The organism is Natronorubrum halalkaliphilum (assembly GCF_009834785.1).
Taxonomy (GTDB): Archaea; Halobacteriota; Halobacteria; order Halobacteriales; family Natrialbaceae; genus Natronorubrum; species Natronorubrum halalkaliphilum.
On record NZ_WUYX01000042.1, the window covers coordinates 11733 to 68709 of the forward strand.

The 56977-nt window shown below is 64.4% G+C and carries 53 protein-coding genes and 1 tRNA gene (1 of these 54 running past the window's edge); 28 read left to right on the forward strand and 26 right to left on the reverse strand.

The genetic code is table 11. The annotated features are described in order from the left end of the window. Positions 1 to 141: 141 nt before the first annotated feature. The 11 genes from asd to GS429_RS13865 form a co-directional block, all read right to left on the reverse strand. Positions 142 to 1176 (reverse strand): aspartate-semialdehyde dehydrogenase, encoded by a 1035-nt coding sequence (gene asd, locus GS429_RS13815; protein ID WP_160065957.1) that lies wholly within the window; start codon positions 1174 to 1176, stop codon positions 142 to 144. Between the two features lie 136 nt (positions 1177 to 1312). Beyond that, on the reverse strand, positions 1313 to 1507 hold the full coding sequence (locus tag GS429_RS13820; RefSeq protein ID WP_160065958.1) for a 30S ribosomal protein S17e: 195 nt from the start codon (positions 1505 to 1507) through the stop codon (positions 1313 to 1315). 98 nt (positions 1508 to 1605) lie between these two features. Next, positions 1606 to 2610, reverse strand: a complete 1005-nt coding sequence (locus tag GS429_RS13825; protein WP_160065959.1) for a hypothetical protein — start codon at positions 2608 to 2610, stop codon at positions 1606 to 1608. A gap of 129 nt (positions 2611 to 2739) precedes the next feature. Then, the gene (locus tag GS429_RS13830; protein ID WP_160066005.1) at positions 2740 to 3393 is read right to left on the reverse strand and encodes a DUF447 domain-containing protein; all 654 of its coding nucleotides are present in this window, start codon (positions 3391 to 3393) and stop codon (positions 2740 to 2742) included. Between the two features lie 47 nt (positions 3394 to 3440). Beyond that, on the reverse strand, positions 3441 to 4292 hold the full coding sequence (locus tag GS429_RS13835; protein ID WP_160065960.1) for a triphosphoribosyl-dephospho-CoA synthase: 852 nt from the start codon (positions 4290 to 4292) through the stop codon (positions 3441 to 3443). A 94-nt stretch (positions 4293 to 4386) separates the two neighbouring features. Beyond that, positions 4387 to 4608 carry a hypothetical protein gene (locus GS429_RS13840; RefSeq protein WP_160065961.1) on the reverse strand — a complete coding sequence of 74 codons (222 nt, stop codon included), beginning with the start codon at positions 4606 to 4608 and terminating at the stop codon, positions 4387 to 4389. 114 nt (positions 4609 to 4722) lie between these two features. After that, positions 4723 to 5475, reverse strand: coding sequence for a tRNA-dihydrouridine synthase (locus GS429_RS13845; RefSeq protein ID WP_160066006.1), 753 nt, complete (start codon positions 5473 to 5475; stop codon positions 4723 to 4725). Positions 5476 to 5483: 8 nt separating this feature from the next. Further along, complete coding sequence (gene cofD / locus GS429_RS13850; protein ID WP_160065962.1) at positions 5484 to 6476, reverse strand: 2-phospho-L-lactate transferase; 993 nt, start codon at positions 6474 to 6476, stop codon at positions 5484 to 5486. A 95-nt stretch (positions 6477 to 6571) separates the two neighbouring features. Continuing rightward, positions 6572 to 8080 (reverse strand): MATE family efflux transporter, encoded by a 1509-nt coding sequence (locus GS429_RS13855; protein WP_328821395.1) that lies wholly within the window; start codon positions 8078 to 8080, stop codon positions 6572 to 6574. After that, positions 8077 to 8682, reverse strand: a complete 606-nt coding sequence (locus tag GS429_RS13860; protein ID WP_235920811.1) for a TetR/AcrR family transcriptional regulator — start codon at positions 8680 to 8682, stop codon at positions 8077 to 8079. Before GS429_RS13860 ends, GS429_RS13855 begins: the two co-directional genes overlap by 4 nt. A gap of 368 nt (positions 8683 to 9050) precedes the next feature. Next, positions 9051 to 10604: a glutamate-cysteine ligase family protein gene (locus tag GS429_RS13865; RefSeq protein WP_160065963.1), complete on the reverse strand. Its 1554-nt coding sequence runs from the start codon at positions 10602 to 10604 to the stop codon at positions 9051 to 9053. 140 nt (positions 10605 to 10744) lie between these two features. On the opposite strand from GS429_RS13865, the gene ligA reads away from it, so the two are divergent. The 9 genes from ligA to GS429_RS13910 all read left to right on the forward strand — a co-directional run bounded on the left by ligA (position 10745) and on the right by GS429_RS13910 (position 19003). Then, positions 10745 to 12466 (forward strand): ATP-dependent DNA ligase LigA, encoded by a 1722-nt coding sequence (ligA, locus tag GS429_RS13870; protein ID WP_160065964.1) that lies wholly within the window; start codon positions 10745 to 10747, stop codon positions 12464 to 12466. Between the two features lie 101 nt (positions 12467 to 12567). Further along, a complete protein-coding gene (locus tag GS429_RS13875) occupies positions 12568 to 13773 on the forward strand; it encodes a hypothetical protein (RefSeq protein ID WP_160065965.1) in 1206 nt (401 codons plus the stop codon). A 116-nt stretch (positions 13774 to 13889) separates the two neighbouring features. Then, a complete protein-coding gene (hisC, locus tag GS429_RS13880; RefSeq protein WP_160065966.1) occupies positions 13890 to 15062 on the forward strand; it encodes a histidinol-phosphate transaminase in 1173 nt (390 codons plus the stop codon). Then, positions 15059 to 15664, forward strand: a complete 606-nt coding sequence (locus GS429_RS13885) for an adenylate kinase family protein (protein ID WP_328821396.1) — start codon at positions 15059 to 15061, stop codon at positions 15662 to 15664. Before hisC ends, GS429_RS13885 begins: the two co-directional genes overlap by 4 nt. Continuing rightward, on the forward strand, positions 15661 to 16275 hold the full coding sequence (locus tag GS429_RS13890; RefSeq protein WP_160065967.1) for a CDP-alcohol phosphatidyltransferase family protein: 615 nt from the start codon (positions 15661 to 15663) through the stop codon (positions 16273 to 16275). The genes GS429_RS13885 and GS429_RS13890 overlap by 4 nt, the downstream gene beginning before the upstream one ends. Positions 16276 to 16366: 91 nt before the next feature. Further along, positions 16367 to 16918: a multiprotein bridging factor aMBF1 gene (locus GS429_RS22205; protein WP_160065968.1), complete on the forward strand. Its 552-nt coding sequence runs from the start codon at positions 16367 to 16369 to the stop codon at positions 16916 to 16918. Positions 16919 to 17117: 199 nt separating this feature from the next. Continuing rightward, a complete protein-coding gene (gene tpiA, locus GS429_RS13900; RefSeq protein WP_160065969.1) occupies positions 17118 to 17762 on the forward strand; it encodes a triose-phosphate isomerase in 645 nt (214 codons plus the stop codon). Positions 17763 to 17822: 60 nt separating this feature from the next. Next, a complete protein-coding gene (locus tag GS429_RS13905) occupies positions 17823 to 18269 on the forward strand; it encodes a DUF8159 domain-containing protein (protein WP_160065970.1) in 447 nt (148 codons plus the stop codon). A gap of 122 nt (positions 18270 to 18391) precedes the next feature. Continuing rightward, positions 18392 to 19003, forward strand: a complete 612-nt coding sequence (locus GS429_RS13910; protein WP_160065971.1) for a toll/interleukin-1 receptor domain-containing protein — start codon at positions 18392 to 18394, stop codon at positions 19001 to 19003. A 22-nt stretch (positions 19004 to 19025) separates the two neighbouring features. Here GS429_RS13910 and GS429_RS13915 read toward each other — a convergent pair whose 3' ends face one another. Both GS429_RS13915 and GS429_RS13920 read right to left on the reverse strand, forming a co-directional pair. Continuing rightward, entirely contained in the window at positions 19026 to 19820 is a 795-nt protein-coding gene (locus GS429_RS13915) for a J domain-containing protein (RefSeq protein ID WP_160065972.1), read from the reverse strand. Positions 19821 to 20035: 215 nt separating this feature from the next. After that, positions 20036 to 20263, reverse strand: coding sequence for a DUF5795 family protein (locus GS429_RS13920; RefSeq protein WP_328821397.1), 228 nt, complete (start codon positions 20261 to 20263; stop codon positions 20036 to 20038). Positions 20264 to 20435: 172 nt separating this feature from the next. Here GS429_RS13920 and GS429_RS13925 point away from each other — a divergent pair. Both GS429_RS13925 and GS429_RS13930 read left to right on the forward strand, forming a co-directional pair. Beyond that, positions 20436 to 20518: transfer RNA gene (locus GS429_RS13925), tRNA-Leu, on the forward strand. A 445-nt stretch (positions 20519 to 20963) separates the two neighbouring features. Beyond that, the gene (locus GS429_RS13930; RefSeq protein ID WP_160066010.1) at positions 20964 to 22313 is read left to right on the forward strand and encodes a ribonuclease J; all 1350 of its coding nucleotides are present in this window, start codon (positions 20964 to 20966) and stop codon (positions 22311 to 22313) included. 205 nt (positions 22314 to 22518) lie between these two features. On the opposite strand, the gene GS429_RS13935 is transcribed toward GS429_RS13930, so the two are convergent. Next, positions 22519 to 23295, reverse strand: a complete 777-nt coding sequence (locus tag GS429_RS13935) for a hypothetical protein (RefSeq protein WP_160065973.1) — start codon at positions 23293 to 23295, stop codon at positions 22519 to 22521. Between the two features lie 198 nt (positions 23296 to 23493). Between GS429_RS13935 and GS429_RS13940 the strand changes: the two genes are divergently transcribed. From GS429_RS13940 to GS429_RS13950, 3 genes are all read left to right on the forward strand, one after another. Next, positions 23494 to 24306, forward strand: coding sequence for an inositol monophosphatase family protein (locus GS429_RS13940; RefSeq protein ID WP_160065974.1), 813 nt, complete (start codon positions 23494 to 23496; stop codon positions 24304 to 24306). A gap of 75 nt (positions 24307 to 24381) precedes the next feature. After that, positions 24382 to 25506: a DUF63 family protein gene (locus GS429_RS13945; protein WP_160065975.1), complete on the forward strand. Its 1125-nt coding sequence runs from the start codon at positions 24382 to 24384 to the stop codon at positions 25504 to 25506. 622 nt (positions 25507 to 26128) lie between these two features. Beyond that, a complete protein-coding gene (locus GS429_RS13950; RefSeq protein WP_160065976.1) occupies positions 26129 to 28492 on the forward strand; it encodes an amino acid permease in 2364 nt (787 codons plus the stop codon). Positions 28493 to 28685: 193 nt separating this feature from the next. Here GS429_RS13950 and GS429_RS13955 read toward each other — a convergent pair whose 3' ends face one another. Then, positions 28686 to 29240, reverse strand: a complete 555-nt coding sequence (locus GS429_RS13955; RefSeq protein ID WP_328821398.1) for a universal stress protein — start codon at positions 29238 to 29240, stop codon at positions 28686 to 28688. Between the two features lie 304 nt (positions 29241 to 29544). Next, positions 29545 to 30879, reverse strand: coding sequence for a Trk system potassium transporter TrkA (trkA, locus tag GS429_RS13965; protein ID WP_160065978.1), 1335 nt, complete (start codon positions 30877 to 30879; stop codon positions 29545 to 29547). Between the two features lie 201 nt (positions 30880 to 31080). On the opposite strand from trkA, the gene GS429_RS13970 reads away from it, so the two are divergent. Continuing rightward, a complete protein-coding gene (locus tag GS429_RS13970) occupies positions 31081 to 31746 on the forward strand; it encodes a hypothetical protein (protein ID WP_160065979.1) in 666 nt (221 codons plus the stop codon). Continuing rightward, entirely contained in the window at positions 31743 to 32372 is a 630-nt protein-coding gene (locus GS429_RS13975) for a DUF2238 domain-containing protein (protein ID WP_235920812.1), read from the forward strand. The genes GS429_RS13970 and GS429_RS13975 overlap by 4 nt, the downstream gene beginning before the upstream one ends. Before the next feature lie 574 nt (positions 32373 to 32946). Here GS429_RS13975 and GS429_RS13980 read toward each other — a convergent pair. Continuing rightward, positions 32947 to 33945 carry an IS110 family RNA-guided transposase gene (locus tag GS429_RS13980; protein WP_160065980.1) on the reverse strand — a complete coding sequence of 333 codons (999 nt, stop codon included), beginning with the start codon at positions 33943 to 33945 and terminating at the stop codon, positions 32947 to 32949. A 334-nt stretch (positions 33946 to 34279) separates the two neighbouring features. Between GS429_RS13980 and GS429_RS13985 the strand changes: the two genes are divergently transcribed. The 3 genes from GS429_RS13985 (at position 34280) to GS429_RS13995 (ending at position 37469) form a co-directional block, all read left to right on the forward strand. Further along, positions 34280 to 35167, forward strand: coding sequence for an NOP5/NOP56 family protein (locus GS429_RS13985; RefSeq protein ID WP_160065981.1), 888 nt, complete (start codon positions 34280 to 34282; stop codon positions 35165 to 35167). Next, positions 35154 to 35804, forward strand: a complete 651-nt coding sequence (locus GS429_RS13990) for a fibrillarin-like rRNA/tRNA 2'-O-methyltransferase (RefSeq protein WP_160065982.1) — start codon at positions 35154 to 35156, stop codon at positions 35802 to 35804. Before GS429_RS13985 ends, GS429_RS13990 begins: the two co-directional genes overlap by 14 nt. A gap of 78 nt (positions 35805 to 35882) precedes the next feature. Beyond that, positions 35883 to 37469 carry a fatty acid--CoA ligase gene (locus GS429_RS13995; protein ID WP_160065983.1) on the forward strand — a complete coding sequence of 529 codons (1587 nt, stop codon included), beginning with the start codon at positions 35883 to 35885 and terminating at the stop codon, positions 37467 to 37469. A gap of 51 nt (positions 37470 to 37520) precedes the next feature. Here the strand turns inward: GS429_RS13995 and GS429_RS14000 are convergent, their stop codons facing one another. Beyond that, positions 37521 to 38054 carry a DUF8215 family protein gene (locus GS429_RS14000; protein WP_160065984.1) on the reverse strand — a complete coding sequence of 178 codons (534 nt, stop codon included), beginning with the start codon at positions 38052 to 38054 and terminating at the stop codon, positions 37521 to 37523. Positions 38055 to 38171: 117 nt separating this feature from the next. Between GS429_RS14000 and hcp the strand changes: the two genes are divergently transcribed. The 3 genes from hcp to GS429_RS14015 all read left to right on the forward strand — a co-directional run bounded on the left by hcp (position 38172) and on the right by GS429_RS14015 (position 41618). Beyond that, complete coding sequence (gene hcp / locus GS429_RS14005) at positions 38172 to 39509, forward strand: hydroxylamine reductase (RefSeq protein WP_160065985.1); 1338 nt, start codon at positions 38172 to 38174, stop codon at positions 39507 to 39509. A 124-nt stretch (positions 39510 to 39633) separates the two neighbouring features. Further along, positions 39634 to 40722, forward strand: coding sequence for a glutamate--cysteine ligase (locus GS429_RS14010; RefSeq protein WP_160065986.1), 1089 nt, complete (start codon positions 39634 to 39636; stop codon positions 40720 to 40722). A 161-nt stretch (positions 40723 to 40883) separates the two neighbouring features. Beyond that, positions 40884 to 41618, forward strand: a complete 735-nt coding sequence (locus GS429_RS14015; RefSeq protein WP_160065987.1) for a helix-turn-helix domain-containing protein — start codon at positions 40884 to 40886, stop codon at positions 41616 to 41618. A gap of 102 nt (positions 41619 to 41720) precedes the next feature. Here GS429_RS14015 and GS429_RS14020 read toward each other — a convergent pair whose 3' ends face one another. Continuing rightward, on the reverse strand, positions 41721 to 42842 hold the full coding sequence (locus tag GS429_RS14020; RefSeq protein ID WP_160065988.1) for a M24 family metallopeptidase: 1122 nt from the start codon (positions 42840 to 42842) through the stop codon (positions 41721 to 41723). Positions 42843 to 43022: 180 nt separating this feature from the next. Here GS429_RS14020 and GS429_RS14025 point away from each other — a divergent pair, with 180 nt between their 5' ends. After that, positions 43023 to 43907 (forward strand): COX15/CtaA family protein, encoded by an 885-nt coding sequence (locus GS429_RS14025; RefSeq protein ID WP_328821399.1) that lies wholly within the window; start codon positions 43023 to 43025, stop codon positions 43905 to 43907. A 95-nt stretch (positions 43908 to 44002) separates the two neighbouring features. Here GS429_RS14025 and GS429_RS14030 read toward each other — a convergent pair whose 3' ends face one another. Further along, positions 44003 to 44494 (reverse strand): metal-dependent hydrolase, encoded by a 492-nt coding sequence (locus GS429_RS14030; protein WP_160065989.1) that lies wholly within the window; start codon positions 44492 to 44494, stop codon positions 44003 to 44005. Between the two features lie 167 nt (positions 44495 to 44661). Here GS429_RS14030 and GS429_RS14035 point away from each other — a divergent pair, with 167 nt between their 5' ends. Together GS429_RS14035 and GS429_RS14040 are read left to right on the forward strand one after the other, a co-directional pair. Then, positions 44662 to 45084, forward strand: a complete 423-nt coding sequence (locus GS429_RS14035) for a CopG family ribbon-helix-helix protein (protein WP_160065990.1) — start codon at positions 44662 to 44664, stop codon at positions 45082 to 45084. 156 nt (positions 45085 to 45240) lie between these two features. Continuing rightward, on the forward strand, positions 45241 to 45873 hold the full coding sequence (locus tag GS429_RS14040; RefSeq protein WP_328821400.1) for a uracil-DNA glycosylase family protein: 633 nt from the start codon (positions 45241 to 45243) through the stop codon (positions 45871 to 45873). 16 nt (positions 45874 to 45889) lie between these two features. On the opposite strand, the gene GS429_RS14045 is transcribed toward GS429_RS14040, so the two are convergent. The 4 genes from GS429_RS14045 to GS429_RS14060 form a co-directional block, all read right to left on the reverse strand. Then, the gene (locus GS429_RS14045) at positions 45890 to 47296 is read right to left on the reverse strand and encodes a J domain-containing protein (protein ID WP_160065992.1); all 1407 of its coding nucleotides are present in this window, start codon (positions 47294 to 47296) and stop codon (positions 45890 to 45892) included. Positions 47297 to 47473: 177 nt separating this feature from the next. Then, complete coding sequence (gene dinB / locus GS429_RS14050; protein WP_160065993.1) at positions 47474 to 48790, reverse strand: DNA polymerase IV; 1317 nt, start codon at positions 48788 to 48790, stop codon at positions 47474 to 47476. A gap of 246 nt (positions 48791 to 49036) precedes the next feature. Continuing rightward, a complete protein-coding gene (locus tag GS429_RS14055; RefSeq protein ID WP_160065994.1) occupies positions 49037 to 49366 on the reverse strand; it encodes a transcription factor S in 330 nt (109 codons plus the stop codon). A gap of 71 nt (positions 49367 to 49437) precedes the next feature. Continuing rightward, entirely contained in the window at positions 49438 to 50415 is a 978-nt protein-coding gene (locus tag GS429_RS14060) for a beta-ribofuranosylaminobenzene 5'-phosphate synthase family protein (protein WP_160065995.1), read from the reverse strand. A gap of 141 nt (positions 50416 to 50556) precedes the next feature. Between GS429_RS14060 and yqeC the strand changes: the two genes are divergently transcribed. From yqeC to mobA, 3 genes are all read left to right on the forward strand, one after another. Continuing rightward, the gene (gene yqeC, locus GS429_RS14065; protein ID WP_160065996.1) at positions 50557 to 51306 is read left to right on the forward strand and encodes a selenium cofactor biosynthesis protein YqeC; all 750 of its coding nucleotides are present in this window, start codon (positions 50557 to 50559) and stop codon (positions 51304 to 51306) included. Positions 51307 to 51379: 73 nt separating this feature from the next. Beyond that, positions 51380 to 53485, forward strand: coding sequence for a formate dehydrogenase subunit alpha (fdhF, locus tag GS429_RS14070; RefSeq protein ID WP_160065997.1), 2106 nt, complete (start codon positions 51380 to 51382; stop codon positions 53483 to 53485). A gap of 101 nt (positions 53486 to 53586) precedes the next feature. After that, positions 53587 to 54222, forward strand: a complete 636-nt coding sequence (gene mobA, locus GS429_RS14075) for a molybdenum cofactor guanylyltransferase (RefSeq protein WP_328821401.1) — start codon at positions 53587 to 53589, stop codon at positions 54220 to 54222. Positions 54223 to 54248: 26 nt separating this feature from the next. Here mobA and ilvD read toward each other — a convergent pair whose 3' ends face one another. After that, entirely contained in the window at positions 54249 to 55985 is a 1737-nt protein-coding gene (gene ilvD / locus GS429_RS14080; protein WP_160065998.1) for a dihydroxy-acid dehydratase, read from the reverse strand. 526 nt (positions 55986 to 56511) lie between these two features. Then, positions 56512 to 56977: the final stretch of a YncE family protein gene (locus GS429_RS14085; RefSeq protein WP_160065999.1), read on the reverse strand. The gene runs 881 nt beyond the window's last position; 466 of the gene's 1347 nt are visible here — the last part of the coding sequence; the start codon falls outside the window, past its right edge; its stop codon occupies positions 56512 to 56514.

A 56977-nucleotide genomic window follows, 5' to 3' on the forward strand; every position in this document is an offset into this window, starting at 1 on the left:
TGGCCGCAGTAGTGCGACCGATCTTCGAATCGTTCTGTCCGGCAGTATCAGAGACGGACACTAACGTCGAGCGAAATTAGGATTCAAATCGAAACGGAAACGGAAACCGAGCCCCGGGCCCCAAGCCTCGAGCCCGAGTTCCTACAGGTACCCGTTCTCGAGCAGCAGTTCCCCGTTCAGGACGCTCGCGCCGGCGGCACCGCGGATGGTGTTGTGGGCGAGGCAGTTGTACTGCAGGCCGAAGGGCGATTCGCGCAGACCGCCCGCGGCGATGGCCATCCCGTCACCCAGCGTGCGGTCCATCCGTGGCTGTGGCCGGTCGGGTTCGTCGAAGACGTGAATGAGCGGATCGGGCGAGGATCGAAGCTCGAGCGAGGGGTACTCCCGCATCGCGTCGGCGGCCGCGTCGGCCGTCAGGTCCTTTTCGGTTTCGACCCAGACGTTCTCGAGGTGGCCGTCGATCGTCGGAATGCGGTTACAGGAGGCCGCGACCTCCACCCCGTTGTGGCTCAGTTCGGCGCCGTCGAACTCGCCGAGGAGTTTCCGGGATTCGGTCTCGAGTTTGTCCTCCTCGCTGCCGATGTAGGGGATGGCGTTGTCGATGATCTCCATCGAACTCACGCCGTCGTATCCCGCACCGGAGACAGCCTGCAAGGTCGCAACGTGGACCTTCTCGAGACCGTACTCCGCAAGCGCCGCGAGGGTCGGGACGAAGGTGATCGTCGAACAGTTGGGGTTCTTGACCATCGCGCCGTCCCAGCCGCGCCGATCACGCTGGACCTCGAGCAGGTCGAGGTGGTCGGCGTTGACCTCGGGGATGACGAGCGGGATGTCGTCGTCCATCCGTCCGTTCGAGGAGTTCGAGGAGACGACGTAACCGGCCTCACAGAAGCCGGGTTCGACCGCCTCGCCGATGCTCGAGGGGAGCGACGAGAAGATGAGATCGACGTCGTTCGGCACGTCGTCGGGATCGGTCTCCCCGACGGTCATATCCGCGACGTCGTCGGGGATCGGGCTGTCGACGCGCCATTTCGCGGCCTGCCGGTACGTCTTGCCGGCGCTCGATTCGCTCGCGGTCAGTGCGGCGATCTCGAATTCCGGATGCGGTTCGAGAAGTTGAATTAGTCGTTGTCCGACGGCACCGGTCGCGCCGAGGACGCCTGCTCGTACTGCCATTTTCCGGCACTCGGAGTCGTGTCCGCAAAACGGTTTGGGTTTTGGTCAATGCTGCCCTCGTCGCGACCACGCCACGACCGTAAGTGCTGGTCCTGTCGCTCACGATTATTCGGCGAACTCGGGGGAGAACGTCGGCTTATGCAGTCGCCTGCGCGCTGCTCTTTTTGCGGGTAACGTAGCCCGCGATGCGGTTGCGTACACCCTTGGATTCGACGTTGGTGAGTTTGGTGACGCTGTCTTTGTTCTGTTCGAAATCGGTCGTGAACGCGTCCGGGTACCGTTCCAGGAGGAGGTTCCCGGTCTTCTTGACGTAGGCCGGTTTGATTGCCATACAGAAAGGTTCCGTCCAGAGGCTCTTAATCCCTTTCGCTTCGGTTCTCCGAGAGAACAGTCGATACGACTCGCTCCCGAACGGACTCGAGAACGTCCTCAGGCGCTCTTCCCGGGAACCGGTTGTTCGCCGGGCTGTCGGGGCTGTTCTGCGGGAGTGTCGTCCTCGTCCTCGCCCTCGTCCGCGTCGGCTTTGGCCACGAGTTCCTGAAACCGATCGGATCGCGCTTCGATTCGCGTCATCGTTTCGCTGTCGGGCGTCTGATCTCGTGACTCGACGAGGAACGTCGTGATGACGACGGTTTTGACCCACGGCTTGAGAAATCCGGTGTAGAGGGTCAGGAACAGCCCGGCGACGACGATCCAGGCACCGGCCTCGAGCGTGGTCGAGAGTCCGCTCAGAACGCTCGCGATCGGTGTCAATGCCAGCAGGAGGACAAACGCACTCGCGTACAGACCGAGCACGATGGCCATGGTCGATCCGAGTACGGGTTTCCAGTTCTTCCCGTACAGGACGACGCCGTCCCTGGCCGACCGCCACGGGTTGTCATCGTCGCTGATGAACATATGCGCGATGATCGCTTCGTCGATATAGCTCGCCGCGATCGCGACGGCTTTGCCGACCAGCCGGAGCAGCTTCTGCAGACTCGGGACCGCGCCGAACAGTTTCGAGAACGAGACGACCCCGCTGTTGAACTGTTTGACGACGGCTTTGATCACCTGATCGACGGCGAACAGGGCGCTCGCTTCGGTAAACCGCTCCGTCACCTGGTCTTTTCCGTACTGTACCTGATCCGCCGGGACGTCGCCGGTTTCGACGATGTGAGCGATGACGGCGATATGGGCCGCTTTGATCAGATAGAGCACGTATCTGCTGAACAGCCGCCAGGCCCAGGCGAACAGGCCGATCGAGAGCAGTATTCCGAACGCTGCGATCCACCCGGAAATCGTCCCGGAATCGAGGAGCCGGTAGCCGACCCAGCCGACGAATCCGAAGTAGAGGATACTGAGTACCCCGAGCAGCAGTCCAACACCCAGTCGAAGTAGTACGAACGGCATCGTCTTTCGGAACACGCTCGTCGCGTGCCTGAAGTGGAGTCCCATGTAGCCCCGCTTGGCCTCGGCTTTCCATTTAAAACCGCGCCGATCCGACGGTAGTGGTCACCAGCTTGAACTGTCACTCCGACTCATCACTCCGGCGCTGCCGTGTAGTATCACTGCCGCCGCTTCGGATCACCATTCCGAACGGTCGCGCACGAGCTCGAGCGCGTCCCGCTCCCGCGGCCCCCCGGCACGGTCGACGACCGATGCGTAGTACTCGAGACGATCGCGAAGCTGTCTGTCGTCGTATCCCGGGATCCCAAGACGGGACGCGGCGACGGTCGCCTCAACGACGGCGCCGAAGCCACGGTCGATCGTCGGCACAGTTTCGGCCTCGATTTCGGCCTCGAGGGGGCAAAGCGTCCACTCTTCCCACTCCGTTCCGTCGTCGGTCCCCGAATCGATCCGTTCGACGGAGACGCGGACCCAGGCGTTCGCGGACTCGAGGACCGGTTCCTCGCGTTCGACGATCGAGAGCGCCGCGTCGGCGAAGGTCACGGGATCGTCGACGAACTGGACGTAACCCTGGCCCTGTCGGTGAAAGTTGCGCCGAGTCCGGGTGTTACCCCACGTGCGCGCGGTGATGGATGTGTCGTCGTCGCCGGCGAAGAGACCGAGTGCGGCGGCGTTCCACAGGCCGTTGGGCCCGAGCGTCGTTACGACGGTTTCGGTGACGCCGGAGAGGGCGACGGGCCACGGTGGGTTTGTTTCCGCGTCCGTATCTGTGTCCGTACCTGTCTCCGTATTCGTATCCACGTCTGCGTCCGCGTCCGTGTCCACACCCATCGCTCTATCCGCGTCTCTCTCCCGACCGGGTCCGACACCGTCCCCGCTCATACCGTCACCGCCTCGTGCTCGAGCGCGATGAACAGCCCGGCCGCCGTGATATCCGCCGTCGTCCCCGGGTTGACGCCGCGGGCGACGAGGTCGTCGGCGAAGGCCTCGACCGACTCCCGGTCGGTCTCGAGGGCGTCCCGTGCGACCAGTTCCCCGGCGCGCTCGGTTACCTCCCGTGCGACGGCCTCGCCGTGGCGGTTCGCGACGAGGGTATCGGGTCGCTCGGCGAGCAGGGAGAGGAAGACCGCCGCGGCGCGGTCCGTCAACGGTCCGTCGGCGTCGGCGAGACGCTCCGCGGCGGTAAAGGACCGGTCGAACCCGCGGACCCACTCGCGGGCGACGTCGTCACCCGGGACGCTGCGATCCATGATATCGAGCAGCGTCAGCCCGCGGTCCTCGAGTGTCGGAATCGCGTCGCTTCCTCGGCGGACGTCGAGCGGTTCCATCTCCGCGGGCGGGTCGGCCACAAAGACGTCAACGTGCTCGAAGGCTCGGTAGAAGCCGGCCGCGTCGGCGACCGTGGTCTCCTCGCAGACGGCCTCGACGACCGGCTGCGACAGGTCGTCGCGGGCGGCCCGAACCAGCGGGACGAGCAACAGGAGCGCACCGAACTGGGTGTTGCCGCCACCCTGTTCGGCCATCCCTTCGACGGCTCGTTCGAAGGCTGGTCCGACCGAACCGCCGTTTGCCGCCAACTCAAGGCCGTCTCGAGAGCCGACGGTCCCCGCGAGAAAGTGTTCGAATCGGAGATCCTCGAGATCGCGGTGGCGGTCGACGTTCCCCGGCTTGGGGGTGCCCGCGACCTCGAGGAGGAGTGCCAGTTCCGCGTTCTGGGCCGGCGTTCGCATGGCTCCGACTACGATCCGGGCGGATTAATGACTGTGCATTTGGGTATCGGAGTCGTTCAAGGAGTCGGGCGAGATCGTCGATACTCGCCGACGATCAGCGGTACACGTTCTGATACGCCTCGCGAAACTCCCGGAGCGCGATCCGGGCTCGGCGGCGAGACGTGAAGCCGAATCCGACCGATCCACACCGTTCGTTCGAACACTCCCATCGGAACGTCTCCGAATCGGGGTCTCTGGAAACCGTCGCTTCCGTCTCGCATCGCGGGCAGTTCCAGCCCCACCGCGTATCGCCTGCGTACTCGTTCGGGTGACCCATACTGGTTCTACGTCGAGATTGTAGCCGGGACTGAAAAGAGGCCGTCTACACGTATCGATCGTTTATACCGGAACCGACGGTCGACGGAGCTACAGATTTGCTGTTTTTCGGTGCCTACGGCGTTGATTCAGCCTCGAGTCCGAAACGCCGATCGACGGCGTCACGGACCCGCTCGAGCACGACCGGATTGTCGCTCGGCCGCCCGACGCTGACCGCGTCGGCACCGTACTCGACGTACGCTCTGACGCTGTCGTCGTCGCGAACGCCGTTGTTGGCGATGACGAACAGGTCGGTTGCGTCGACGACGTCGCGAACGATCGACTCGGTGTCCATCGCGTCGATGTGCACGAACGACGCGCCCGCGTCTTCGATGTCCTGTGTGAGTTCCGGCAGGTCGACGTCGGGGAGCTCTGCGCGGACCTTCACGCCGACAATTGCACCGGTGTCGGCCGCCCGTTCAACGTACTCACGGAGTCGTTCGCGGTCTCGCAGGAGCGTTTCGCCGCAGCCGACGGCACACAGTTCGTCCTGTCGACAGTGGGCGTTGACTTCGAGAAACGCATCCCGGTCCCGGCAGATCCGCGCTGCCTCGGGGATCGGATCAGCTGTCGCACTCCGGACGTTGAACGCGGGCTGGATGGGCGCGTCCTCGAGTGTGGCGAGTTGTCGGTCGATGAAGGCGAGTGGATCGTCGGGGAGAAACTCCGTGCGATCGCGTTCGACGAGTTCTCGCGCGGCCGCTCTCGAGTCGTCGTCGATGGCGATGCCGCCGAGAAACGCCGCACCGGCGTACTCCGCACCGGAACGGGCCCAGTCGGCGTCCGCTTCACCGCTGAGACTCGCGAGCGCGAGGGGCGGTGTGAACAGGGACATAATCAACTGACGATGTCGATCGCTTCGTTCACCGCGCGAGCGACTCGCGCGGCGTCTTCGGGGGAGTCGATGCTGATATCCGTCTGGATCGCCGGCCGATCGAACTCGGCGTCGTCGGCGTCGCCGATGATGAACGCATCGGCGAACGGATACGCCGTAGCGAGCCCGTCGGTGCTCGGCTCCGCGTTGACCGCTTGCATCAGGTCTGCCGCGGGTCCTGAGAACGCGTCGTCGCCGAGGAACGGCGAGACCGCGACGACGGTCGTCTGGGCGAGCGTGTCGGCGACGCCCGGCAGCGTGAGCATCGGTCCGATGCTGGTGACCGGATTCGACGGGCCGATAACGACCGTGTCCTCGAGCGCGTCGATGACGCCTGGTGCGGGTTCGGCGTTCGAGGATCCCCGGAATTCGACGGTTTCGACGGCCGGTTCGCCGCGGTTGGCGACCCAGTACTCCTGAAAGTGCATCATCCCCTCGTCGGTGTGGACGAGGCTGGCGATGGGATCGTTACTCATCGGCAGCAAATCGATCGTCAGTCCAAACGCGTCGGCGAGTCGCTGCGTTGCCTCGCTCAGTGTCTGCCCCTGATCGATCAGGCTCGTTCGCGTGATGTGGACGGCCCGGTCGCGGTCGCCGATCGTCATGAACTCGGCGGTGCCGGAGAACCGCCGCCAGTTGGCGAGTTCCCGACCGGCCGTCTGCTTCGATTCGGGAAGGTACTGCGGGCCGTCGGGCAGTCCGGCAGCCGAGGCGATATCCGATAGCGCGGCGTTGGTTCGGTGCGTATCGCCGTCGATACCCCACCACGTCTCGCGATCGAGAACGCCACCACCCTGAAAGAGTAGCGTATCGACGTCCGGCGAGACGAACAGCCCGCCGAGTTCGATGTCGTCGCCGGTGTTGGCGACAACGGTGGTTTCCTCCGGCGAGAACGCGGCGGCAGCACCGTCTAACAGCTTCGGCGTTCCGGTGCCCCCGGAGAGGAAGGTGACCATATGGTATCATCTCGAGCGTGGTTACTTAATCACTTGCGGCCGTCGATGAATGATTGTCGGTCACGACCCGCCGGAACGACGAAACCAGTTCCCGATCAGTCGTCGCTGACGTTTTCGGTAACGTCCTCACCGACGCTCTCGTCGTCGAATGACACCTCGTCGGCCAGGCTCTCGTCGAACCAGTCGACCCAGTTGAACCAGGCGTAGGCGATACACCCGCCGATAACGGTCGAGACGGCGAACGCGAGCCAGACGCCGTTCGAGCCGAAGTGATCCGCACCGATCCACGCGAGCGGGAACCGGATCACGCCGAGGGTGAGCACGGAGATCACGGCCGCGATGAGCGTCTTTCCGGCGCCCCGGAAGCCGCCGCTGTAGGCGCGCATCACGCCCATGAAGCCGAACGTCAGTGCGGTGAATCGAAGGAACGTTGCGCCCTCCTCGACGACCGCGGGATCCGTCGTGAAGACGGAGACGATCGGCGCGGCGGCGAGGAAGACGATCGCGCCGAGACCGGTGAGGGTGACGGCCAACACCTTCGCCCCGAAGTGGTTCGTCCGATATGCACGCTCTCGCTTGCCGGCGCCGATATTCTGGCCGGTCATCGTCTCGATCCCCTGTGAGAACGCGATCGCGGGGAGGAAGATGACCGAGAACACTCGCGTTCCGATCCCGAACGCGGCGACGACCGTTTCGGGGAAGATCGCGATGATGACCAACAGCAGATTGATCGAGAGCGCGCGCGCCGTTCCCTCGACGGACGCCGGCGTCCCGATGTCGACGAGCCGCCGCGCGTAGCCGAGATCGGGTTTCATCTGATTCAGTCGGATCCGGACGCCGTGGGTTCCGCGGAACATGATCGCGAGGCCGACGGCGAACGCGACCGCTCGAGAGAAGACGGTGGCGATCGCCGCGCCTTCGATCCCCGACCCGGCGTAGCCGGTGGCCGCGAACAGTTCGGCCTCGAGGCCGCGCAGGCCCAGGTAGCCAAAGAGCGGGTTGCTCTCGAACCCGAAGATGAGGAACGGATCGAGGACGATGTTAAGCACGACCGAGCCGAACATCACGAGCATCGGCGTGACCGTGTCGCCGTAGCCCCGCATGAGCGCGAGGAAGACGAAGAAGCCGAAGACCGCGACCAGCCCGATCGAGTACACCTCCATGTAGGCGGCGACCAGCGGCGCGACGTCTTCGGAAGCGCCGAGTAATGCGATGGCGTCCTCGGCGAAGACGTAGCCGACCGCGCCGAGGGCGACCGAGGCGATGACCGAGTACGCGATCGTCTGGGAAGCAGCGTACTCGGCCTCTTTTTCCTCGTCAGCGCCGGTGTACTGGGCGACGAGGACGCTTCCGGCCACCGAGACGCCCAGCGCGAGCGCGATGAGGAAGAACACCATCGGGAACGCGAAGCTGATCGCCGCGAGCGAGGTCGTGCTGTGCTGGCCGAGCCAGAACGTATCCGCGAGGTTGTAGGTGACCTGCAGCAGGTTCGTGATAATGAGCGGAATCGAGAGGTAGATCAGCGGTTTCGCGATGCCGCCCGAGGTGAGATCGAGGTCGTCCGGCGATTTGAAGATCGCGTCGAGGTGGTCACGGACCGTCACTCGAGTCCGACCTCCGTCGGAGTCGCGTCCTCTGCGAGCAGTTCGCGAGTGACGTACGTCTCGAGCATCGCGTACGTTTGATCAGTCGGATGATCGACGGCCACGTGGCGCGTCTGTGCACCGTTTAGCACCGTGGTGATGAACTCAGCCGTCTCGTCGGGATCGATATCTCGACGCACGATTCCATCCGCCTGACCGGCCTCGAGCAGCGACCGAATGCGGCCGTGGAGCAATCGATCGAACTCCGTGAGCTCCGCCCGGAACCGATCGTCGTACGGTCCCTGGGCCTTGATCTCGAGCAGCGCCGTTCGGAACTCCTCGCGGGCATCGTCTTCGCCCGGCGAGAGGTAGTGTTCGACGAGCGAGAGCAACTGGTCGGCCGGCGTCTCGCCCTCGAGGGTCTCGATTCGCTCGGCGAAGGAGTCGGTGAGATAGTCGAGTAGCGCGTAGAGGAGCGCCTGTTTGCTCTCGTAGTGGTAGTGAAGCGTCGCCTTGCTCTTCGATGATTCATCCGCGATATCTTGCATGCGAAGCGACGCGTAGCCGTGTTTACACAACGCGGCGTACGTCGCCTCCATGAGTTCGTCGAGCGTGTCGGTCATGTTCCAGTCATCGGGCGTCGTTGAACGGATGACCGGCCCTGACTGGCCGGTCAGTTGTGCTTGTACTAACTGACTGGCCAGTCAGGGAAATATCTTCGGTTCGACTCTAGGCGCTGCCGTAGTTCCTCGGGAGCGAGGCCGTTTCCGGTTCTGCTTCGGTTGGTGGGTTACGACCCCGCTCTCGAGGGGGAGAACCGGCGGGTGGAATCGTTCTGGGACTGTCTCCTAAACTGCTTATAAATCTCGTCGCACAACCGCCGTGCGCTCGAGAATTCGTTCCGCTGACGGGCAGAGCGTCTCTCGTCGGTCGAAGAGGAGGGAGAGAAAGACAGTCTGACAACCATTTCTAAGAACGGTTCGAGGACCGATCAGTCGCCGATCCAGTCGGCGAAACTCCCCTCGAGCAGCGTCCGTTCCTGCTTGCGAACGTACTCACACTGCATCGTCTCGATCGCGTCGGTGAGAGACGCGCCGTCATCGAGTGCGGCGGCGACCTGCTCGCGCTTCCAGCGTCCGGGGGTCACCCGCTGGCGGACCCGCCGCCGGAGCGGGTAGAGGTACTTCGCGGCCTGTTCGTCGGTGAGCCCGCGGTTGACCAGCCCGTCTTCGGCGTGGGCGAGCAGATCCTCGTACAGCGCGAGGCTGTCGGTCGTTTCCTTCCCGTCGTTGGTGATCCACGTCAGGTCCGCCTCGAGGCCGTCGCGCATCGCGCCGTAGAAGTTCTCCCGGGCGAGTTCCCAGTCGAGTTCGATCACGGGGTGTTCCAGACGGGTCAGACTCTCGAGGACGCCGGCGAAGGCGGCCAGGAAGGCGACCGAGTCGCGGACGGTCGGCTGAGCCGCGATCGGCCGAAACTCGATGCGGGCGTTGGCGGCCGACCGCGTCGGGCCGCCGAAGACGGGGCGAACCCAGCGCCAGTAGGTGCCGTGTTTGCGCCGGAAGTGGGGGAACTGGTCGTCGAAGCGCTCCCCGGCTTCGACGGGCATCGGCACCATCGTATCGTCGGCGGCGATTCGGTCGATGGCCTCCTCGACGGTCTCGAGGTCGCGCGGGAACCTGACTTTCCCCTCGCCGGTCGAGGGATCGTTGAGCACGGTTTCGAAGACGCTGATGCGGTGTTCCATCCACCCGTCCGCGAGGATTTCTTCGGGCGTCGCGTCTTCGTCGTAGAGATCCGGCGGGAAGAACGGGGAGTTGACGCCCAGTGCGAGGAGGGGACCGGCGGCGCGGAGCGCGTAGTTGAAGTAGATCGGGAGATCGGGTGCGTGGGCCACCTGATAGTGCGGTTGGATCGAGGTGATCAGGCTCTCGGGCATGACCGTGTCGCCCTGGAGAGCGACGTTCGGCGCGTCGACGCGCATGCCGGCGACGTCGGCCCGATCCGTGTTGGCCATCGCGTGATAGCGAGCCGAGTCGCTCATGTTGGTCGCGACGCGAAACGATCGATCGGTGCCGTCCCCGGCCGTCGTCGTCCGTTCGACGCTGTCGGTGAGATAGGTCGTCGCATCCTCGCCCTCCGGCGGAATCGTCCAGAGCGCGTCGCTGACCAGACGCATTCGCTCGGATCGAGTCACTTTCAGGGCGGTCTGCAGGCGAGCCTTGATCTCCGACTCCTGAGCGGCCAGCCCGTGGGCGTTGAGCGGCTGCGGACTGGTGGTCATCTCCGCGTTGTGCAACCCGAGTTCCTTCTCGAACCCGATGAGTTCGAGGAGCCGGCGCGGCACCCGTCGGAGCGTGCAGTCGTCGTCTTTGACCGCGTAGAACTCGTATTCGAACCCGACGATCGCCTGCGGGTTGTCGAACACCCCCTCTTCGACGGCGTCTTTGATCACCTCGGCGTCTTGCTCGGCCCGCTCGCGAAAGTCGTCGGCGTCGACCGCCAACACGTCCGCGACCCGCGCTGCGAGTTCCTCCTCTGGCATACCTCCGAGTGCGGCCCCGTCACGTTTAAAATCCGTCCCTCGAGCCGAGGGTGTTCGTGTGTCTCACGAGGGTGGCCATCTCCCTCGCCGTCTGTCCGGTCTCAGAACCGTTTTAGTTCCGCCGACGATACACACCGCCGATGGAGTTCGCCACGTTCGCCGACCGCGCCGCCGCGATCGAAGCCGAACCCGCGGATCTCGAGATCATCGTTCACGTCAGGGACCTCCTCGAGGACGCGGGTGATGATATCGAGACCGTGTCTCGGTTCGTCCAGGGACGCGTGTTTCCGGCCTGGCAATCGACGACGCTCGATATCGGACCGAGTACGTGTTACGAGGCGATCGCCCGCGCGGCGGGGACGAACGTGAGCGACGACGACGTGGAGGAGCGACTGGCTGACGTCGGCGAAATCGGCGAGGTTGCGGCGAGTTACGAGTTCGGCGGCCAGCAGGGGCTGGGCGCGTTTACGGGCGGTGACGATGGCGACGGGGGCTCCGGCGACGATCTTACCGTACGCGAGGTCGACGAGACGCTCGCGGCGCTCGCCGCCGCCGAGGGGTCGGGCAGTCAGGACCGCAAGACCGACCTCCTCTTCGGCCTGTTCAACCGCTGCTCGAGCGGGGAGGCCCGCTATCTCGCTCGCTTGGTCCTCTCGGAGATGCGCATCGGGGTCGGCGAGGGTACCGTTCGGGACGCAATCGGCGAGGCGTTCGACGTCCCCGCGGAGCGCGTCGAGCGTGCTCTGCAGGTCTCGAACGATTATGGCCAGGTCGCACGGGTGGCCCGCGAGGACGGCGTCAACGGGCTGGACGCGATGGATCTCGAGGTCGGTCGTCCCGTTCAGGCGATGCTCGCCCAGGCCGGCACCGTCACGGATGCCCTCGAGGAGTGGGAGACAGCCGCCGTGGAGTGGAAGTACGACGGGGCCAGAATTCAGTTGCACCACGACCCCGTCGCTCGGAGCGAGGGGGCAACCCGCGTCTTCTCGAGGAATATGGAGGACGTTACCGGGGCGCTTCCCGAGGTCGTCGAGTTCGCCGACGAAGTGCTCGAGGAGCCCGCGATCCTCGACGGTGAGGTCGTCGCGATCGACGAGGACGGCGACCCGCTGCCGTTTCAGGCGGTGCTCAAACGCTTCCGGCGCAAGCACGACGTCGAGAAGGCCCGAGAAGACGTCGCCGTGCGCCCGGTCTTCTTCGACTGTCTGCACGCGGACGGCGATGACCTGCTCGAGGAGCCGTTGACGGCCAGACACAACCGATTGCGGTCGGTTCTCGCGACGGGACCGGATCAGGCTCCCGACGCGATCGAGGATCTCTCCCTGCTCTGGACCACCGACGACCCCGACGCAATCGAGTCGATCGACGCCGACGCGCTCGAGTCCGGACACGAGGGTATCATGCTCAAAAATCCCGACTCGACGTACTCGCCGGGGCGCCGCGGCAAACACTGGCGCAAGCGCAAACCCGACGTGGAGACCCTCGACTGCGTCGTCACGGGGGCCGAGTGGGGTGAGGGACGACGGGCGACCTTCCTCGGGACGTTCGAACTCGCCGTGCGCGCAGGCCCCGGCGGAGACGACCTCGAGACGGTCGGCAAGGTCGCGACCGGGATCACCGACGAGAAACTCGCGGAACTGACGGAACTGCTCGAGCCCCACATCGCGGCCGAGGAGGGCCAGGAGGTGGAACTCGAGCCAGAAATCGTCTTCGAGGTCGGCTACGAGGAGATCCAGTCCTCGCCGACCTACTCGTCGGGCTACGCGCTCCGCTTCCCGCGGTTCCAGGGGGTTCGATACGACAAGGATCCAGCGGATGCGGACAGTCTCGAGCGACTCGAGTCGCTTCGAGCGATGCAGTAGCGCCCGCGGGCGGAGTCCGTCGGCGGTCCGCCGTCGTCGCCGGTCAAACGCCTCTTTGACCTTGCTGAAAGCACTTACGTGTCGTTTCCGTACGGTTGAATATGGAAGGTACGGACGGTATCGAAGGGGTCACCCGCCGTCGCGCGCTCCTCTCGGCCGGGTCTATCGGCAGTATCGCCCTCGCCGGCTGTCTCGATGGTGGGAGGACGGATCAGGAAACTGCCAACGGCAACGGCGACGACGAACGCACCGACGGAGACGTCGCGTACGACGTCTTTCAGCTCGGCTCGTCGTCGTCGCGGCCGGCGTGGGCGGACGGAGACGGCAGCGTCCCCGGTTTCGTCGCGCTCTTCGAGTCCGAGCGAGCGCTGTCCTGGCTGATCGACGACGCCGACGCGGTCGAGGGGCTCGAGGAGTGGCTCAGCGAGACCGATTTCGACGAATCCGTGATCGTCTTCGTCGAGAGCGTCGGTCCGAACACGTGTTACAGCGAGGTGTCGGTGTCGGACGTCGCGATTTCGGCGGCGGCCGTCGTCGACGGAGACGAAGAGACCGCCGCGATTACGGGAACCGCCGAGGCCGCGGACACGAGCGACGGGACGGCCGTCTGTGGCGACGCCGTGACGTATCCGTCCGCGTTCGTCCGCGTAACCGGCGACGACCTCCCCGGCGAGGCCGCGTTCAGGATCACGGACGGCTGGGGAGACACGGACGAGGTCGATACGACCGGCGGCGCGGTCGATCCGGAGACGATACCCGGTTATGTGCGGCCGTCCCACGATCCGCGGACGATTCCCGACGCGCTCGAGTGCGAGAGCGACGAGTTCGAGCGTCACTGGTCGCCCGACGACGACGTCGAGTGGGGCGAGGTCACCGACGACGGCGAGCCGACGCTCGCGATGCGTCTCGAGAATCCCCAGTACGACGGAGACGACGAGGATCAAGCCCTCGAGTTCGAGCGGGGCGAGGAGGTCCGGATCTCGATGCAGAACGTCTCGAGCGGACCCGTCGATACGGGTAACAGCAACAAGTACGGGCTGGAGGTGTTGACGGACGACGGCTGGATGGACGTGCGTGGAACCGGTGACGGGACGCCGGTCGGATACACCGACGAAGCGGTCGTCCACTCGCCCGGCGAGGGCTTCGACTGGACGTTCGAACTGACCGAAGACGGCGTCCTCGAGGGTCACGCTCACGAGGAGTGGCTCGAGGTCTGCCCCGAACTCCCCGCGGGCCGCTACCGGTTCGTCTTCTGGGGCGTCATCGGCGACGAGTCGCTGGCCGTCGCGTTCGATTACACGGGCTGAAGGGGAGAGGGCGGTTGTGACCGCTACTAACCGAGCGGTCATCCAAACGACCGACCGACGAGCACGCACGGAGACAGGTAAGCACTCTTAAGAGCCGTCGCAAACTGGATTCCCGTATGCAACCGCGCGACCTGTCCGATCACGTCGCCTACGAGGCGGGTCGAGGGATCGAGGAAGTCGCCCGTCAACTCGGGCGCGATCCCTCCGAGTTCGTCAAACTCGCCTCGAACGAGAACCCTCACGGCCCCTCTCCCGCCGCGGCCGTGGCCATCCGTGAAACCGCCTCGAGCGTCAGCTCCTACCCGAAAGCAGCCCACGCCGACCTCGCCGCCGCCATCGCCAACCGCTGGGCCGTCGACGACGAGCAGGTCTGGCTGGCAAACGGCGGCGACGGGGCGATCGACTACCTTTCCCGGGCCACCCTCGAGCCCGACGACACCATCCTCGTCCCGAGCCCCGGCTTCGCCTACTACGGGATGAGCGCCCGATTCCACCACGGCGACGTTCGGGAGTACGCCCTCGAGCGCGAGGACGACTTCGCCCAGACCGCCGAAACCGTGCTCTCGGCCTACGACGGCGACCGGATCGTCTATCTCACCAGTCCGCACAATCCGTCTGGATCGACGATCGCACTCGAGGCTATTGCGGAGATCGCGGCCGAAACCGACGACGACACGCTGGTCGTCGTCGACGAAGCCTACGGCGAGTTCGCCGACCGCGACAGCGCGCTCGCCCTGATCGAGGGGCGGAACGGGTTCGACGCCCGGGACGACGTCGCCGTCCTGCGGACGTTTTCGAAGGCCTACGGGCTGGCCGGCGTGCGACTCGGTTACGCCGTCGTCCCCGACGAGTGGGCCGACGCCTATGCTCGGGTGAACACGCCGTTCGCGGCGAGCGAACTCGCCTGCCGGGCCGGCCTCGCCGCGATCGACGACGACGAACACGTCGAACGGACCGTCGAGACGACCCTCGAGTCTCGCGCGTACATGCGTGAACACATCGACACCCACGTCTGGGAGAGCGAGGGGAACTTCGTTCTCGTCGACGTCGACGACGCGTCGACCGTCGCCGAAGCGATGCAGGAACGCGGCGTCATCGTCCGCGACTGCACGAGTTTCGGCCTGCCGGGCTGTATTCGCATCACCTGCGGGACCGACGACGAGACCGAACGAGCCGTCGAGACGCTCAACGCCGTCCTCGAGGACCTCGAGATCGAGTGCGAGGGCGACGGTGACCGCGAGGGAGACGGAAACGAAGACGAAACCGAAACGGAGGTGGCCGACACGTGAGACTTGCCGTCACCGGCACCCCGGGTACCGGGAAGACGACCGCGACGGAGCGCCTCGAGTCGCGACTGGCGGACGGCGACGCCAACGTCAACGCGGACGCGGACGCGAACGATTCCGATGCTGACTCGCCGTCGGCCTCGAACCTGGACCCGAACCCGGACCTCGACGTAATCCACCTCAACACGGTCCTCGAGGAGGAGCGTCTCTACACCGAAGTCGACGCCGACCGGGAGAGCAAAGTCGCCGACCTCGACGGGCTCGCCGACTGGCTCGCCGACCGCCAGGATATCGTGATCGAGTCCCACCTCGCCCACCACTTCGACGCGGATCGGGTCGCCGTCCTCCGCTGTGCACCCGAGACTCTCGAGGAGCGCTTGCTCGAGCGCGGCGAGACCGAGGCGAAGGCCGCGGAGAACGCGGAGAGCGAGGCGCTCGACGTCATCCTCTCGGAAGCGGTCGACGAACACGGCCTCGAGTCGGTCTACGAGATCGATACGACCGATCGCGATCCGGACGACGTCGCAGACGCACTCGAGGCGGTCGCGACGGGGGAACGAGCGCCGAGCGCCGGAGACGTGGACTTCATGGGGTATCTGACATGACGCTCGACAAGTTCCGGCCGTACATCTCCCGCTTTCTCGATCCGTTCGTCAAGGGGTTCGACCGCGTCGGCATGACGCCCGACAGCGTGAGCGTGCTGGCGTTTGGGATGGCGATTCTGGCGGCCATCGCCTTCCTCCTGGGAGGCCGGGCAGATCCGATCTGGTACGTCGCGGCCGCGACGCTGGTCTTTCTCAACGGGTGGCTCGACATCGTCGACGGCGCGCTCGCGCGCGAACAAGAGGTCGCCTCCGCCGGCGGTGACCTCCTCGATCACGTTCTCGACCGGTACGCGGACATCGTCATCATCGGCGGACTGGCTGCGGGCATCGGAGACTACTTCCTCGGCTTTCTCGCCGTGACCGGCGTCGTGATGACCTCGTATCTCGGCACGCAGGCCCAGGCCGTCGGCCTCGACCGCGTCTACGGCGGGCTCGTCGGTCGCGCGGATCGGCTGGCGATCATCGGCATCGTCGGCTTTCTCGCGTATCCGCTGTCGGGAACGGACCCCGGCGGGTTCACGGTAATCGGGTGGCTGCTCGTCTTTCTCGCCTTCGTCGGGCACCTCACTGCACTCCAGCGATTCTTCTACTCCTGGTCGGCGCTGGACTGACCGTCGGTCGCCCGTTCGGCCGGCTTCCGTTCAGCAGACCGTTCGACAGCGCGCCGCATGGTTTATCACTCGCCGCGATATACGTTCCTTCATGGTCCAGTGCGAGATGTGTGGCGACGAGACGTCGTCTCCGAAGACAATCAAGGTCGAGGGTGCGAAACTAGACGTGTGTTCGAACTGTACTGACTTCGGTACCGAAGTCAAACAGCCCTCGAGTTCGAGTTCCTCGTCGAAGTACTCGACCAGTTCGAGTTCATCGTCGTCTTCGAGTTCGAGCGGGAGCGCAGGCCAATCGAGTTCGAGCGGGGGGACGAGCTCCGGCGGCTCGAGCTCCCGCCCGTCCGATATGTTCGACGACATGGACGAACTCGCCACCGATTACGACGACCGCGTCCGCAAGGCCCGCGAGAAAAAGGGGCTCAGCCAGTCGGATCTCGCCAACGAACTCAACGAGAAGGCGAGCCTGATTCGGAAGATCGAACGCGGAGATACGCTTCCCAGCGATCGGGTCCAGTCGAAACTCGAGAACTTCCTCGAGATCAACCTGAACGCGGAGGGTGGCTCTACCGATGATCCGGAGTGGTCGGGCGGTTCCTCGTCGGGCAGTTACACACTCGGTGACGTCGTCAAGCGGAAGGACTGACTCGTCTCGAAATCACGACGGGCCGGACTCCGTTGACCGTTGTCCGTTTCCCGTTGTTCGTTTCCCATCGCTTGTCGCTTCGTTTGCTGCCGTTTACCGTCCGGCGAGCCCGCCGGATCGGCTAAATCCGCCGAATCCGCCGCAGTGATGTTCGGAACAACTCGCAAGCTATTTCTTCCGGGCGGATGGCTGTGCTGATATGTTCGTCCTCGTCAACCTGAAGACGTACCCGTGTGATCCGGTCGCCGTCGCGGAGGCCGTCCGCGACGTCAACGAAGATACCGACGCTCGCGTCGCCGTCGCCCCGCAGGCGACCCACATCGAACGCGTCGCCGAGACGGGGGCGGAGACGTGGGCCCAGCACGTCGACCCCATCGAGCACGGGAGCAACACCGGTCACACGATCGCCGAAAGCGTCGCCGACGCGGGTGCGATCGGCACGCTAATCAACCACTCCGAGCAGCGCCGGAAACTGGCCGACATCGACGGAGCCGTCCAAGCGGCCCAGCGGGCCGACCTCGAGACGGTCGTCTGTGCTAACAATCCGGCCCAGATCGGCGCGGCGGCGGCGCTCGGGCCCGACGCGGTCGCCGTCGAGCCGCCGGCACTCATCGGCACCGGCACGCCGGTCAGTCAGGCCGATCCGGATATCGTTGAAGACGCTGTCGAGGCCGCCGAAAACGTCGACTCGGACGTCTCGGTCCTCTGTGGCGCCGGTATCAGTACCGGCGACGACGTGGTCGCCGCGGGCGACCTCGGTGCTGAGGGTGTCCTGCTCGCCAGCGGCGTCGCGAAGGCGGACGATCCGCAGGCGGCCCTCGAGGATCTGGTCGAACCGCTCTGACGTCCACGCCTCACACCCACCGACCAACGACTTTTCTTCCCGGTCGTCGTATCACCCGTCATGACCGACCAGCATCCCGTCGGCGTCGCGCTCGAGAACCGACTCATGAGCCACGGGATCTACGTGACCGACTGGACGCGGCAAGCAAACGGGGCGAACGACTCGTCGAACGAATCCGCAGACGCCGACCGCGGCGACGACGCCACCGTTCCGGACGGAACGGATTTGGTCCTCGAGTACGAGACGGTCTCCGAACACTCGTCCGTCGATAGCAACGAAGTCGGGGCCGTCGTCCGAGCGCTCCTTTCGATCGCTGACGAGCGCGAGTGGACGCCCGGCCGACTCGAGGTGACCTCGCTGACGACCGACGGCGACGTCCGCGGGCACTGGCACGTCGAGCGGGCGTGGTTCGAGGCGCTGGGAACCGACATCGACGACCTCGAGTTCTCACAGCGCGTCCTCGAGACGGTCCGATCGACACGCGTCGATGAGTCCGGCCGGCACTGACGGGTGGGCCGTGCTCGGCCTGGCGATATGGAAACGGAACCAATGAGGGACAATTGGTCGCGACGATACGACGATAGGTAGATTAATACTGTCTCACAAACGCACTCGTTGTAGAACCGCAGATGTCCGGAGAACAGCTCTACGTCTCACATGCGCCCGCCGATCTCGAACTCGTCCAGGAACTGTTCTCCACGGTGAAGAACTTCCCGTTTGGCGTCCACATCGCCCACGAGGAGGTTGAATCCGGCCGGTCTCGGAAACGACTCGAGGGTAGACTCTCGAACAGCGACGTCGTGGTCGCGGTGCTAACCGACGCGTCGGCCGACAGCCAGTGGATCAATCAGGAGATCGGTTATACGCTGGCCAAGGGCATCCCCGTCGTTCCGCTGTACGACGACGAGGACCACCGCGGTGGGTTTATCGACGACGCCGAAGGCGTACGGATCAACCGTCAGGACCTGACGAAGACGATTTTCGATCTATTGAGCCGTCTTCGGAGCGAACTCGCGCCCCTCGGTGCGCTTTCGGTGCCGAACTGGTACATTCGGTTTCCCTGTACGATTCCGGACTGCGACCAGCCAGTTACCCTCGAGATCGAACAGAGCCAGCGGACGCTCTGGAAGCGTTCCAGGCACCGAAAGCTGCTGACGACGTCGTGTGAAGAATGCGAATCGACGTACTACTTCGAACCCGGGACGATTGGGTACGTTCGTCGTGAAGACGGGTTCCGGTGACTCGGTACTGGTACTGGTACTATTACTCATCTTGGAGCCGTTCGTAGGCGCCAGTCACGAGCTGGAACGCAGACTTGCTGCCGCTTTGTTGGTCGGGATGAGCACGCTTGACCTGCTGGTGAAAGGCCGCCCGAATCTCCTCGTCGCTCGCGCCTTTCTCGACGCCGAGTACCTCCCGAGCCTTCGTTTTCCGGATTTCGACCTCTCGGATGATCCCGTTCTCCTCAGCGGAATCCTTACACGGCGGACACAGTCGCTCGGTTCGGTCGTCGATGGTGGTCACCTGAAACAGTTCGGGGGTGACACACTCGTTGCACTGCGTGCAGAGATTGGTGTCGTCGGTTGAGGTCGTGTCGGTCCCGTCCGTGTTCGTGACCGTCGTCTCGGCGTCGGGTCTCGAGCCGTCTGCCCCCGAAACTGCTCCTGTTCCTGTCGCTGCCCCCGTCCCTGACTCAGTTCCAGTTCCAGTTCCAGTTCCAGTTCCAGTTCCAGTTCCAGTTCCAGTTCTAGTTCTAGTCTTTGTACCCTGATCCGGCGCTTCCGCCGCACACGACGGACAGCAGGTAAAGACGGTGCCGTCGTTCAGGACCACGTCCTCGAGTTCGGCCTCGAGGTAGGTTCCGGTACAGCCATCACAGCTGCCACGTCGCTGGTCGAGCGAAGAGCACTTCCGTGCGGCTTCGCGGGCGTGTGGCTCACAGCGCGGACAACACGCGACCTGCTCGCCGTCCGGCATCGTCACTGCCGTGAGTTCCTCGAGCCGAACCGTTCGGCCACATCCATCGCAGCCAGCGTGACGGTCATCGGCCACAGCCATTATCCACCCCTTTGTATTCATCCCTCATTAGTTCTTCTTTTGACAAGGGACGGATAAGTGAGTCCTCGAACTGGCACCCGCGAGCGGTACACCGGCGTTCGACGATTCGGTATTTCACCGAAATAGTACTGTCAGGTGTCCGCACTTATTTAGCCGAGCAGAACGTGTGACAGTGCAGTCGCTCGCTGTCCACCGTACAGACGGTGGCTCTCTGGTCAGTCTCGGTCGGTCTTGCTCCAGTCGCAGTCCTGGCATTTCCACCCGGTGACGAACTCGGTGACCGACGGCATGTAACCGACCGCCAGGACGTCCCCACCACAGTCGGGACAGTCCCTATCGGCGTCTTCGATCGACTCCGCCTCCATCACCGAGTCGTCCTCGATCAGTTCGGCGAGTTTCTTGCCCGTGACCATTCGCCCCTGGACGACGCGATTTTCGCTCACACTCGAGCTATCGGGCGGGTCCCTCCTAAGCGTTTTCAGGTCAGTTCGTGTGTTCCTCGAGGTTCCCGGTTCGGGTGCGGTCTCGAGGGGCGCTGACCGGAACTGAGACTCCGGAGGCGGGAAGCGAAAATCGGACGATTTAACCCGGTAAGGCGGTAACCCAGTACTGCGTGCGAGGGTAGCCAAGCGGCCAACGGCGGCGGACTCAAGATCCGCTCTCGTAGGAGTTCGTGGGTTCGATTCCCTCCCCTCGCACTGGCAACCAGTGCGGCAAGAGAGCATCTCTTGCCCTCGCAACACTTCTACCAACCCGCCATCCTCTGATACGGATTGCTGTAACTATGTACCGCCGATCACCAGGGATGGGGTCGGTGATCGGCGGTAATTGGCTACAGTAAACCGTATGAGCGCGGTGTCCGGAACGATGACCGCGAGTTTTCCTGCGGCCTCCGGAACATCGGTACGGGTGACCACATCTGCCTACGACATACCGGTATCCCGAAAGGCGAACGGTGTGTTCGGGTGAGAATCCGGAGGTATATCCGTCCGAGGACCGACCGTTCGAGCAACCGAAAGACGCGCTGTCTTTCACATGGTGTTTCGGAGCCGTAAACGGTGATCCGTTTGCGCCTTTCGACTCATTCTTGCTGCAGTGTCGACTGCCGCGTTGTGTGAACGGGCTGCTATGATCGGCCTTCCTATGGAAATCGAAATCGCAACAATCGGCGGCTACGAGGAAGTCGGGCGGCAGATGACTGCCGTTCGTGCTGGTACCGACATCGTCATCTTCGATATGGGGCTGAACCTCTCGAAGGTGCTGATCCACGACAACATCCGCACGGAGAGCATGCACAGTCTCGACCTGATCGACATGGGCGCGATCCCCGACGACCGGGTCATGAGCGACCTCGAGGGCGACGTGAAAGCGATCGTCCCGACGCACGGTCACTTAGACCACATCGGGGCGATCTCCAAACTGGCTCACCGCTACGATGCCCCCGTCGTCGCGACGCCGTTTACGAACGCACTCGTCGAGCAAGAGCTACAGGATGAGCAGAAGTTCGGATCGGACAGCGAGTTGATCACGATGGACTCCGGCGAGACGATGTCCATCGGCGACTCCGGCACGGTCGACCTCGAGTTCGTCAACGTCACCCACTCGATCATCGATGCGATCAATCCCGTCCTCCACACGCCCGAAGGTGCGGTCGTCTACGGGCTGGACAAACGGATGGACCACACGCCCGTTATCGGCGATCCGATCGACATGAAACGATTTCGCGAGATCGGTCGCGAGGGCGAGGGGGTCCTCTGTTACATCGAGGACTGTACGAACGCGAACAAGAAGGGGCGCACTCCCTCCGAGAACGTCGCTCGAGAACACCTCCGCGACGTCATCTACAGTATGGAGGACTACGACGGCGGGATCGTCGCCACCACCTTCTCGAGCCACATCGCCCGCGTGAAGAGCCTCGTCGAGTTCGCCGACGATATCGGCCGTCAGCCGGTCCTCCTCGGTCGCTCGATGGAGAAGTACTCCGGAACCGCAGAGCGACTCGACTTCGTCGACTTCCCCGACGACCTCGGCATGTTTGGCCACCGAAACTCCGTCGACAGTTCGTTCAACCGGATCATGAACGAGGGCAAGGAGAACTTCCTGCCCATCGTTACCGGTCACCAGGGCGAGCCCCGCGCCATGCTGACTCGGATGGGACGCGGCGAGACGCCGTACGAACTGGACGACGGTGACAAGGTCGTCTTCTCCGCACGCGTCATTCCGGAACCCACGAACGAGGGCCAGCGCTACCAGGCCGAAAAGCTGCTCGGCATGCAGGGCGCGCGCGTCTACGACGACATCCACGTTTCGGGCCACCTCTGCCAGGAGGGCCACTACGAGATGCTCGACGCGCTCCAGCCCCAGCACATCATCCCAGCTCACCAGAACATGAAGGGGCTGTCGGGCTACGTTGACCTCACGACGAACCAGGGCTACAAACTCGGTCGTGACGTCCACGTTTCGTCGAACGGCAACATCATCCAGCTCGTCTGAACGGCACCGTTCGCTTTTCTGCCCTCAGAGTCTGCTCTTCGAATTACCGTCGCTCTCGAGCTCAACGGGCCGGAAGAGCGATCAGCACCTATCGCAATCGCTGAACCGAGTTCCACACCACTCGAGGCGGACGGCGGTCGGCGAACGCGCCGCCGTCGGGTACAGTAGTCAAGCAACAGCCCACGATATCAGCCGGCGGCGGTCGTCAAGCCGACAACCGCGTCCGAAGCCGCGCACCCAGCGCGACCAGCAGGAGTACGACGGCCAGGAGTGCGGGGCCGATGCCGAAGCCCGGGATGGGAATATCGTCTTTAAAGTTCGACCCGACGTCGTCCACGACGTTCACGCTCCCGACGGGTTCGCCGTCCGCGTCGTGTACGTCTACCGTCAGTTCGTGACCGGCCTCGAGTTCGATATCGACGGTCTGGTCCGCCTCGACGACGCGTTCGAACGACGCGAGATCAACCGTCGAGGTGTCGACCTCGAGCAGGACGGCGTTCGTGAGCCAGAACTGATTGCGAACCGTTACGCCGTCGGTCGTTTCGGCGTAGGTGACGATCGCTTCTTGGCTCTCTGCGGCGTGGCGTTTGAGCGCGTCGGTGATTCGATCGGGAGATGCAGGTCCAGGTGCAGACGAGGACTCGGACTCGAGTTCGGGCCCGAATTCGAACTCGGAGTCGCTGTCACCGACGTCGGCTTCGGCGAGACGAACGATGACCTCGACGGTTCCGCCGTTCGCATCGGTCGACTCGAGCGCGGAATCGATCGTCACGCCGTCGGAGGCGGCACCCGGTTCGGCCGTCTCAGTAGTCGGTTTTTCGGTGGTCGGTTTTTCGGTGGTGGCCTCGGTAGTCGGTTTCTCCTCGGCCGTCGTCGTACCGATCCCGCCCGCGGCGGGGATTGCCACGAGGCTCGCACAAAGAAGCAGACAGCAGACGAGACCGATTCCCACCCTCCGGTCGGTCCCGCCGCGGCCAGACATACCTTTGAAGTGGAGAGTACGCCCGTAAATACATTGACCTGATACTGTCACTCTGTTATTAGCGACAGTCCGAATTTCAAATATTATCTGACCGGTGGCGTACTGCGGACGAAGCGTGGACGTGGAATCGCTCGGTGAGTGACTCTCAGCGGGGCCGGATGCGACCCCTTTTCACGCGTGCGCGGTTGATGACTCGTAATGAACGAACGCGACGCGGACGATCGGCGAGCGGACGTTGCTGTGCGTGCAGCCGCGGCGGGCGCGGAGCTTGCGGCGGACTCGTTCCGATCGGAGCTCGAGGTCGAACGAAAGGACGGCAAGACGGACGTCGTCACGCAGGTCGATCGGAACGCCCAGACACGGGTTATCGACGTCATCGGCGACGCGTTTCCGGCCGATCCGATCGTTGGCGAGGAAGCCGACGCGCTGAAACGGGTGCCGGAGACGGGGCCGGCCTGGATCGTCGACCCCATTGACGGGACGAACAACTACGTTAACGAGATCCGCGCGTTCGGGACGGCCGTCGCCGCAGTCCACGACGGAGAGCCCGTCGGTGCGGCGACCGTCTGTCCCGCGCTGGACGACACCTACCGGGCCGGCTCCGATGGTGCCGTCCGCAACGGCGATCCGCTCTCGGTCAGCGACTGCGGCGACCCCGAGGCGGCGACCGTCTGTCCCACCTTCTGGTGGAACTTCGACCAACGGGACCAGTACGCCGCGGCGTCGCGAGCCATCGTCGACCGGTTCGGCGACATGCGCCGCTTTGGCTGTGCCCAACTCGAGCTCGCGATGGTCGCCTCGGGCGCGCTCGAGGGGACGATGACGAACCTGCGGACCAATCCATGGGATTCCGTCGCCGGCGTGTACCTGATCCGCGAGGCCGGCGGAACCGTCACCGACCTCGAGGGGGACCGATGGCGTCACGATAGCGAGGGGCTGGTGGCCTCGAACGGGGCGATCCACGAGGACCTCCTGGCGGCCACTCGAGAGATCGAGAGCGCCATCGAGTGACGGTCTTCGATCCTCGACTGTCACGGACTGCAGAAAATCGGAAACGGTAAGCGGCCGCCGTTCCGGATATCGGTTATGGACGAGTATATCGAACGGTACGGGGCCGAGAGAGTCTGGGCCGCGACCGTTGTCCTCCTCGCCGCTGGCGTGACACTCGCCGCCCTGCTGTTTCCCCAGCGCGTGTACGTCGACCTCATCTGGCAGTACTACTGGGGGCCGGTCGTCGCCGACGCACACGGGTGGGGCTGTATCGCGTGGGCGGGTGGCGAACAGGTCCACTGCAACAACGCGGCCGCCGACGCCGGGCCGACCGCCGCACCCGGCTACACGTTCGTCTCTTATGCCGGCTACATCCCGACGCTGATCCTGTTCGTCATCGGGATCCTGTTCCTGATTCGGCGTCTCGAGATCGAACGCTACCGCGCGGGCTTTTACGCGCTGTTCCCGTTCATGCTCTTCGGCGGCGCCCTTCGGACCGTCGAGGACGCGAACGTCGCCGCCTACCGCGACACCGGTGAACTCGCGATCGAGTTGCCGTGGTCCGGGTTCTTGATCAGTCCGCTGATCTACTTCACCGTCGCTGCCCTCGCGGTGATCGCGGTCTTCGTGTCGGTCTGGCTCGATCGGAACGACCACGTTTCAGGATACGAGTATCCCCTGGCTGCGATTGGGACGGGATACCTCGCGCTCACGCTCGCGTATCTCGGGTACGCGGCGACCCAGGAGTACGCGACGTTCTATCCGTGGCTGCTGATTACGACGCTGGTCGGGGCCACCATCGCGACGGGACTCACCTGGGTCGCGATCGAGCGGTTCGCGCCCGATATCAACGCGGGGACCCGGTACATGGGGCTCGTGGTCATCTGGGCCCACGCGGTCGACGGCGTCGCGAACGTTATCGGCCTCGACTGGGCGACCGCCTTCGGCCACGCACAGAACCTCTCGCCGAAACACCCCGTCAACGAGGCGATCGTCAACGTTACGGGCTCCATGCTCCCCGCGAACATCGTCGAGGTGACCGGGCAGGCCTGGCCGTTCCTGCTCGTGAAACTCGCCGCGGCCGTCTTCGTCGTCTGGATTTTCAACGAGGAAATCTTCGACGAGAATCCACGCTTTGCAATCTTGATGTTGATCACCGTCGTCGCCGTCGGACTCGGCCCCGGTACCCGCGACATGCTCCGGGCGACCTTCGGCATCTGAGACGGACGATTTGCCGTCGGCGGCCGATTTTGTCGGCGTACACGGCGAGACTGAAAGCAAAAGTTAACGACAACGACAACGACGATGGTAAAAACAAAGAGAAAGCGACGACTCGCTCTTCCTCAAAAGTTGACCACCGCGAGGAATTCTTCACCCGACATCGGGTTGGTGTACGCCATTGGCAGAGCAGGCCGAATACCGTAAGGTCAGACGAAAGCCCTCTGGCCGTCCGTGGTTGCGAGAGGACGACGGGTTCTCGAGCCACTTGGCGAGGCGGCCACGATCGATGCGATCCAGTAGCGATGGCGACTGGAACGCCAGACGACACGATGGTGTCGTTGCGATCGCGGGAAACCGTGAATTTCCGGGAAACACGGACTATCGTTCGTGAAAAACTGATGAGCGTCGAACGAACCAGTTAAGCGGAAGGTCCCATATTGGCCCACTATGTGTGAAAAGAGACTCGGACAGCTACAACTCTCCGCTCGATATCGTGTCCTGGTTGCATCCGGATACAGCATCGGTGAGGGGTAACCGACATGTTCGTTCGACACCATCGACGGAAGTCAACAGTAACCGCACAGCAGATTGATTCTGTGAGACGAGCAACGAGGGGAGACCGATGACCGGAAGCGACGAAGAACTCGCCAAGGACCTCGGCCTGATCTCGGCCCTCGCGATCGGTATCGGGACGATGATCGGCGCGGGAATTTTCGTGCTCCCGGGCGTCGCTGCGCAGGAAGCGGGCCCGGCTGTCGTCCTCTCGTTTATCATCGGCGGCATGATCGCCATGATAAACGCGTTTTCGGTAAGCGAACTCGGGACGGCGATGCCGAAAGCCGGCGGCGCATACTACTACATTAATCGTGCACTCGGACCGTTGTTCGGCTCGATTTCGGGAATGGGTGACTGGATCGGGCTCGCCTTTGCGAGCGCGTTCTACGCCATCGGCTTCGGCGGGTATCTCGCCGACTTGCTCGACGGCGTCGTCGTTCCGATTCCGGGACTCGGCGAATTCGCGCTCCTCCCGACCATCGCGCTCGGTCCGCTCGTCCTCACCGAGATTCAGATCGGCGCGGTGCTCGCCGGAACCGTGTTCGTCGGCGTCAACTACATGGGCGCAAAGGAAACGGGTGGTATCCAGACCGCCATCGTCACAATCCTGCTCGGCATCCTCACGATCTTCGCCATCGTCGGCTTCTTCTCGTTCGACTGGGGAACCGTCACCGTCGACGGCAGCTACACCCCCGAGGGGACGGCGGCGATCCTGCCAGGTGCGGCGCTCGTGTTCGTCTCCTACCTGGGCTACGCAAAGATCGCGACGATCGGAGAGGAACTCAAGAACCCCGGCCGAAACCTCCCCATCGCGATTATCGGCAGCGTCGGTATCGTGATGGTCATCTACACGATCCTCGTCGGCCTCCTGATGGGGCTGATCCCACACGAGGAGTTCTTCCTCGAGACGGTCGAGAACGCGCCGATGTCCTACGCCGCCGAGGTCGTGTTCGACTACCAGTTCGCGGTCGTCGGCTTCGAGATTCCGATTCTCGGCATCGGCGTGACGTCGATCACGCTCGCGGCGCTTCTCGCGACCGCCTCGAGTGCGAACGCCTCGATTCTCGCCTCTGCCCGAATCAACTTCGCGATGGGCCGGGACAAGATCGTCACCCCGAAACTCAACGAGATCCACCCGCGGTTTGCAACGCCGTACCGATCGATCGCCGTCACTGGCGGCATGATCATCGTCTTTATCATTGGTCTCGGGGAAACCGTTGAGATCCTCTCGAGTGCCGCGAGCGTGCTTCATCTGGTCGTCTACGCGCTGATCAACGCCTCGCTGATCGTCTTTCGCGAGACGAACCCGCCGGAGTACGATCCCGACTTCGAGGTGCCGTTCTATCCGGCCACGCCGATCGCCGGCTTCGTTCTCTCGCTCGCGCTGATCTACTTCATGGATCCGCTCGCGACCGCGATCAGCGTGGTTTTCGTCGTCTTCGCGATCGTCTGGTACTTCACCTACGCGCGAACCAAGACCGACCGCGAGGGCATTCTGAGCGACTACATCCTCTCGCGATCCGAAGAGATGCCCGACGCCGCCGTATCGGCTGCGAACGTCGCGAAACCGTCCAAAGAGGAGGAATACACCGTCGTCGTGCCGGTCTCGAACCCGCGGACGGAATCCCGCCTGCTCTCGCTGGCGAGTGTCGTCGCGAAAGCGAACGACGGCGTCGTGCAGGCCGTCCACATCGTCGAAGTTCCGGACCAGACACCGCTCGAGGAGGGGTCGGAACACATGCGGCGGATCGACGACGAATCCCAGCGGCTGATGAGCCAGGTCCGAGAGAGTACGGAGACGCTCGACGTCCCCGTCGACATCCGGACGGTCGTCTCCCACCGCTCGTTCGAAGAGGTGTTCAACGTGGCCCAACGCGAACAGGCCGACACCGTCGTCATGGGCTGGGGCCCCGGCCGTCCGTGGACCGCTGGGCGGGCGGAACGACCGCTCGACGAGCTCACGCACGACCTGCCGTGTGACTTCCTCGTCTTCAACGACCGCGGCCTCGAGACCGACCGCGTACTGGTTCCGACCGCCGGCGGTCCCGACTCCGATCTCAGCGCCGAGGTGGCCCGGTACATGCGCGACCAACTCGGCTCCGATATCACGCTCTTGCACATCGTCGACGAGGGTGAAGAGGCCGAGGGCGAAGCGTTCATGACGGAGTGGGCCGCGGACCACGCCCTCGAGGATGCGAACATCAGGGTCGACGTTTCGGACGATGTCGAGGCGACGATCGCGGCAGTAGCCAGCGACCACTCCCTGCTCATCCTCGGAGCGACCGAACGCGGGCTGCTCTCGCGGCTGCTCCGTGGCTCGCTTGCCTACAGCGTCGTCAACGAAGTCGAGTGTTCGGTGCTGCTGGCCGAACGGCCGACGAAACGATCGCTCCGGGAGCGACTGTTCGGAAGCGGCCCCGACGATGACTGACCGGTATCCATAGGACGGGTCTATCGGGCGGTCTTGAACAGTCTCTTGGTTGGTTCAAGTTACACGATGTACCGATGCCGGGTTCGGTGAGTGTTCTTCGAGACATCGATCGGCAACTGTCGACCGCCGATCGTCGATAGCCGAAAACAGGCTGCTCGAGAATGGGCTGTATTCCGACGTCAGTGCCGCCGCGTTAGCGCTCCAGCCGTTGGATCAACGCCTGCCGGAACGTCCGCGGCGCGCATTGTTCGCTGCGAGCCATCACGACCGTCCCGTCGCTCTGCTGAACGATACGCTGTGGGATCGAGCCGTACAGCGCCTGCGCGACGGTGCTGGTCCCCGTTGCACCGACGATGACGGTATCGTACTCGCTGACGGCATCGACGAGCGTTTCGCGAACGTCGTCGGCAACGATGACGCGAGCGTCGTACTCGTCGTCTGCCAGTTCCGCGTCCTCGGCGACGGCAGCGATCGTGTCTCGCCCGATCGCTTTCGGATCGATCGGGGTCTGCTCGTCCGTGTCCTCGTCGCCGCCTTCCGCCGGTGACGATTGGACGTTCAAAAGCGTCACCGTACTGTCCGCGAACGCTCGCCGGAACTCGCCCGCTCGTCGCGCGGACGTTGCGGCGTGGGGACCGGTACCCGCGAGCGTTACGATGTTCCCCGGCGATTCGGACGGGTTCTTGACCAGCGTCACGTCACACGGGGCTCGCTCGAGGAGCGGAGCGATCGTCGATCCGAAGAGCACGTCCCGACGGCGGCGTTCGCCGGTCCGGAGATGCCCGAGGTGGCGAAGGTCATGCTGATCTTCAACATGTGGATCGGTCGCCTGGAGATCATCCCGGTCGCGGTGTTGCTCGGTGTGACCTTCCGGTCACTCAACCTCTACCGATAGCCCAACAACTGCGGGTTGCCGTATCGATTTCTCGGCCTAACCGGACAGACACGGGAGCGCCGGCGACGGCTGACTGCGGTCCCCAGAAACGAGTTCCGCACCGATCAGACGGGTGTCGGACGAACGGGTCCGTATGAACGGTCGACAGGGACGATGCTCAGAGCACCGCCGAAACCTCGTCCAGCACGGTCGCGTCAACGAAAAGGACGACGTGATCGCCGGGCCGGGGAACCGTCGTCCCCCGTGGGGTGACGAGTTCGCCCTGTCGAGAGATCGCGCCGATGACGACGCAGTCGGGAAGATCGGCCATCGAATCCGCGATCTGTCGTCCCGTCAGGGCGCTTTCCGCCCCGAGTTCGACCTCGATGACCTCGGCCCGGTCGTGTTCGAGCATCGCGATCTTCTCGGTCTGGTTGGTTCGGGTGAATCGGATGATCTCCTCGGCGGTCTCCTCGCGAGGGTTGATCGCGACGTCGATGCCGACGGTCTCGAAGAGGTCGGCGTACTCCGTGCTCTCGATGATCGCGACCGTTCGGTCGACGCCCACTCGACGCGCGAGCAGGGACACAAGCAGGTTCTTCTCGTCGCTGTCGAGGGCGGCGACGACGATATCGGCCTCGTCGATGTGTTCCCGTACGAGAAACTCCGTATCGGTCGCGTCGTACTCCATCACGAACGTGTGCGGAAGCGCTTCGGCGATCTCGCGTGCGCGGTCGTGATCCCGTTCGACCAGCCGCGGCTCGAATCCGTGTGCTTCGAACTCTCGAGCTGTCTGGAAGCCGATCTCGCTCCCGCCGACGATGACTACGTCGTCCGTACTCGAGGTCGTATCGCAAACGGTCGCCATGGCGAACTCCTTGACAGAGGTGGGGCTGCCGATGACGACGATCCGATCGCCGGCCTGAAAGACCGTCTCACCCTGGGCGACGATCATCTCGTCGCCCCGGAAGACGCCGGCGAACGTCATCGAATCGTACTGGTCGGCGTCCATGACGCGCCGTCCGACGAGCGGGCTGTCGGCTCCGATATCGAACTCGGCCATCCTGACGAGTCCGCCGGCAAATATTTCGACGTCTTGGGCCTGCGGAAATCCCGAAATCCGGAAGATCGTCTGTGCAACCAGCAGGTCGGTACAGACCATGAAGTCGACGCCGAACGCGCCCTGGGACCCCTCCCACGTGTTCAACAGCGTGCGCTGGCGGACGCGTGCGATCGTAAACGCATCGCTCGCGGTTTTGGCGGTTCCGCAGACGACGATGTTCGTCTCGTCGCTGTCGGTACACGCGACGACCAGATCCGCTCGCTCGAGTCCCGCCTCCCGGAGCGTCTCGAGTTCCGTCCCGTCGCCCTCGACCGAGAGGACGTCGAACGAGTAGGTGATCTCTTCGGCGACCTCCGAATCGCGTTCGACGACCGCGACGTCGTGTGAATTCTCGAGGTTCGAGGCGATCATCTTCCCGACTTGCCCCGCGCCGACGATCAGTACGTACATTAGTGGTTGCGCCTCCCGAGAGCCATTTCGTACCGTCGATTCGAGCGGGAGATCGAAAGGCGTTACGACGCTTTGCATCGGCCGTTCGTTCGATTCTCGTTTCGCCTGCTATCGTAGCCACTGGAAGTCAGTGCACACCCGATCGCACGATGGGAACAGTGTCTGCGGGATTTATAAGACGTGAGCCAAATCCATCACGGCATGCAAAACGACGGCACCGAGCGGAGACCCACTTTCGACGAGCCCGAAGACGTGCTCGAGCGGCTGTTCCGAAGCGGCCGGACCAACGCGCTCATCTCGTGGGTGCTCGTCGGAATTCTCTGTCTGGTGTTCCTCGAGAGCGTTCTCGATGCCGATACACTGTGGATCGTCTTCGTCGCGGCGACGGCGGCAATCGTCCTCGCTCCGCCCGTCGCCTACTGGGACTGGCGGATGATGCTTCCGTGGGAACTGCTCGTGGTGGCCTTGCTCCCGATTCTCGTCCGAGCGCTGTTCGGCGGCGAACTCGGAACGTTCGGCTACTATCTGTCGGTCGCCGGATTGGCGCTGCTTCTTACCGTCGAGTTCCACATGTTCACCGTCAGCAACCTTCGGCTGAACCATGCGGCCGCCGTCACGTCCGTCGTCCTGACGACGATGGCCTCGGCCGCCGCGTGGGCGATCGTTCGGTGGAATATGGACAGGCAGTTAGGAACCTCGTTCCTGATCGAACCGGGCGTGTCACAGGACGCGGCGAACGAGGCGCTGATGATCGAGTTCCTGTGGGTTACCCTCGCCGGACTCGCCGCCGGGGTCCTCTTCGATGCGTACTTCAGACGTCGCGGTCGTCGTCTTCGCCATCGGCTCTGGCAGGTGGTGCGTCGATGACGCTCCTCCCGCGCCCCTCGCTGCGAACCCAGCGCCGACTCACTCGCGGGATGCAAGTGTTGCTGGTCGCGATCATCGGCTACGGCGTGGTCTTCGCACAGCCCAAGGCGGTCATGAACGGCGCTATCGCGCTGGCGATCACGTTCGCTCCGGCAGTACTCGAGAAAAACTACGATCTGCCGCTCGATCCGTGGCTCGGGCTCTGGATCACCCTCGCGGTCTTCTTACACACGATGGGGTCCGCCGGACTGTACGGCGCTATCGGCTGGTGGGACCACCTGACACACGCCACGTCGGCGTCGCTCGTCGCCGGGATCGGCTACACGTTCGTCCGGGCCGTCGACCTCCACAGCGATCAGATCCGGATTCCGAGCCGATTCGCGTTCGTCGCCATTCTGATCGTCGTGATGGCCTTCGGCGTCATCTGGGAACTGTTCGAGTTCGGGTTAGACGTCGCCGCTCAATCGACGGGGATCACCATGCCGCTGTCCCAGCACGGTCTCGACGATACCGTCCGCGACATGATGTTCAACATGCTGGGTGCGATCGTCGTCGCCACGTTCGGACAGGTCCACCTCTCGGGCGTCGCCGAAACCGTCAGAGAGAGTCTGTTGTCCGCCGACTAGGCCGTTCTGTTCGATCGTCTCGAACGGCCTTGTTGAAAGCCTCGACGTTCGATAGGTTTCAACGAGCCCCTAAATACAGGGCGCAAATGTGGTACTGTGTGAGTACCGATCAACACGGAAAGTCGAGCGGTCAGTACAGAACAAGCAGGTAACGGAGAGACGATCAATCCCTCCGATAGCTGTCAAAGACCGTCTGCTGAATATAGAGGATGAGCCTTATTTAGACGCAGCGGAGACTGGCTCTAGCGCTTCGTTCTCGAAGTACGAAACCACACCGTGGGGAACTCACTACGGGATTCTGTTCAGTTGAACTGGCTCCTGATCCGCCCGTTCTGAAGCGTCCAAACAAGGCCCTCAGTCTGTATTCACCTATGGAAATTCTGCTGACTGACCAAACCACGCTTGCCAAGATAATTTTTCGGGCGACGAGGACTTGCTGTAGTTTTCGAGCGTAGAATCGACAGCCGGCGAACCGATGACTACTGAAACAGCTATCAGGCGGAAGACTTCTTGTTAGCGAGAGTAGTTACTCACGCTGCCACCAACATGCCAATGAGCGCCGCCGGGGCGGCGCTCAGGCACTCACCCCTGGTGGATCGTACACTTCCTCACGGTCCAGCATGTGATACATTGAAACCAGCAGCTTCCGGGCGGTTGCTACGATCGCTGTTTTCGAGTTCTTCTTCCGAGCTAACCGGTTGTAGAACCGGCTGAGATACTCGTCTTCGCACGTATGAACCGCTGAGTACGACGCTTGAACGAGCAACCATCGGACTCGTCCTGATCCTCGCTTCGAGATGCTTCCCTCAAACCGCGAGTCACCAGACTCGCGGATTATCGGGTTCAGTCCAACGTAACTGACGACCTCTTTGGCCCGGTCAAACCGGTCGATCTCTCCCAACTCCGCGTAAATCGTCAATGCCGTAAAGTAACTCACGCCTGGAATTGTCATCAGGAGCTGGGTCTCCTTCAGAGACCCAGCCCGTTCCTCAATCTCAGCTTCCAACGACTCCATCTGCTCGGTGAGCACTTGAATGAGTTCCAGATACGATTCCAACAACGCATCCCACGGTGCCGGGAGCGAGAGTTCCACCAGGAACTCTCGTCCCTTCACACTCAGTGGTTTTACTTTCTGAGTGATCCCGTGATCACTCAACAAGCCATGGATCTTGTTCGCGTACTCGGTCCGGTTCTCGACCAGCTTCTGGCGCCCGCGCACAAGTGCGCGGGCTTGCCGAATCTCGTCGGTTGGAACGTAACTTTCAGGAACCGATCCCAACCGAACCATCCGAGCGAGTTGTTTCGCGTCAACGCGGTCAGTTTTCTTGTCTGAGTCAGAGATCAGTTTTAATTCGCCTGGGTTGGCAACGGTCACATCCAGATACTCTGAAAGAGTATCATGGATGTGATAGTAGTTAGTGGTGGCTTCAAGTGCGGCTTTGGACCCAGCGTACTGCTGGGCGAAGTCGTCGAGGTTCGCGTTTTCGACGCGAACCTCTTCGACGATCTCACCATTTTCGTCCAATACTGCGACTTGTGAGTACCGCTTGTGTACGTCGATTCCAATGAACATTGGCCTCACCTTGGAACGCCGGTGCGTGAAACAGAGATTCACCTATACGGGCTTTCCCGACTGCCGCCAGGAGCGGCAGTCGGGCTGTGATGCCCAGGACTCGGCTTCCTACGCACTCGGACCAGTCAGCACCACGTGTTCTCGGACACGGAATACAGCTCGGTCTCTTGCGTCCCATACTTGTTTCACGCTCTCATGGGATAGCAGAATTTCCATCGAGTCAGCACGCTATTCCTATCACGTTCTGAGGGTTTAACAGAGCCTCTCGGGCACGTTTTCTACCGACACGCGCCATCGAGAACGCATAAACGAGTAGAGGGTCTTAGAGACAGCTATGGATGAAAACGCCTCCGTCACGGGAGGGTGGTTCGCCGATATCGAACCGGGGGACGTCGACGCCGCGAGCGACGCGATTACTGGCGGCAGCGCCGAGACGCCACGGGACTGGCCCGAACTGGCAGTCGAAAGCGGCTACGCCGATTCTATGGGGGCCTACTACGACCGCCTCTCCGAGATGACGACGGAGGCGACGCGCCGAGAAGTCGCCGAACGGGAAGCGGCCGACGACCGCCAACTCGTCCACGCGGTGCGGGCGATGGACGACTGTACTCGAACGGCGAACGAACTCGCGGAACGCCTCGCCGAGTGGGCCGGCACCGTCGACCCGGACGCCGGAACCGGCGTCGACTACGCTCGAGAACTCGCGACTCGACCGGCCGATCCCGAGCCAGACGAACGGGCTATGGTCTCGCTCGCCGAGCGCGTTGCGGGACTCGCGGACGAGGCCGACGATCTGCGCGAACTGGTCGAACGACAAACGCCGACCGTCGCGCCGAATCTGTCGGCGCTCGCTGGGCCGATCCTCGCGGCCAGACTGATTTCGTTGGCTGGCGGCCTCGAGGCCCTCGCCAAGAAACCCAGCGGCACGGTGCAGGTGTTGGGCGCCGAAGACGCGCTGTTTGCCCACCTGCGCGGCCACGCGCCATCGCCCAAGCACGGGATCATCTTCACCCACGACGCGATCCGGGGAACCCACCCCGACGAGCGGGGGTCGGCGGCGCGTGCGCTCGCCGGCAAACTCGCCATCGCCGCCCGCGTCGACCACTATTCGGGCGAGCGAAAGCCCGAACTCGACGCCGAACTCGCGGATCGGATCGAGACGATTCAGGCTCGGACGGAGGACGACAGCGCCGGACGCGACGGCGGTGATGACGGTGAGTGACGGATCGCCTTCGCTGCCCGCCGGCGTCGAACGGCACGCGTTCGACGGCACCGAGCGTCTCGCCACCCGCGGCGACCCCGTCTACGGCGAGCCGACCGACGGCCCGTGGCGGGCGTGGAATCCCCACCGCTCGAAGCTCGGAGCGATGCTCGAACTCGAGATGGCGACCGGGCTCGAGGGCGGCGAAACGGTCCTCTACCTCGGAGCGGCAAGCGGCACGACGGCGAGCCACGTCGCCGATTTCGCCGGGCCGACGTACGCCGTCGAGTTCGCCGCGCGGCCGGCCCGGGACCTGCTCGAGGCCGCCGAATCGCGACCGCGGCTCTTCCCGCTGCTTAAGGACGCCCGGAAACCCGAAACGTACGCACACGTCGTCGAATCGGGCGTCGACGTAATCGTCCAGGACGTCGCGACGCGCGGTCAGGCCCGCGTCGCTCTCGAAAACTCGCGGTTCCTCGCCGACGACGGGCGACTCCTGTTGGCGGTCAAGGCCCGAAGCGAGGACGTCACGCGCGATCCCGCGGCCGTCTTCGAGGACGTACAGTCGGAACTCGAGTCGGGGTACGAGGTGCTCGAGACGCGGAAACTCGAGGCCTATCACGCGGACCATCTCGGCGTCGTCGCCCGACCTCGCTAGCGGCCCCGAAACCGACAGCGGCAATCTTCCCGTCGCTCGATAACAATTATATGGCGATCTGTCGTATCGGATCACGGCATGTCAGCGCACCCCACGATAGCCGACACGCTCGAGCAGACGGTCGATCGACACCCCAATCGGGACGCGATCATCTACCCGCGGAAGGACCAGCGGTGGAGCTACGCGGAGTTCGACGAGCGGGTCAATCGGCTGGCGACGGCGTTGCTCGACGCCGGAATCGAGAAGGGAGACAGGGTGGCGACGGTCCTGCACAACGGGTCGGAGATGGCGCTGACCGTCTACGCCTGCGCCAAGATCGGGGCCGTCTTCACCCCACTGAACTTTCGCCTGCCGGCGGGTGAGATCGAGTATATCGTCAACGACGCCGAGGCGGATCTACTGCTCTTCGAGGCCGAAACGCAGGCGGCGGTCGAGGGCGCTCGCTCCTCGCTCGAAACTGTCGAGGAGTACGTCTATATCGACGACGACGTTCCGGCGTACGCGAGCGGGTTCTACAACCTGCTCGAGTCGAGTCCCGCCGAACGACCCGACGTCGCAGTCACGGAGGACGACGCGTACGCGTTCATCTACACCTCCGGGACGACGGGTCGGCCGAAGGGGGTGGTCCACGAACACCGGAGCATGGTCGAACACAACCTCCTGTGTATCGCGGAGATGAACGTCACCCGCGACGACGTCGGACTGTCGATGATGCCGCTCTATCACTGCGCCGAACTCCACTGCAATCTGTTCCCGCGAGTCCACCGGGGTGCGGCGACCGTTATTCACCACGAGTTCGAACCGGAAGCCGCGCTCGAGGCGATCGACGAGTACGACGTTAGCGTGCTGTTCGCCGCGCCGACCGCCTGGAACGCGCTGTCGCTTTCGGCGGCCGAGTCGGACGTCGACGTTTCCTCGCTCCGACTCGGGCTGTACGGGGCGGCGCCGATGCCCGAACAGGTACTCGACAACTGTAGAGAACACCTCTGCGAGGACTACGTGCAGGCCTACGGCATGACGGAGATCGGTCCCGCAGGGGTCTTCCAGCCGCCGGAAGATCAGGTTTCGAAGCAGGGATCGGCCGGGTTGCCGGCGCTCAACCACGAAATACGCGTCGTCGAACCCGACGCGGATCCCGACCGGACGGTCGAAGGCGGCGAGATCGGCGAAATCCTGATCGCCGGTCCGTGTACGATGCGCGAGTACTGGAACCGTCCCGAGGCGACCGAACGGTCCTTGCGTGAGGCCGACGGGACCACGTGGTACTACACCGGCGACCTCGGCTATCGCGACGACGACGGCTACCTCTACGTCGTCGACCGGAAAGACGACATGATCGTCTCCGGCGGCGAGAACATCTATCCCGCGGAGGTCGAAGACGCCCTGTTCTCCCACGAGGCCGTCGAAGAAGCGGCCGTCGTCGGCGAACCCGACGAGGAGTGGGGCGAACTGGTCGTCGCCTACGTCGTCGCCGACGAGACGGTCTCCGCGGACGAACTGGACTCGTTCGTCGTCGAAAGCGACCGGCTCGCCGACTTCAAGCGCCCTCGAGCGTACTACTTCGTCGACGAACTCCCGAAGAACCCCAGCGGCAAGATCCAGAAGTTCAAGCTCCGGGACGACGAGGGAGACGTCGATTCGGAGGCCGAAACCGTCGCGTCTTGATCGGCGGCTGACGATCGAATTCCGTCTTTCGGTGTCCGAGATCGGAATCGGCTACGTTCCCCGAAGCCCGCCGTAGATCGACTGGCTGAGGCGGGGAAACGCGAGCGTCGACCCGGCGGCAACGACGAACGCAACGATCAGCGAGAGCGGCGCGATACCGGCCGCATTCGCCATCGCTACGCCGCCGAAGACCGCGATCCCCAACGCTAAATTGTAGTAGACGAGTCGCAGGGCGACCAGCGACGGCGTCACTGCGACCCAGCCGAGCGTCTCGGTCGCGGGTGGTCTGATCCAACCGCCGCGAATCGCCGTCCCGATGAGGACCATCGTCGTCCACGCGAGGAGTCCGGCGGCGGTCGCGTCGAAGGCTCCGGCCCCGGGCGCCGCCATGATCGCGAACAACACCGGAAGCGACAGACTCGAGATATCGCCGAAGACGTAACTGCAGTCGTGGAGGAACCGCCCGAACCCGCTCTTCTCGACGCGGGCGCGTTTTCCGTACCCGTACCAGGTTCGACGCGTGGCGCTGTGAGCGGGGCGGGTCTGGCGTCCGGGAACGCGTTCGTGACCGCTGTCCCGTCTCATGATATCACCCACCACGAAGCCGAACATAAATACTGCCGCACGAACGTCTTCCCCGTCGTTGCGACGTGGTGGGAATTACTGTACCCCCTTATCGACCGCTCGCCGCTCGTCTCGAGTATGAACTGCAACCAGTGTGAGCAAACTCCCGACGGCGGCTGTACGACCGTCGGCGTCTGTGGCAAGGAACCGGATCTCAACGGCCTCCAGGAACTCGTCATCTACGGCCTCAAGGGAATCTCCGCGTACGCGACCCACGCTCGAGACATGGGGTATCGCGACCCCGATGTCGACGGCTACGTCCACGAGGCGCTGTACTCGACGCTGACGAACGTCAACTTCAGCATGGACGATCACATCGATCTCGCGATGCGGGCTGGCAACGCGGCCGTCGACGTGATGGAACTGCTCGATACCGCCCACACGAACGAACTCGGCGTCCCCGAGCCGACCGAGGTCCCGCAGAACGACGTCGAGGGGAAGTCGATTCTGGTCACGGGCCACGACCTCTACGGTCTAAAACAGCTTCTCGAGCAGGTCGAGTCCGAAGACGAGCGGATCAACGTCTACACGCACTCGGAGATGCTGCCGGCCCACGGCTACCCCGAACTCGCGAAATTCGACAGTCTGAAGGGTAACGTCGGCGGCGCGTGGCACGATCAGCGGATCCTGTTCGCGGACTTCCCCGGCGCGATTATCGGCACGACGAACTGCGTCCAGCCGCCGCGAGACGAGTACCGCGACCGGTTCTTCACGACCGGGCTCGCCGGCCTCGAGAACGTACAGTCCCTCGACGACTACGACTTCGAGCCGGTGATCGAGAAAGCAAAAGCGCTGCCGGAAGCCGACTGGGACCAGGAGGGGACCGTGACGACGGGGTATCACCACGAACCGGTCCTCGACCGACTCGACGAAATCGTCGATGCCGTCGAATCCGGAAAGCTGCGTCAGTTCTTCGTCGTCGCGGGCTGTGACGGGCCGACGCCCGGCCGCGATTACTACCGCGAACTGGTCAAACAGGTCCCCGAGGACTGCGTCGTCATGACAACTTCGTGTGGCAAGTTCCGGTTCAACGACCTCGAGATGGGCACTGTTCCGGGGACGGACATTCCGCGCTACATCGACCTCGGCCAGTGTAACAACTCGATCTCGACGGTGAAGATCGCGGCCGAACTCGCCGACGCCTTCGACTGTGCGGTCAACGAACTGCCGCTCAACGTCGTGCTCTCGTGGTTCGAACAGAAGGCGATCGCCGTCCTGCTCGGCCTGCTCAGCCTCGGCGTCGAGGACATCCGTCTCGGGCCGACCGTTCCCGACTTCCTCACGCCCGAGATCGTCGACCTGCTCAACGCCGAGTTCGGCCTTCAGCCGATCGACGAACCCGAACGCGACCTCCGGGAGATGCTCGGCGAACCGGAGCCCGCTGTCGCGGCTAAAGCGGAACCGGCCGACGACTGATACGGATTGCTGTATCGACGATTGAACCCGATTTCGAACTGCCACGCCCCGACCGATTGCAACCGATCCCGCCAGTCTGCCGAGTCCAAACGGTATTTACCACCGCAGACGAAAACGGGAGACGATGGAACGCGGGTCCCGGGATTCGTTTACGCGCATGGGCACGCTGGGGATCGAAGAGGAGTGTTTCGTCGTCGACGAAACGGGCCGTCCCACGAGCGGCACCGATGAACTCGTCTACGAGCACGACCCTCCCGAACTCCTCACCGACCGCCTCGATCACGAACTGTTCAAGTTCGTCATCGAGACCCAGACGCCGCTGATCGAGGACCCCGGCGACGCCCGCGAGTCGCTGCTCGAGATCCGCCGGGCGCTGGTCGACCACGCCACCGAGCACGGCTACGGAATCGCCGCGGCCGGGCTACACCCGCTGGCGAAGTGGCGCGAACTCGAGCACGCCGAAAAGCCTCGCTACCGCTCGCAACTCGACCGCATTCAGTACCCACAGCACCGGAACACGACGGCCGGAGTCCACGTCCACGTCGGCGTCGACGACGCGGACAAGGCCGTCTGGATCGCCAACGAACTGCGGTGGTACGTCCCAGTCATGCTCGCGCTCTCCGCGAACTCGCCGTACTGGGACGGGTTCGACACCGGCCTCCAGTCCGCCCGCGCAAAGATTTTCGAAGGGCTACCGAACACGGGAATGCCGACCTACTTCGAGGACTACGCGGCCTTCGATCGGTTCGAACGTCGGATGCTCGAGACCGAGTCGATCGAGGATCGCGGCGAACTCTGGTACGACGTGCGACCCCACACAGCCCACGGCACCGTCGAACTGCGTACGCCGGACGGGCAGGCCGATCCTGATATCGTCCTCGCGTTCGTCGAATATGCACACGCGCTCGTCGAAGCGCTGGCCGAGGAGTACGAAGACGGCGCGAGCGGATACGGCCGTACCCATCGGCGCGAACTCCTCGACGAGAACAAGTGGCGGGCGATCCGCCACGGCCACGAGGCCAGCTTCATCGACCGCGAGATGGCGGGGACGGTCGACCTGGGCGAACTCGTCGACCGAGAGTGCGAACGGCTGGGGATCGACGGCATCAAACGGGTCTACGAGGCCGAAAGCGGCGCGGACAAACAGCGCCGACTGCTCGAGGAAGCGGGCGCCGACGCCCTCTGTTCGTCGCTACTTCTCGGCGTCGAGTGAGGCAGTCGGTAGCGGTGGCAGTCGTGTACCGTCTCCGGAGACGGGTGACCACGTCCGAGTGCTACCGGGGAGATTCACGCGGGCTGTCGTGAGAGAACGGCAAACAGCACACCCCGCAAAGGTTTACTTTCGCGCGAACCGTTGTCTCTACGAGAAGACACATGGCTTCAGATGATACCGACGAGCGCCGGGTAGACGATGGTGACCGTGAGGGTGACGGTGAGGGTGAAGGATACGAGTACGAACCCGACGAGCGAGTCGACGAGACGGAGACGCTCGAGGCGCTCGATGCGCTCGATGCGCTCGAAGACGACGGTGACAACGACGGCGTCCGGACCGCAGCCGTCGAGGAAGTCGATCAGCGCATCGTCGACCTCCTGTCGTGGATTCTCGACACGGAGACCCGTGCGAAGATTTACGTCCACCTGCTGGCCCATCCCGGCAGCACCTCCGAGGAGGTCGCACAGGGAACCGGACTCTATCCGAGCACCGTCCGCGAAGCGCTCGCCGAACTCCACGAGGAAGACCGCGTCACGCGGGAAAAGCGAGCCAGCGAGGGGGCCGGAAACAACCCCTACGAGTACACCGCCATCCAGCCCAGCGAACTCGTCGGCGGCGTCGTCGATCAGGTCCAGCAGGAGCTCAACACTATCTTCACGCTCGATCGCGTCCTCGATCGGCAGTCCGAGTCGGCCTCTGAAACGGAACTCGAGGGTGATGCCGAACCGGTGACAATCACCGTCGACGATACCGAGCCACCGGAACCCGACGCCGCTGACGAAGCCCCAGCGGACGATGTCGACGACGAACCGCCCGAGAACGCGTCGGATCGGACGGACATCGAACTCGTCGGTGAGAACGATCCCGAAGCGCCGGACGGAGACGACGAACAGTAGCCGCCGTATCGATCACCGTCTCCGTCACCCGGCTCGCCGTCGGTTTCGTTTTGTTTTTGTTTCGTTACTGGTGCGGATTCAGCCTCGAGTCCCGCCCGCTCGTCAGTCCTCGAGCCCGAGCACCGCCGGCCGCTCGAGTTCGAGTTCCAGATCGTCGCCGACGGCCTCGACGCTCGTCGTCGGCCAGTCGTCCGTCGTCGTGAGCGACTCGATATCGTCCGCGGTGACAAGTGCGGTATCTTCGCTTTTCGCCCCCTGAACGGTCGGATTCCACGCGTAGGCCATCGGCGCGGTGATCGGTGCGCCGTGGTCGGGCGTGGCGATCCACTCTCGGCCCGCGAAGCCGGCAGCGCCGCCCTGATGGTGGTGTTCCCACTCGCCGTCGTAGCCGAGCGCGTCGTAGGCGTCCTGAATCGCCTCGAAAATGTCGCCAGCCGTTCCCGTTCCGTCGCCGGTCGCCGCTTCCCGCGTCGCCGCGAGCGCCGTCGTCTCGACGCGGGCTGCAACTGCGTGTCGCTCCTCGAGCCACGAGGGCGGATCGAAGGCGACGGTCCGGGTACAGCTCGCGTGAAGACCCGCACGCTGGGTCGTCACCGAGACGAGCGCGTACTCGCCGAGTTCGGACTGGGTCGGGGTGTAATGGCGGTACTGCTGGGCTCGCTCTGCCCCGCCCACGAGGACGACGGGAGCTTCGATATCGCGCGCCGAAAGCGCGACGCGCAGCGCAGACGCCACCTCGTGCTCGCTGTCTTCGGCGCGAAGCTCTCGACAGACCGACTCGACCGCGGCGGCGGTCTCCTGACCCAGCCGACGGTACCGTTCGCGGTCACGTTCGGTCAACGGCTGCCGAAGCGGCGTCGGGTCGACTCGATCGAACCCCGCGATTTCGATGTCCGCGGCGGCCCGTTCGTCCGCGTCGACGCGCGCTTCGATGGCGTCGCCGAGCGACGACGCGTACCACGGGAACGTCTCGAGCGAGACATCCTCGCGCTCGAGGTCCGGTATCTCCTCGGCGGCGATGCGATCGGCTTCGATGGTGTTCGCGACGAGCCGAACGTCGGCGCCGTCGTAGCCGACGGCGGCGACCCCGGCCTCCGCCTCGCGGTCGACGACGTTGTTCCCGCCGGTCAGCCAGCCGAAGGCGTTCGGCCGGGCGAACCAGACCGAATCGAGCCCTTCGGACTCGAGGTAGGTCTCGAGTCGTTCGCGTTTGTTCTTGTTCATGCCGGGTGCTGGCACGGCCGACTCTTGAATGCGACGAACGCGAAGTCGTCGGTTGCGATGACTGTCGGCGAAAGGAGTCGCTAGTCGCCACCGACGGCCGGTCAGGTGACCGATTCCAACCCAGTAAGAACGACTCGGGTAACCTAAGTACAGCTGGTCCTAACCCTCGCCCGAACGCCTGTGTCGACCGATAGTCACACTTCCCGTCCGGTAGTTCGTCCGTTGATCGAACGGTTCGGCTTTCCACACCTCCTCGCGACGACGCTCGTGCTGGTCGCGGCGACCATCTTACTCGGCGTTGCCGCGAAAGCGACGGGGTCGGGACTGGCCTGCGAGGCGAACTGGCCCCAGTGTGACGCCGGCCCGTTTAACCTGCTTCCGGCGAATCTCCCGAGTTTCTACGAGTGGTTCCACCGCTTCGTCGCCATGTTCGCCGGGTTCGCCATCATCGGGACCGCTATCGCGGCGGTCCGCTTCCCGAACATCGACAAGCGCGTGGCCGCCCTCGTCGTGGCCGGGATGATCCTGACCCCGATTCAGGTCGTCCTCGGGCGCGAAACCGTCACGAAGTACACGATGGACATTCTGGCGCTGCACTTCTGGACGGCCGTCCTCATCTTCGTCCTGTTCGTCGTCGCGACCGTGCTCGTCTGGGCACCGCGACTGACGGCCACTCACGTCATCGGCGCGCTCGCACTCGGTGCCGTTTCGCTGCCGTTCCACGTCGCTCTCAGCCCGCTCGTGATCGGCGACATCACCGACTACAGCGCGTCCATGCAGATGGCACAGTACGGCGTCACCCTCGCGTTGCTCGCCGCCGTCATCGTCGCGACGATGGTCGGTCGCCGCCGGTTCGAGAGGGATCGATTGACGGCCCTCCTGAGCGGCACTGCGGTGCTTGCGCTGCTCGTCGTCTTTCTCGGTCGACGGGCCGTGATGACGTTCAACCCCGTTCTCGACGACCTCTACGTCGGCGCAGCCGCGTTGCTCTTCGTGGCGTTCGTGGTCGGCATTCGATTGGTCCAAACCGCGTCGAGCGAATCGGTCGATGCGCTTTCGCCGTAGTCACGGCTCCTATTGGTTTCTGGTGCTGGTACCGGGACGCGTTTCCTGCGCAGAGTCCCCATCGCGTTCGGTCGACTGCGGCCACCGCGACACGCTCAGCCGAGTACGGCTACGACCGTAACGCCGACGAGAATCGCACCGACGCCGATACCGAACAAGACGTAGTTCGCGAGCGGGTTCGCCGCCGGCGTCACGGAGAGCGTGTAGTGTCGATTCGAGAGCGGCCAGAACGGTCGGATTCCCATCGGCGTCAGCGCGTCCGCGAGGAGGTGTGAGACGATCGACAGCGTCCCGACGACGAAGGCGAAGGCGACGAACCCGACGTCGACGAGCGGGGACGCGGCATCGATGAGAACCGCGGTAACCGCGGCGAGGCCGGCACCGACGAAAAGCGCGAACGCGAGGGAGTGGGTCGGGCCGCGGTGCTCGAGCATCGGGATTCGATGATCGCAGTCGGGGAGCGTCGAGAGGGCGACACAGACGAGTGCGCCGACGATCGCCACCGTTTCGTAGCCGCCGAGGGCGATCACCGTTCCGAGTGGTGTATACGCGAGCAACGCGGCACCGTAGTGGCCCACCTGATACATCTATGGGACGCGATTCGGTACCGAGATATAAACACACCGTAATCTACCTATCAGTTTATTTGAGAGGCGTTGACGGTGACGAGTCGAGTCACCGACGGAACGATCGGTCACCGCTCCTGACGGCCGCGACCGCTGGACCTTTTTCGTTTCCGAGCGAACGGATAGCTATGCGAACGAGCCTCAATATTCCCGAAGCGATGCTGTCCGAATTCGACCGGACCTGGCAGGCCGAGGGGCTGGATTCTCGCTCCCGTGCGCTCCGAGAGGCGATCCAGGAGTACGTCGAGTCACACCACCGTCTGGAACAGGCCCGCGGAACGGTCGCGGCGACGATCGTCTTCGACTACGTCCACGAGGAAATCATCGAAGAACTCCACGAGGTACAACACGAGTTTCAGTCCGAAATCGATACGACCTGTCACGTCCACCACGGCGAGTGGTGTCTCGAGGCCGTCTTCTGTCACGGCTCGGCCGACCGAGTCCGAAATTTCGTCTACCGATTGAAGGACTTCGACGCCGTCGAACGCGTTTCGGTGACCTTGCTGCGTGCGGATTCCGCGTCCGGCCACGAGCACTCCGGTCACCACTGACAATCAATTCGTAGCTCCGCGTGTATTCTGCCGATTCGACGACGTATCGGGGGGACCCGACGCCGACACTACCTCGACACTGACGCGCAGTCGGGTCGGGAGACCGCGGCGACTGACAGCGAACAGTATTTGCTTCTCGACGGTCTTCCCACGGGCGTGAAGAACGTCACCGAGAGGACGAGCAACCCGTTCGGACTGCGACCGCCGTTCGACCGTACCGGTCCCGACGAGCCAACCGCCGCCTTCGGCTACGGTGACGCCAACGCCGACTTCCACGTGATCGGCGACTACCCCGGCGTCCACGGCGGGAACGCCACCGGCGTGCCGTTCACCGAAACCGAGGCCGGGCTGGCCGTCCAGGACGCGCTTCGCGAAGTCGGGTTCGCGAGCGGGCCGCGGGATCGGCCGGTCCTCGAGAACTGTTTTGCGAGCTACATTCACATGTGCTGTCTTCCGGCCGGGGAGACGCCGACCGACGCGTCCTACGCCGATCTGGAACGCTACTTCGACGCGGAGCTCCGGGCGATCAACGCCCACATCCTCCTCCCGGTCGGCGAGCAGGCGACCGATCACGTTCTTCGCGAGTACACGACCCAGCGGAACCGACTCGAGCTCGATATGACCGCGTTGCACGCCAGCGAGATCCGCGGTCGCGGCTTCATGGTCGTCCCGATCGCCGACCCCGCCGACTGGGTGGACAGCGACGAGGAGCGACTCGTCTCGCGGCTCGAGGCGATCCTCGCGAGCGATTATCGACAGACGAAAGGCGTCGCGACGACGGTCGGCTGAAATCGTCTCCGGTAATTCACCGGCCGAAATGCTTTCTGATAGTCGCCCGCAGCGGCAGCCCCAGCGCGCCCGCGATCGGCAGGAGAACGAACGCGAAGAGATCGACCGGTAGCGTCGCGTACCCGCCCGCTGCGGCGGCAAAGCCCGCCGCCGGAGCCAGCACCGGAACGACGTACAGATACGACGGGGTCCACCCCGGGCCGCGTCTGGTGTGGTGGACGACGACGCCGAACAGGCACGGCATGAGAACCGCCCCGGCAAGCAGCGGGCCGCCGACCAGCGTCGTCGTAACCCCGAGCGCGAGGGCGACGACGATCGTCTCGTCGATCGTCACCGGCCCCCAACTATCCCCGTCCCGGAGCAGACGAACTCCCAGCACGCCCGCGAGTGTGAACGCGACGACGCCGGCTAACGCGGCGTACCACTGCGTCGGCTCGAGCGGCGGGGCGACGAGGTCGACGCTCGCCAGAAACCCGGTCGTCGTCTCGAGTCCGTGGCGACCGCTCGAGAGCACGGCCCAGACGGCGTCGAGGTCGGTCCCGGCGGCGCGTAACTCCGTCGAGAGCGTTTCGAGCCCGGCGTCGTTCTCGAGGGCAAAGTGGCCGAGCCCGGCGACGTAGAGACAGACCGACAGCCAAATCAACGGGAGCGAGAAGTTCTGTCGACGCCACCATCGAACGAGCGGGTTGTCGGTGACGCCGCCGGAACGCGACCGAGAACCGGATCCGGTTTTCGATCCCGCGGATCCGCGGGCCGTACCGGTGCCGGTTCCAGTGCCGGTACCGGTCGAACCGGTATTAGGACCGTCGTTCGCCGCGGCTCCGGTTCCGGTCGGTCCGGTCGTCCCGGTCGCTCTACTGGATCCAGTTGCCCCCGCCGTACCTGCGCTTCCCGTTGTCGTCCTCGAGCCAGTTGCCGACGTCGACGTTGACGTTCCTCCCGAGGCCGTTGCGCCGGCTGCCGACGCCGTCTTCGATCGTCCCGACGTCTTCGATTTAGCGGAGTCGTTCGTACTCGAGGAACTGGAATGAGAACGAGAACGAGAACTGGACGCATTCGACGAGTACGTAAACGTCTTGTCGCCGTCGGTCTCGCTCGATTGTGACTCAGTTGACCCCGCCGTCTCTGCGGCGTTCGACGCGGACTCGCCGTCGTCGCTGCTCTTCCAGACGTCGGGCGAGGGGATGCCGCTGGTTCGCTTTGCGACGTAGTCTTTGTGCCCCATCCGGTCGTAGGCCTGGCGTTCGACGGGATCGCCGAGGATGTCGTACGCCTTTTTGACCGCGGTAAACTGCGCTCGAGCGCGGTCGTCGTCGTTCAGATCGGGGTGATAGACCCGCACCTGTTCCCGGTAGGCGTCCTTGATCTCGTCCTGAGAGGCGTCGGAGGGAATGTCGAGCAGGTCGTAGAAATCCTCAGTCATGGAAGCGTAGATCGACTCGTTTCGTATGGGTTGTGATCGAGGGGTTATAATTACGATGTTCTATCCGATCCGGTCTATTCCCATCGTCGTTCGAGGTAGTTGACTATTTCGGCTGTAGGCGGGCGCCGGTACCGAACTCCCGTCTGACGAACCTCGCGAGCGGCAGACGCGCGGGACTCACGGTCCCGAGAAGTCGGTTAACGACGACTGACCCTCAGTGGGGCCGTGTTGGCTGTGTGTCGTCGACTCGGACTCGGGCTCCGGATCCGGTTCCGGTTCGTCGGCTGCTGACTCACCGCCGTCGGCCCGCTGTTCGTCGCCACTCTCGCCGCCGGCCCCTTCCCAGCTATCCAGGCTGGCCTGATCGGCCGTCGCGAACTCGAGGTTCGCCACCCGCACGCCGAGTTTACGGACGGCTTCGTCTTCGAACTCCGTGAACAGGTCGCGAGCGATACGCTCGACGAGGTCGGGGTCGTCTACGGGCCCCGAAAGCGACTGCTCCCGAGTGTTGACGTCGTACGGCGGCGTGACGGCCTTGACGCCGATGGTTCGGTAGAGTGCTCCCTCTCGCCGGGCGCGGTCGGCGACGGCGGCCGCGAGGGTCTCGACCTGTTCGTACTTCGGCTCCGGTTTCTCGACGGGGTCGGCGAACGCGGACTCCCGCGAGAAGCTCTTCGGATCGCCCTTCGGCTCGACACGACGGTCGTCGTCGCCGCGGGCGCGGTCGTACAGGTCTCGGCCGCGTTCGCCGAACCGTTCGACCAGCGGCTCCGGGTCGGCCGCGGCGACGTCGCGAGCCGTCTCGAGCCCCATCTCCCGAAGTTCGCGAGCCGTGACGGGACCGACGCCGTGGAGCAGGTCGACCTCGAGCGGGGCCAGAAACGCTTGGACGTCGCCGGGTTCGACGACGGTTAGCCCGTCGGGTTTGTCGAAATCGCTCGCGATCTTGGCCGCGCTCATCGTCGGCGCGACGCCGACGCTGACGGTGACGCCGACCTCGCGGCGGATCCGGTCTCGAACGTGGCGGGCGAAGCCGTCCGCAACCTCCCAGGCGGTTCGCTCGGTGACGTCTAAATACGCCTCGTCGATGCTCACCTCCCGCACGACGTCGGCACAGTCGTGGAGGATCTCGCGGACCTCCGCGGCGACCGACTCGTAGTAGTCCATGTCGACGGGCCGGTAGAATCCGGTCTCCTCGCGTGTCAGCTCCGGATCGTGGTCCGCGGCGCGTCTCGGCAGGCGCTCGAGCGCGCTCGAGATGGCCTGGGCGCTCTCGACGCCGAACTCGCGGGCCTCGTAGCTGGCGGTGGCGACGGCCCCTACGGTCTTGCCGGGTTCGTATCCCATGCCGACGACGACGGGCTCGTCGCGGAGTTCGGGCTCGCGAAGCCGCTCACACGACGCGTAGAAGCAGTCCGCGTCGACGTGACAGACGATCCGCTCTTCCTCGTCGTCGTCCGTTTCGACGCCCGGCAGCACTGGCCCGTCGGACATTCGTCTACTGATCGGTTCGCGCGAATCGTTGTGAACGTTTTGTCCGGGGTCGTCCGCTTTTGCTGATCGTCACACTGGGTCAATGGGTCCACCGTTCCAGTCGTTGGGAGTGCGTTTTCGGCGTCCGAGACCGTCCGGAAAACTCGCGTTCAGTGGAGCGGAGAAGCGTGTACGTGCCGCGAGCGAACGGCGCAAGCAGGCCGACGACCTCCCGGAGAGCGCGACGCAACGCGGAAGGTCGTTCTTTCAGTTGTAGCCGCGCCACCGCTTCCCGCACTCGGTGCACTTGAAGAACCGCGTCGGCGGTTCGTCCGCGGACGCCGTCTGTTTGAGCGTGTACCACGCCTCTTGATTCCCGCAGTCGTCACAGACCACGTCCGTGGCCTTCGGTTTCCCCTCGAAATTCGCGTTCGCGTCCGACTCGATCACGTCGTCGTCGGTCTGTGACTCGGTCGAGACGAACGCGTCCTCTTGCTCTCGGTCGCGCTCGCTCGAGCCACCGCAGTCGTCGTTCGTACAGACCATGCGGTCGCCTTCGGCTTTCATCATCGAACCGCAGTCGTCGCAAAACTGCATAGCCGGCCGTACGCGATCAGCCCGCAAAAGTACTCCTCTCCCGAACGGAAGCGATCGCGTGGCGATCCGTCTCAGTGTCCGGACCGCACCCGGGCCCCCGTCGCGTCCGGCGCGGCCAAAATAACCCGGCCCTCGAGCCCGTTGTCGGACAGCGCGTCGCGAGCTGCCGTCTCCGCTTCGTCGGCGTGATCCCGATCCGTCACGCCGTAGACGACGGGCCCCCACGAGGACTGTCCGATGCCGGTACAGACCGGACACTCCTCGAGGGTTTCGACGAGCGTTCCCGCCGGCGGCCGGAAGACGCCACCTTGCGCGTCGGTGTACCAGACGCCGTTCTTCCGGCCGATTTCGGCGATCGCGTTGCCGAAGGCCTCGAGCCGACCTTCCGCCGCGGCCGGTAACAGCTTGCGGGTGACGACGCCGGCGATTTCGTCGGCGACGGCCGGATCGGCGCGCTCGACGACCGTGCGCATACTGGCGTCCTCGTCGGTGCCGCTGCGGCCGGGGTCGGCCTCGGGGACGACGACGAGGAATCGCCAGTCGTCGGGCAGGTCGTGCCGGGCGACGACCGGAGGAACCGTCCAGTCGCCCTCCGCCGGGGGCTCCGTGGTAAAGCGGTTCGTCGGATGGCCGGCGTCGACGACGAAGCCGCCGTCCTCGAAGGTCGCGACGCCGACGCCGCTGCGGCCGCCCCGGCCCATCGCCGGCGCGTGCGCTCGAACGCGGGGCTCGAGGCCGTGTGCCCGCGCCGTCGCGACGAGCACCGACAGGGCGAGCTGGGTGCCGCTGCCGAGGCCGACGTGACGCGGCAGCCGTTCCTCGACCGTCACCGCGACCCCGGAGACGCCCAGCGCGTCGACCGCGCGAGACGCGTACTCCCGGACCAGCGAGTCGTCGCTCTCGACGCCGGCTGCGGGCTCGGCGGTGACCGTCACGCGGGGCTCCTCGAGGCCGACGCCGATGCCGCCGTAGAGTCGTCTGCGAGCGAGCGAGAGGTTCTGGAAGCCGACGTGGAGTCTGGCCCCCGCGCTGACGGTCGCGAGCGTCATGGCTGGCGTTAGGCAACCCCCCGGCAAGGGGGTTTCGACGGTGGCAACGCCTGTCGTCACGAGTGCTGTCGGCGTCGGCGTCGATGTCACCAGGACCCCGCCCACCAGTGGCTCTTTTTTCTCGCTCGTCGTACCGAGGATATGGAACTGAGACGCGCGCTCGAGGCCGACGCCGCCCTCACCTGCGTCGTCGGTGCCGGCGGCAAGAAAACGACATTGTACGAACTCGCTGGCCGGCTGGAGCGCGCGGTCCTCACGGCGACCGTTCGCATTCCGATCTTCGACCGACAGGTGGCAGCGGTACGGGTAACTGAAGAGCCGGTGGCAGCCCTCGAGGGGAACGACGACCTCGAGTGGCCCCTCGGGCTGGTTCCAGCGCGGGAACGCGAGGATCGGTATCTGGGATACGATCCGGCGGTCGTCGATCGGATCGCGGCGGTTCCGGACGTCGATTGCATCCTCGTTAAAGCCGACGGCGCGCGAACCCGACTGCTGAAAGCGCCGGCCGAGCACGAACCCCAGCTACCCGACAGCGTCGAGACGGTGATCGCGATCGCCAGCGTCGACGCGGTCGGTCGGCCGCTCGCGGACGACGTCGTCCACCGGCCCGAGCGCGTGTCCGCTGTGACTGGACGACATATCGGCGAGCCCATCGAACCCGCAGACATCGCGACGATGCTGACGAGCCCCGAGGGTGGGTTGAAGGCCGTTCCCGCGTCCGCCACGTACGTCCCGCTGCTCAATATGGTCGACGACGCGGCCGACCGCTCGGTCGCTCGCGATATCGCCGCGACAGTACTCGATCGGAGCGCGAATACGCACGACCGCGTCCGTCGAGTCGTGCTGACGAGCATGATCGCCGACCAACCGCTGGTCGACATGCTCGAGTGACGCGGCTGGCGACCGATGACCGATCAACTCGAGCCGGACAAAGACCTAAATGTGAATTGGTAGCAATAGCCGTATGAGCACCGACGACGACGGCGTCAACACGATCTGTCCGTACTGCGGCGTCGGCTGCGGTCTCAGCCTCGAGTCGGGCGAGGCCGCGGGCGACGTGACCATCAAGCCATGGTTCGACGCGCCGGTTAACGAAGGCGCACTCTGTGTCAAAGGCGGGGCGTCGACCGAGGTCGTCGCCCACGAGGACCGCCTGACGAGTCCGCTGATCCGTGAGGACGGAGCGCTCCGGGAGGCCACGTGGGACGAGGCGCTCGAGCACGTCGTCGACGAACTCGAGCGGATCCGCGACACCTACGGTCCGGACGCGACGGGGTTTTTCGCTTCCTCGAAGGTGATGAACGAGGAGAACTACCTGCTACAGAAACTCGCTCGCCGGTACGGGACTAACAACGTCGACAACTGCACGCGGATGTGTCACGCCTCGACGGTCTATACCCTTCGGAACAGCCTGGGAGCGGGGGCGATGACCAACAGCATGGCCGACCTCCGCGACCATGGCGACGTGCTCTGGATACAGGGGGCGAACCCGGCCGAACAGCACGTCATCGCCCACAGCCACTACTTCCGGCAAGCGGCCCGCGACGGCGCGACGCTGATTCAGATCGATCCGCACGCGAACAAGACGACGAAGGACGTCGACCGCCACCTCCAGCTCGAGCCCGGAACCGACATTCCGCTGCTCAACGTTGTCCTCGAAACGATCCTCGAGGAGGGACGACTTGACGAGGCGTTCGTCGCCGAACGAACCCGGGGAATCGATCATCTGAAGGCGACGCTCGCCGACTTCGACGCCGAAGCGGCGGCCGAAACCTGCGGCGTCCCTCTCGAAGACATCCGCGAAGCGGCTCGGATCTACGCCGAGGCGGGCAACGCCGCCATCTTTACCGGGATGGGGATGAGCCAGCACCGCTGTGGCGTCGACAACGTCCAGAACGAGGTCAACCTCGCCTTGCTCACCGGCAACATCGGACGACCCGGGACGGGCGTGAACCCGCTTCGCGGCCAGAACAACGTGCAGGGGACCTGCGACGTGGGCGCGATGCCGAACGTCCTGCCGGGCTACCGCGAAGTCGACGACGACGAGGCCCGCTCGAGCGTCGAAGACGTCTGGGGATTCGAGATCCCGTCCGAACCCGGTCTGACGAACGTCGAAATCTCGAACGCCAGCGGCGACTCGGTCCACGGGCTGTATGTCGTCGGCGAGAATCCGGTGATGAGCGAACCGGACGCCACCGAGGTCGAAACCCGCCTGTCCGACCTCGAGTTCCTCGTCGTCCAGGACATCTTCATGACCGACACCGCCGAGTTCGCTGACGTCGTCCTGCCCGCCACGTCGTGGGCCGAACGCGGCGGCACCGTCACCAACACCGACCGTCGAGTGCAACTGATGCGGCCGGCGACGGACGTGCCGGGGAACACGCGCCACGACCTCGAGATCCTTTGCGAGGTCGGGACGCGGCTGTTCGGCGACGCCGCGGGCTTCGACTTCGACGGCCCGGAGGCCGTCTTCGAGGAACTCACCGCGGTCGCACCGATCTACCACGGACTGAGCTACGAGCGACTCGGACGCGAAGGCGTTCAATGGCCTTGCTACGAGCCGGGCGACGAGGGCGACCAGTATCTCTACGCGGAGACGTTCGACACCAACGACGGACGAGGCGTCATTCGCGGCGTTCGACACACCGAGCCCGCGGAAGGACCGGACGAGGAGTATCCGCTCGTCCTCACCACGGCGCGCCTCGAAGAACATTACAACACCGGGACGATGAGCACCCGCTCACCCACGCTGCGCCGTCGGACACCCGAGAACTTCGTCGACATCCACCCCGAGGACGCCGCCGACCGGGGTATCGAGGACGGCGACTACGTACGGCTTCGCTCCCGACGGGGCGAAATCGTCCTCAAGGCGAGCGTCACCGAGGACATCAAAGCGGGCTCGGTTTGGACGACACCCCACTTCTCGGACGCGCGTGCGAACACGATCACGAACGACGTGCTCGACCCGCTGGCGAAGATTCCGGAATACAAGGCCGCAGCGGCGGCTGTCGAGCGCGTCGAGGACGGCCCGGCGAGTGACGGCGAGATGGACGGCGAAACGCCCGACTGATCGCCGGTGACCGTTCGTCCGGCACTTCGTCTCGGAGGGTTCTCCTACCGGCTGGGAAGCCCGCTGGCGATTTATAGGGGCAGAATCCGTAGCGATGATACGTGACAGCCGACGACTCATTCGGCGGCGTCGTCCTCGCCGGCGGCTACTCGACGCGCTTCGGCGAGACCGACAAGGCCGTCGCCGAACTCGCCGGGACGCCCATGATCCGCCGCGTCGCCGAGCGAGTGGCGACGGTCGCCGACGACCTCGTAATTAACTGCCGGGACGAACAATCCGAGGCGATTCGGGCCGCCCTGTCGGAAAGCGACTGTGATCCCCGCTACGCGACCGACCCCGTGCCCGACCGGGGGCCGCTAGCCGGGATTCAGGTCGGCCTCGAAGCCGTCGACAGGGAGCACGCTGCCGTCGTCGCCTGCGACATGCCGTTCGTGGACCCGACCCTCCTCGAGACGCTCCACGAGCGTTCCCGCGGCCACGACGGGACCGTCGTCCGCCTTGCGGACGGCTGGTACCAGACGACACAGGCGGTCTACCGGACCGATGCGATGACAGTCGCCTGTGAAGACGCGCTCGCCTCCGAGGACGGACGGATCGTCGCCGCCCTCGAGCAACTCGATATCGTCGAGATGTGTGCGGACGACCTCGAGGACGTCTCCGAGTGGACATTCGAGAGTATCGATACGCCGGACGCGCTGCTTGAGGCCGAGCGCTGGCTCGCGGAAACGGAACCGTAAACGACCGATCGAAACCGGGCCGTTACTCACTCCTGCTTCGCGCCGGGGTTCGTCACCGCACCGTTGGCCGCGGAGTCAAACGTCTGGCCGTACTTCGCCAGCACGCCGCTCGTGTAGTTGGGTTCGGGCAGGTCGCGTTCCGCGAGTCGCCGCTCGAGTTCGTCGTCGGAAAGGTCCACCGACAGTTCGAGTTCGTCGATATCGATGGTGACGGTGTCGCCGTCCTGGAGTGCCGCGATGGGGCCGCCGACGTAGGCTTCGGGCGCGACGTGGCCGATGGAGAACCCGCGGGTAGCGCCGGAGAATCGGCCGTCGGTAAAGAGCGCCACGTCCTCGGCGTGGCCCTGGCCGGCGACCGCGCTCGTGACGCCGAGCATCTCCCGCATGCCGGGGCCGCCCTGGGGGCCCTCGTTGCGGATACAGAGCACGTCGCCGGAGTCGACGCGGCCCTCCTGGACGTACGCCATCGCGTTCTCTTCCTCCTCGAAGACGCGGACTGGTCCCTCGTGACGGAGGTGGTCCTCGCCGGTGATCTTGATGACCGCGCCGTCGGGCGCGAGGTTCCCCGTGAGGATGCGGATGGCACCGCGCTCGTGGATCGGGTCGTCGACGGTGTGCAGGAAGTCGGTGTCGAGGTCCGCGATTCGTGGCGGATCGATGCGCTCGAGGGCTTCAGCCATCGTCTCGCCGGTGACCGTCAGCGCGTCGCCGTGGAGCAGGTCGGCCTCGAGGAGTTCCCGGAGGACGACGGGGACGCCGCCGACCTCGTGGAGATCGTTCATTACGCGCGCGCCGCTCGGCTGAAGCTTGGCGATCTTCGGCGTGCGAGCGCTGATCTCGTTGAAGTCCTCGATATCGAGCTCGATGCCGGCCTCGGCGGCCATCGCGAGCAGGTGAAGCACGGCGTTGGTTGAGCCGCCGATGGCCACCTGCAGGGCGATGGCGTTCTCGAACGACTCGCTCGAGAGGAACTCCGAAGGCCTTCGTTGCTCTCGGACGACCTCGACGGCGAGTTCGCCGCTCTCGCGGGCGACGTCGTACCGTTCCTCGTCCTCGGCGGGCGGGGAGGACGAACCGAGCGGTGCGAAGCCGATCGTCTCGGAGATCGAGGCCATCGTGTTGGCGGTGAACATTCCGCCACAGGAGCCGGCACCGGGGCAGGCGTTGCGCTCCATCTCGTCGAGTTCGTCCTCGGACATCTCGCCTTCGGCGACGGCACCGACGCCCTCGAAGACGTTCTGGACTGTGATCTCTCGGCCCTCGTGCTCGCCGGGCATGATGGAGCCGCCGTAGAGGAAGACGCTCGGGAGATCGGTTCGGATGGCGGCCATCATCATCCCCGGCATGTTCTTGTCGCAGCCGCCGATGGTGACGAGGCCGTCCATGCGCTCGCCGAATGCGACCAGTTCGACGGAGTCAGCGATGACCTCCCGCGAGATCAACGAGGCCTTCATTCCTTCCGTTCCCATCGAGATGGCGTCGGAGATGGTGATGGTTCCGAACTCGATCGGCATCCCGTCGGCCTCGTCGACGGCGTCGTAGGCCGATTGGGCCACGTCGTCCAGATGGACGTTACAGGGCGTGATATCCGCGGCGGGGTTCGCGACGCCGATCATCGGCGAGGAGAGATCCTCGTCGTCGTATCCCATCGCGCGGAACATCGCGCGGTGGGGGGCTCGTTCGGTTCCCTCCGTGACCTCCTTGCTCGGCAGGTCGTCGGGTTTGCCATCCGCTGGCGATCGCTGTTCGGGGTGTTGGCTCATACCGTGGAGTTGCCTCGTCGGCGCTTAAAAGCCTCGGATACCGGCACCAGCACCTGATACGTCGCAGTCGAACACCTTCGGTCGACTGCCGCAGACGACGCCGCTCCGGTCTCGCCTCGCCGTAACTCTTCACCCGCTCAAGAACAACGGCTCTCTCCAACACATGCCGTTCGGCGCCCTGCACACGCCCGCCCCTTCGATTTCCTGCACCGGCCTTTCCCGACCCTGTCACAGAGTGACTGACAGAGCAACGAATGTGTAAGTACTGTCTCGAATGTGACTGGCGGGCCAGTACCGCCGACGGCTACACGGAAGCCGAGGTGTCGAAGAAAGCGATCGAACATTTCGTCGAGACAGGCCACACTGTCGATTCGTTACGGCTACCGCCGCCGGTGATTATCGAAAACTGACACGGTCGGTTGGACCTATTTACCGGCACAATCGCAAGGTGGTTCGGGGTTGCTCCCGGGATGACCTCCGACCGACCGTACGGGCCGCGAATCGAGTCGTTCAGGTGCCGATCGGATCAGAACGGCGGCGAGTTCGGAATCTCGGTGTCGTACTCGCCGATCGGTCGGACGCCGAGGCCGTGGAAGTCCGGCGTCGGGGTCTCGTCGTCGTCGAGTTCGTCCTCGGAGTAGTCGTCGATCGGATCGGGTTCGACCGTCGTCACGATGTCTCGGCTCTCAACGTCGAGAACCGAGAAGCCGGGCGTGACACCGGTCGCGGCGTGGGGGTCACCCGACTGCGGCGCGGGGCCGCGCAGGGTGACGAACATGTACTCGCCGTCCGGCGAACTCCACATGATGTCCGGGGAGTCGCGCTCTTCGGGCTCTTCGGACTGGTGTTCGCCGTACGCGTCGATCTCGTCGATGACGTCGTCGGTCTCGGGGTCGACGACGACGCCGTCGTTGGTTTCGCGGTTGAGCACCCACAGCTCCTCGCCGTCGGGCGTGAACCAGAAGCCGTGCGCGTCGATCCCTTCCGTGCTT

Excerpts from the sequence above, each read along its gene's own strand:
- asd (WP_160065957.1), bottom strand. The coding sequence starts at position 1,176 with ATGGCAGTACGAGCAGGCGTCCTCGGCGCGACCGGTGCCGTCGGACAA.
- GS429_RS13820 (WP_160065958.1), bottom strand. The coding sequence starts at position 1,507 with ATGGCAATCAAACCGGCCTACGTCAAGAAGACCGGGAACCTCCTCCTG.
- GS429_RS13825 (WP_160065959.1), bottom strand. The coding sequence starts at position 2,610 with ATGGGACTCCACTTCAGGCACGCGACGAGCGTGTTCCGAAAGACGATG.
- GS429_RS13830 (WP_160066005.1), bottom strand. The coding sequence starts at position 3,393 with ATGGGTGTGGACACGGACGCGGACGCAGACGTGGATACGAATACGGAG.
- GS429_RS13835 (WP_160065960.1), bottom strand. The coding sequence starts at position 4,292 with ATGCGAACGCCGGCCCAGAACGCGGAACTGGCACTCCTCCTCGAGGTC.
- GS429_RS13840 (WP_160065961.1), bottom strand. The coding sequence starts at position 4,608 with ATGGGTCACCCGAACGAGTACGCAGGCGATACGCGGTGGGGCTGGAAC.
- cofD (WP_160065962.1), bottom strand. The coding sequence starts at position 6,476 with ATGGTCACCTTCCTCTCCGGGGGCACCGGAACGCCGAAGCTGTTAGAC.
- GS429_RS13860 (WP_235920811.1), bottom strand. The coding sequence starts at position 8,682 with ATGACCGACACGCTCGACGAACTCATGGAGGCGACGTACGCCGCGTTG.
- GS429_RS13865 (WP_160065963.1), bottom strand. The coding sequence starts at position 10,604 with ATGCCAGAGGAGGAACTCGCAGCGCGGGTCGCGGACGTGTTGGCGGTC.
- ligA (WP_160065964.1), top strand. The coding sequence starts at position 10,745 with ATGGAGTTCGCCACGTTCGCCGACCGCGCCGCCGCGATCGAAGCCGAA.
- GS429_RS13875 (WP_160065965.1), top strand. The coding sequence starts at position 12,568 with ATGGAAGGTACGGACGGTATCGAAGGGGTCACCCGCCGTCGCGCGCTC.
- hisC (WP_160065966.1), top strand. The coding sequence starts at position 13,890 with ATGCAACCGCGCGACCTGTCCGATCACGTCGCCTACGAGGCGGGTCGA.
- GS429_RS13890 (WP_160065967.1), top strand. The coding sequence starts at position 15,661 with ATGACGCTCGACAAGTTCCGGCCGTACATCTCCCGCTTTCTCGATCCG.
- GS429_RS22205 (WP_160065968.1), top strand. The coding sequence starts at position 16,367 with ATGGTCCAGTGCGAGATGTGTGGCGACGAGACGTCGTCTCCGAAGACA.
- tpiA (WP_160065969.1), top strand. The coding sequence starts at position 17,118 with ATGTTCGTCCTCGTCAACCTGAAGACGTACCCGTGTGATCCGGTCGCC.
- GS429_RS13905 (WP_160065970.1), top strand. The coding sequence starts at position 17,823 with ATGACCGACCAGCATCCCGTCGGCGTCGCGCTCGAGAACCGACTCATG.
- GS429_RS13910 (WP_160065971.1), top strand. The coding sequence starts at position 18,392 with ATGTCCGGAGAACAGCTCTACGTCTCACATGCGCCCGCCGATCTCGAA.
- GS429_RS13915 (WP_160065972.1), bottom strand. The coding sequence starts at position 19,820 with ATGGCTGTGGCCGATGACCGTCACGCTGGCTGCGATGGATGTGGCCGA.
- GS429_RS13930 (WP_160066010.1), top strand. The coding sequence starts at position 20,964 with ATGGAAATCGAAATCGCAACAATCGGCGGCTACGAGGAAGTCGGGCGG.
- GS429_RS13935 (WP_160065973.1), bottom strand. The coding sequence starts at position 23,295 with ATGTCTGGCCGCGGCGGGACCGACCGGAGGGTGGGAATCGGTCTCGTC.
- GS429_RS13940 (WP_160065974.1), top strand. The coding sequence starts at position 23,494 with ATGAACGAACGCGACGCGGACGATCGGCGAGCGGACGTTGCTGTGCGT.
- GS429_RS13945 (WP_160065975.1), top strand. The coding sequence starts at position 24,382 with ATGGACGAGTATATCGAACGGTACGGGGCCGAGAGAGTCTGGGCCGCG.
- GS429_RS13950 (WP_160065976.1), top strand. The coding sequence starts at position 26,129 with ATGACCGGAAGCGACGAAGAACTCGCCAAGGACCTCGGCCTGATCTCG.
- trkA (WP_160065978.1), bottom strand. The coding sequence starts at position 30,879 with ATGTACGTACTGATCGTCGGCGCGGGGCAAGTCGGGAAGATGATCGCC.
- GS429_RS13970 (WP_160065979.1), top strand. The coding sequence starts at position 31,081 with ATGCAAAACGACGGCACCGAGCGGAGACCCACTTTCGACGAGCCCGAA.
- GS429_RS13975 (WP_235920812.1), top strand. The coding sequence starts at position 31,743 with ATGACGCTCCTCCCGCGCCCCTCGCTGCGAACCCAGCGCCGACTCACT.
- GS429_RS13980 (WP_160065980.1), bottom strand. The coding sequence starts at position 33,945 with ATGTTCATTGGAATCGACGTACACAAGCGGTACTCACAAGTCGCAGTA.
- GS429_RS13985 (WP_160065981.1), top strand. The coding sequence starts at position 34,280 with ATGGATGAAAACGCCTCCGTCACGGGAGGGTGGTTCGCCGATATCGAA.
- GS429_RS13990 (WP_160065982.1), top strand. The coding sequence starts at position 35,154 with ATGACGGTGAGTGACGGATCGCCTTCGCTGCCCGCCGGCGTCGAACGG.
- GS429_RS13995 (WP_160065983.1), top strand. The coding sequence starts at position 35,883 with ATGTCAGCGCACCCCACGATAGCCGACACGCTCGAGCAGACGGTCGAT.
- GS429_RS14000 (WP_160065984.1), bottom strand. The coding sequence starts at position 38,054 with ATGAGACGGGACAGCGGTCACGAACGCGTTCCCGGACGCCAGACCCGC.
- hcp (WP_160065985.1), top strand. The coding sequence starts at position 38,172 with ATGAACTGCAACCAGTGTGAGCAAACTCCCGACGGCGGCTGTACGACC.
- GS429_RS14010 (WP_160065986.1), top strand. The coding sequence starts at position 39,634 with ATGGAACGCGGGTCCCGGGATTCGTTTACGCGCATGGGCACGCTGGGG.
- GS429_RS14015 (WP_160065987.1), top strand. The coding sequence starts at position 40,884 with ATGGCTTCAGATGATACCGACGAGCGCCGGGTAGACGATGGTGACCGT.
- GS429_RS14020 (WP_160065988.1), bottom strand. The coding sequence starts at position 42,842 with ATGAACAAGAACAAACGCGAACGACTCGAGACCTACCTCGAGTCCGAA.
- GS429_RS14030 (WP_160065989.1), bottom strand. The coding sequence starts at position 44,494 with ATGTATCAGGTGGGCCACTACGGTGCCGCGTTGCTCGCGTATACACCA.
- GS429_RS14035 (WP_160065990.1), top strand. The coding sequence starts at position 44,662 with ATGCGAACGAGCCTCAATATTCCCGAAGCGATGCTGTCCGAATTCGAC.
- GS429_RS14045 (WP_160065992.1), bottom strand. The coding sequence starts at position 47,296 with ATGACTGAGGATTTCTACGACCTGCTCGACATTCCCTCCGACGCCTCT.
- dinB (WP_160065993.1), bottom strand. The coding sequence starts at position 48,790 with ATGTCCGACGGGCCAGTGCTGCCGGGCGTCGAAACGGACGACGACGAG.
- GS429_RS14055 (WP_160065994.1), bottom strand. The coding sequence starts at position 49,366 with ATGCAGTTTTGCGACGACTGCGGTTCGATGATGAAAGCCGAAGGCGAC.
- GS429_RS14060 (WP_160065995.1), bottom strand. The coding sequence starts at position 50,415 with ATGACGCTCGCGACCGTCAGCGCGGGGGCCAGACTCCACGTCGGCTTC.
- yqeC (WP_160065996.1), top strand. The coding sequence starts at position 50,557 with ATGGAACTGAGACGCGCGCTCGAGGCCGACGCCGCCCTCACCTGCGTC.
- fdhF (WP_160065997.1), top strand. The coding sequence starts at position 51,380 with ATGAGCACCGACGACGACGGCGTCAACACGATCTGTCCGTACTGCGGC.
- ilvD (WP_160065998.1), bottom strand. The coding sequence starts at position 55,985 with ATGAGCCAACACCCCGAACAGCGATCGCCAGCGGATGGCAAACCCGAC.